This is a genomic window from Pseudanabaena sp. FACHB-1998 (assembly GCF_014696355.1).
GTDB lineage: Bacteria > Cyanobacteriota > Cyanobacteriia > Pseudanabaenales > Pseudanabaenaceae > Pseudanabaena.
Genome location: NZ_JACJQA010000006.1, coordinates 1 through 57,671, shown reverse-complemented (window position 1 = coordinate 57,671; position 57,671 = coordinate 1). Strand labels below are relative to the sequence as shown.

The window sequence follows — 57,671 nt, the reverse complement described above, 5'->3', positions numbered from 1 at the left end:
ACCACCTATGGGGTATTGGCTGGCGATAAAGAACCAATCGAAAAGATCGGCATCATCGGCGTTCGCGAAATGTATAACTCCCTGGGCGTTCCTATGGTTGGCATGGCTGATGCAATTCGTTGCCTCAAGAATGCATCTTTGGCATTGCTCAGCAAGGAAGATGCGGCCACCACTGAGCCTTATTTTGATTACATCATTCAAGCGATGTCCTAACTATTTCCCAAATAGACAAAAAAGAGGCGCATTGCGCCTCTTTTTTTGTCTATAAACAGCAAGTTATACTGTTCATAATCCCGAAACATTACAAGCAAAATTTATTAATCCGACTAAGTTTAAATGTGCCCCGCTACTTACTGGTCTAAATATGGGAGGAAATGCTAATGACGACATCAATCGACAATCGACAAAGAGCAATTCAGTTAGTTGAGCAACTGCCCGAAGAGTCACTAATTGATGCGATCAAATTGCTGAATAATCTCCATAAGCAAACTAATCAATCTCAGCTATCTATTCGCGATCAGTCTGAAGAAGTAAGGAAAGAATTTGCTAGACTTGCCTTGCAATGGATTCAAGACGTAGAAGGTATGTCGTCAACAGTTGAAATGACCAAACATCCCGCTTATCAAAAAATTGTAAGTATGGGGCAGGTTATAGTTCCTTTCTTATTAGAGGATTTACACCAAAATCCGCTTTACTGGTTACCTGCCTTGCGTCAAATCACGCAACAAAATCCTGTACAGCCTGAACAAAGAGGCAAAGTTAAACAAATGGCTGAAGCATGGTTAAGCTGGGGAAAACAAGAAGGTTACATTGTCTAAGTAATGGGAAAAGCAATACATTTAGAGCTACGTTTCCCTAACCTAGCACTCACCGAATACAACGTAACTAGCCCAAAGTCTCAAGAATATAATTGCTTTGCGTGGGTAGCAGGAGATCAAGAACGTTGGTGGCAACCCACTCCAGAAGATGAATTTTACTGGGTTGAAGGTGTACCACTGGAGGAAACTTTGGCAGCTTACATACAGGCTTACCAAACAATAGGCTACGGGATTTGTGATAATGCAGAACTAGAGGCAGAATATGAAAAAATTGCCCTGTATGTCGATGAGGAGGGTATTCCTGTTCATGCTGCTAAGCAGTTATCAACAGGGAAATGGTCAAGTAAGCTTGGTTGGCTAGAAGATATTGAACATGAATTAGAAGGTTTAGCTGGTGAAAGATATGGCAATGTTGGTCAAATTTTGAGGAGATTTAATTCAGCTTGATCCTCTAAAAACTCACGAATGCGCTTAATTTGAAAATCGCGGGCATAATCGAGAACTTGATTGGCAAAGGGGATCAAAGTCGGATCATTGTGTTGCAGCAAGATCACTTCATCTTGAATCGCCAGAATATCTCCCATGCGAGTCAATTGCATTAATTTTTCTAAGGTGCAGCGAGGCGGCGCGATCACAGGTAGGGCGATCGCCTTGGCATCGGTTTCCCCAAACTTACTCAAGGATAGAGGGCGATCGCTATTTTCATAGATCCATTCAAGGTTAAGTAGCGATCGCATCGTAAAAAATAAATTATCAGGATTAACGGGCTTCGATATAAAGGCATTACAGCCAGCTTCGAGACTGCGATCGCGATCTTGATTAAAGGCACTTGCCGAGACCATCACGATCGCTGTTTGCTCAAACATCGGCAATTGCCGTAGTTGTTTAGTGGTTTCATGGCCATCTAGCTCTGGCATGACCATATCTAGCAAAATTAAATCTGGCTCTAATACCCTCGCCTGATTGAGGCAATCATAGCCATTGCTTGCCTCGGCAACTACAAATCCCAGAGGTGATAACAAATCACTTAACACCATTCTGTTTTCAGTCTTATCATCTACGATCAAGATTTTGCGGCGATCGCCTAAATAGCCCGTCACTGTCCGCCCATCAATCACTTCATTGAGAGTGTAATTGGGAATTTCGGTTAATTCGATTTCAAACCAGAAGGTACTACCTGCATTGAGCTGACTCTCTACTTGCAGTTTGCCACCCATCATTTCTACAATCTTTTGACATATTGGCAAGCCTAAGCCAGTGCCAGAATAGTGACGGGCGCGATCGCCTACCTGTTGGAATGGCAAAAAGATATCTTCTAATTTGTCGGGATCGATGCCAACTCCTGTGTCAGCGATCGCAAAGCGGATTTTGTAGTTTTGGAACGGCTCACCATTAGTATTCACATTATTAGTAAGGCTCTTAGCTTCGCAGGGATAGGCACTTACATTTAGAGAAACCTGTCCGCGATCGGTAAACTTGACCGCATTCCCAAAGAGATTAATCAAAACTTGACGAAGGCGCTTTTCGTCGCCATACATGGTCTTTGGTAGGGGTGTAAGGGGTTGATACTCTAAAAGGATTTCCTTAGCCTTAACTTGAAGCTGAAACATATCCGTAATGCTCTGGAGCAATTTCGACAGATCGAACTCACTGGGATTTAGTTCTAGCTTTTTCGCTTCAATCTTGGAGAGATCGAGAATATCATTCAGCAAGGTTAACAAATGTTCGCCACTGCGCTGAATTACTTCCAAACCTTCCATGTGCTTATTGGGATCATAGCTGCGCTTGAGAATCTGAGCGTAACCTAAGATCCCATTTAGCGGCGTGCGTAGCTCATGGCTCATGTTCGCGAGGAATTCACTCTTAGCACGGTTGGCGGTATCCGCAACTTCTTTGGCGGATTGTAATTCCTTCTCTGCAAGTTTGCGATCGGTGATATCTGTGCCAACCGATAGAATTTCAATGAGCTTCCCTTGATCGTTATAAATCGGTTTATTTGACCAAGTTACCCATACTCTGCGTCCATCTTTGCAGATATTCTCATTCTCATTGAGTTGATATCTTTCAGGATAGCAACATATATCATTAATCATGCTCCGAAGGTCTTCGCCTGTAATGCTATTAGCGGAGACAATTGTATCTAAAACGCAAGTTCCAATTACGTCCTCTAGCTTATAGCCAAAATACTTTAACCCATAATCATTTAAGAAGCAGATATTGCCATCGGTATCCCAACGTAAAATGATACAGTTAGCCGATTCTACGAGATCGCGATATTTCTTTTCACTTTCTTTAATACTTTCCTCAATCAGTTTGCGATCGCTAATATCTTTAACTGCATAAATGGCAAAAACTTGACCACCAAATTCAATGGTTTCCGAGGAGATTAATCCCGTAATCATTTTCCCCTGCTTGGTTTTGAACTTCGCTTCATAGTTAAATACTCTCCCCTCCGTCTCTAAAATTACTAACATGCGATCGCGCTCTTCTAAATCAACCCACAGATTCAGGTCAGAGGGATTCATACCGATCGCTTCTTCGCGACTATAGCCTGTGATTTCTGTCCATTTGTCATTTACATCAATATGTTTGCGTGTATCCGTAGAGAGTAACGCCATACCATCGGGGCTAGAGCGGAAAGCCTTCGCAAACTTCTCCTCCGATTCCCTCAGAGCCGCCTCAGTCATCTCATGTTCGAGAATTTCCTGCTGCAAAGCGTAGGTGCGCTCATCCACTTTTTGCATTAAGAGCTGCGAATATTCCTCTAACCTTGTGTGTGACTTTTTCATTTGGCGCGTCATCTGATTAAAGGAATTTGCCAATACCGCGAGTTCCTTAATTACGCAGGAATACTCTACCTTTTGATCAAGATTGCCATTGGCGATCGACTGGCTCGCTTCACTTAGTTGGGTAATGGGACGGCTAATCCGTCGGGCGGCCATAATCCCTAAAATCGCATTAATAAATAAAGCCAATACACATAACATGGCTGTGGATGTAGTATTTTCCTTAATCTGCAACATGAAATCAGAAGCAGGAACAATAACGGCAATCCGCCAATTTAAGCCCGTTAATCCATTGGTATTTTTGAGTTTGCCCACTTGGAGAAAATGCGGCTCCCCCTTAAAATCAAATATTGATTGCTGAATTTCATCATTCGCTGGCACTGGCTGAGTCTTAAGCCATTCCGCAACAGTACGAATCAATTTATCTTGACTATTAGTCGCCAAAATGCGCTCCGTCGGATTTCCCTCTTGGGATATGGCAACCTCTAAGTTAGAAGTTGCGACGAGCTTACCTGAAGGCTCCACAATAAAAGTCTGTCCTTGATTGCTAACTTTAGTGGTCTGCAAAAAATTATTGATATCGCCTAAAAGGATGGAAACCCCTAAAACTCCCTGCAATTCACCCTTGGCATTATAGAGAGGTTTAATCGCCGTAATCGCAGGTTCGTTGGTAATAGTATCTGTATAAACTTCACTCCAAATACTTTGCCCTGTCTCTAAGATGGTCTGATACCAAGGGCGATCGCTCAGATTAAAGCTATTCCTAACCATGAGCAAGGTCTGCGCTCTACCAAAATCATCGGTCATGTAAGTAGTTGTGGAGTTCTCTACGGCAAACCGCTCCTTAATACGTCTTGCACCAAAATATTGACCTGAAGTGGTTGCTACATAAATATTGCTGATGTGGGGAAAGCTTTGTAATTGTTTCCAAAGGTGAGTTTGAACTTTAGCTTCATTACTGGGGTCAATTTGACCTAAATCGATACTATTGGCGTTCAGTTGATTGAGCGTATAGGGAAGCTCTAGATAGGAATGAAGCCTTTCTTGAACTTGTTCGGTAACTTTTCGATTGAGTTGATTAGAGAGATGGGTGATCGCATTATGCCCATTACGAAATGATAGCCAACCAATCAAGCCGACAATGCCAAAGGTATTAATTAAAAAAGGTAAAGTGATGAGTAAACTCAACGGAAACCTAAAACCTTTGTGGGGATGAGGAGAGCAACCTTGGGCAATTGTCACTCCCGTAGTCACCACATTAGCGGGAGGGTGATTAGTCGGTAGCATAGGCTTTTTTATCGCGATCGCCGCGAATCTTGAGGTTAAAGTAGGTCGTCAAGCAAAGCATCCTGCTGTTAGTCAAACTGTTAGTCAAAACCTAGTCGGCGTAGGGCTAGCCTCCGACTTTGCCAGACTTGAGGCTCTTGGGGAGAGATTTGGATGGCTTTATCGTAGCAATTGATCGCTTCTTCTAGTCTTCCTAGCCCACTGAGAGCATTGCCGCGACTATACCAAGCAAAGTGATCCTCAGGATTAATTTCTAAGGCTTGGTCGTGACTAATGATCGCCTCTTCGTAGAGTTCGAGCTTACTCAGTACCAACCCTCGATTATTCCAAGCGTAATAGTCGTCAGGTCTGATTTCTAAGGCTTGATCGTAGCTAGAGATCGCCTCCGTGAAGTTTCCCCATTGTTCTAGCGCCTTAGCACGACTATACCAAATTTGATGATCGCGAGGTTTATATTCTAGGGCGCGATCGTAACTCGCCACGGCTTCGCCATATTTGCCAATGCTTTCGAGGGCATAGGCTCGACTAAACCACCCCTGTACATAATCGGGTCGAAGGGCAAGGGCTTTTTCACAATGCTTAATCGCCTCTTCATATTTCCCCAGCACACTGTAAACCAAGCCCTTGCCACCGTAGGAAAAATGATAATCAGGCTTATGCTTGAGGGCAATGTTATAGCTGTTAATCGCTTCTTCGTAGCGTCCCAGCATACTCAGAGAAGTGCCAAGGTTATGCCATGCCGCATAAAAGTCTTCTTTAAAAGATAAAGCATGGCGATAATTTTCGACCGCCTCTTCATGGTGATCAGATAGATCGAGGGCGACGGCGCGGTTATACCAAGCCAGATGATTGTCAGCTCGAATTTGGATGGCGAGATCACAATTGGCGATCGCCTCTTGGCAACGATTCCCCGCAACTAATAACCCACCTTGCTCCAGTAATAATTCAATACGGCGTTCGGAAATTAAGGGTTGAGCCGCAATCAACTTCTGTAAATCCTCATATTTCTGATCGCGTTCCTCCGCCGTGAGCTGAGCATAAGCTTCATAGCGATCGCCACTAACCCAACGAAAGGCTTCTTGGCGGAGCAATTCCATATCAGTGGGGAATTCAAAGACTGTCACCGATTCTTCAAAAAATTCGGAATAGCTATCAATAAAAAATTTGAGCGCAAATAGAGGCAACAAAAAGATAAACCGAATCGGAAATTGTTTCAGCTTAGATTGCATCAGACTCAAATGCGCGAGGGGTCGCGGCACATGTCCTAACTTTTCGATTAGCCGAGCATCCGCAATATCATTAATTTTGTGTTCAAGAAACTCTTCGATACCTGTTACAAAAAGAATAGTTGCACCATGCAAATCAATCCTTTGGGAAAACATTTCATAGAAGTCGTCAACGGATTGGTCGAGCCTCAGGACATTAATGGTGTGATGTGCAACATCAACTTTAATTCTTTTAATAATTTGTTCTCCCTCAGCAGGGGAACAACGCACAAAAAACATACCAAAACTAGGGTCGTTTCTGAGAGAACCCAATAGATTTTGATATTCTGTTTCTGGATTTTTAAGAGCGTCCTTATCCCAAACATTTCGAGTGTATTTCATGATGCTCCCACTTGCCCGAAGACTCAAGTAAATCATAGCAAAGTTGGTTAGAGATAGCTATTAAAGTACGCTTAACCCCTACTCTGAGCCATTACTCTGAACTAAGACAGTGCAAAGCGCTGTCTTAGTTCAGATAAATTTTCAAAAAGCTTGCTTTGCAAGCTTTTTGAAAATTTATCTGGAAAACACAAAACCTCAAGCGGCTGTCATTCGGGTTGTGCATCTTTGCCCCGCCCCACTTCAAAAGAGTTAAACTTCACGCCCAGATTGTTGTAACGTCCATTTAGCGAGCTGTTCGACAATCTGGGCTGGTTTTCTGAGCTACTTCCAAGATCAAGTTAACATAGAGTTTACAGTCAGGCTTAAATAGCTAGGCATAATTAAAAAAACTAAACCTGTGGCGCACGCGCAGCGTGCGCCACAGGTTTTGGGATTTTATATTTAATTGCGCCCAGCTACTTAGCCTACGTTGATCTGTTAGTAATCAAGACGTTAGGAAAAGTTAATGAACGATCGCTTAATTCGCGCCCTCTCCGCCGATGGCAGAGTCCGTGTTATTGGTGTGAATATTACTCAATCCCTTAATGAAGCTTACTGTCGTCATCATTTATCTACAGTAGCAACGGCGGCACTCGGACGAACCATGAGTGCCAGTTTATTACTTGCCTCAAATATGAAGCAACCCCAATCCAGAGTCAATGTCAGAATTGCAGGTGATGGCGAATTGGGACTAGTTTATGCGGATGCAGGTTTTGATGGTTCAGTACGGGGCTTTGTCTCCAACCATGAGTTAGATTTAGCCCCTGATGTAGATGGGCAGCAAAACGTGAGCGCCGCGATCGGCAAAACAGGCTTACTCAAAGTTTTACGCGATGTGGGCTATGGCGAACCCTACAGCAGTACGGTGGAGTTAATAGCGGGAGATGTCGCGACGGATATCGCTTGGTTTCTCGCCTCCTCCGAGCAAACCTACTCCAAATTAATATTGACAGAAGTAATCGATCCCCCAGTAGATACCGCCCCTGATCGTCAAGCCGCACCAGTTAAGGCAGCCGCAGGGATTTTATTGCAAATAATGCCAAAGGCTGCCTTGAGAGCCGCGAAGACCTCTAATTTCTCCCAAGAGGATTTACTGAAGCAGCTAGAGACCGTAAGCGATAAGGCAAAATTTACTGACCTACTTATGCAAAACAAAAGCATTGAAGAGGTAATGCTGGAGATGTTTGCGGATTTGCAAATAGAAATTTTGCCCTTGAGCAAAGATGTGCGGTTTCATTGTCCTTGTACCCTAGAGCGGATGCTCGCAGCCATCAAACTGTTTGGGGAAGATGACTTGCGATCGATGATTACTGAAGATAAAGGGGCTGAGGCAACTTGTCATTTTTGTAGTGAGGTTTATCACGCAACTACCGATCAGTTGAATAATCTATTAATGGAATTGCAAGTTGAAGCAAAGGCATAATTAAAGGAATAATTTATGGCAGTTAACGCACAGATCGGGATTATTGGCGGCAGTGGGCTTTACAAAATGTCCGCCCTCACGGATATTCAAGAAATTAATATTGATACGCCTTTTGGTAAAACCTCGGATGCCTTTATCTATGGCAAGCTTTCAGGCACGCCCGTATTATTTCTTGCTAGACATGGGCGATCGCATCATTTGCTACCTTCTGAAGTCCCCTATCGCGCCAATATTTATGCACTCAAGAGCCTTGGCGTGGAATATATCATCTCGGCATCTGCCGTTGGCTCCCTACAGGAATATGCTCGCCCCCTTGATATCGTGCTGCCCGATCAATTTATTGATCGCACCACCAGCCGCCCAGCCACATTTTTTGGTGAAGGCATTGTCGCTCACGTTGCCTTTGGCGAACCCATTTGCAAGTCGCTTTTGTCTGTAGTAGCCGCTTCGGCGGAAGGCGTGGATTTAGGGCGCAACAAAGTGCATAAAGGCGGGATCTATCTCTGCATGGAGGGACCCGCTTTCTCCACTAAAGCGGAATCATTGCTTTATCGCAGTTGGGGAGCCAAGGTAATTGGGATGACTAACCTCACCGAAGCTAAGCTAGCCCGTGAAGCGGAAATTTCCTACGCGACGATCGCCTTAGTTACCGATTACGATTGCTGGCACGAAGATCACGAAAGCGTAACTGTAGAGATGATTATCCAAAATCTCCATAAAAATGCGGTCAACGCTCAACAGGTGATTCAAAATGCGGTAGCAAAAATTGCGGCTAATCCGCCCAAGTCTGAAGCTCATCATGCTTTAAAGACATCAATTCTGACGGATTTAACTAAGGTCTCTGGCGCAAGTCGCGATCGCTTAAAAGTGATTCTCCAGAAATATCTGTAGTTACAGCCACCAGAAATCCCCCCCTTGACTTTGCCTTTCTGGTTACAAATCCCGCTTGAGTGACAAAAATATTTGGCACTCAAGCAGGCTCATCAAATTGCTCTAAATACTAAGCATAGAGTCAAGATGCCTATAAAAAAACCCCTAAAACTTGGCATTGAAATTGGCATAGCAATATTACTAGTACTCGGTCTGCTAGTAATATTGGGTTGGTATACAGGAATAGTCATTTTTATTCAGATCAACCCTCAATTTGTGCCGATGCAATTTAATACAGCTCTGGGATTTGTTGTCACTAGCTTGGCAATGGGAGCCTTAGTAAATCATCGGCGGGATATTACTAAATATACAGGGTTATTGGTGGGTATCTTGGGAGGGATGACCTTAATTCAACATATCTTTGGAGTTAACCTTTACATTGATGAGCTTTTTATGAAGCATTACATCACCATGGCGACCTCTGCGCCCGGACGAATGGCTCCCAATACGGCTCTCAACTTTATATTGGTAGGAATGACGCTCTTTTGTTTAGGGCAGAAAAAATTAACGATTAATCATCTAATATTTAGTAGTCTGTTAGGCTCCCTGACCCTTGGTTTATCGATGGTAGCTCTGTTTGGCTATATGTCCCGTGTCGAGGCGGCGTATAGCTGGGGTAACTTAACCAAGATGGCAATCCATACGGCTATAGGGTTCATGGTGGTGGGGGTGCTTTTAATCTTAGAAACAAGGATGTTAAGTAGACAAATTCGTCAAAAGTTACCCTCCTTTACCCTACCGATTACCTTTAGCTTTTTAGGCTTTATCGTTACCCTGAGTCTGTGGCAAGCTCTATATTTTTCCGAGCTACAAATTAATAGACAATACGGCATCAAAACTGACAACTATGTAGCTACGGGAATTTTGATTTTTGGTGGACTATTTTCTATTCTCTTAGGGATCGCCACATGGTTAGCAATTAAATCACAAGAGCAGTTACAGGAAAATAAGCTGGCTCAAGCCCAAATCGTCGCCCTTAATCAGCAATTGGAAAAACTCTCCTATCTGGATGGCTTAACGGAAATTCCCAATCGCCGCGCCTTTGACATTGCGATCGAAAGGGAATTAGCCCGAGCCGTGCGTTATCAATATCCTATTGCCATAATTTTTATAGATATTGATTATTTCAAAGCTTTTAATGATTATTACGGGCATCAATTAGGTGATGCTTGTCTGCAATTGGTAGCATCAGCAATTAGTGAGGTGTTACATCGCAAAACGGATATGGTGGCGAGGTATGGTGGCGAGGAATTTGTAATGTTGCTACCAGATGTCAATCTGGAGGGAGTCGAAAAAGTTGCGGCGATGACTCTACAGGCGATCGCTGATCTCCAAATTCCCCATGAAGCTTCTAAGGTTAGTTCCTATGTGACGATTAGTGCTGGGCTCAGTGTCTGTATTCCCGATAATGAAACCTCCCCTAAGGCGCTAGTCCGCCTTGCCGATCAAGCCCTCTACAAAGCGAAAATGAACGGTAGAAACTGCATAAAAACACCATAAAAAAGCCATAAAAAAGTGGCGCTAAGCGCCGCTTTTTTATGGCTTTTTTATTAATAACTGAGTCCTTTAACTGTCTCAAAAAAGAATCTGGCGTTATCTTCGGGAGTAGTGGCGAGAATGCCATGTCCGAGGTTCATGATGTGACCCTTGTTGCCAGCTTTCTGCACAACTTCCAAAATCCGTTCGCGGATGTAGCTCTGATCAGCGTAGAGAACGCAAGGATCGAGATTACCCTGTACAGGAATATCACGCCCAATGCGATCGCGGGCTTCCGCAAGATCCACCGTCCAGTCTACGCTGATGATATCTACGCCAGACTTAGGCATCCGATCTAGCACACCCGCACTACCGCTAATGTAGAGGATCATCGGCGTATTGGGATACTTAGCCTTAACCTTGTCTACCACCATCTTTTGGTAGGGCAACGCAAAGACTTCATAATCCGTTGGGCAAAGATGTCCAGCCCAAGAATCAAACATCTGCACCACTTGAGCGCCACATTCGATCTGGTGGATGACATACGTGCCGATCATCTCCGCCAGTTTCTTTAAAAAGCTATGCACGATCGCTGGCTCTTTGTATGCCATCGCTTTGATCGTGGAGTAATCCTTAGAACCTTTGCCTTCAACAGAATAGGCGGCTAAAGTCCAAGGTGCGCCCACAAAACCGAGAATCGTCGCTTGATCCTTAACTTCTTCTTTGATCGTACTTAAAATTTGGCGAATGAAGGGAACCGCCGTATCGGGATCAAACTCTGTAAGTGCGTCAACTTGGGCTTGAGAACGAATTGGTGACTCAATAATTGGTCCTCTGCTTTCGATGATATCAAAATTAATCCCAATACCCGTGAGGGGAGTAAGAATATCGGAAAACATGATCACGCCATCGGGTTGAAAGGCGCGGAATGGCTGTAAAGATATTTCGGCGGCGAGTTCAGGGATTTCTGAACGTTCTCTAAATGTTGGATATTTATCGCGCAGATCTCTATACACCTTCATGTATCTTCCTGCTTGGCGCATCATCCATACTGGTGGACGATCCAGTACTTCACCTCTTGCTGCCCGTAGCAAGCGATCATTTCCTCCCATAATCAACTCTTTCCTGTAGATTTAAACTTTTTTATTATTTGTGCTTTTGAATTATAGAACGTGACGTACCAGACATAACTAAAGTAAATAGGGGCGCAATGTCCCTCTATTGGCTTGAGCTTTGCTAAATCCCAGAGGCGGAAATCGATTCATGTCTAAACCTAGGATCTTTTTAATTATTAATTCAGGTTTGATTGCTTATACTTTCTTTAAGATATGTTATTAATACTTAAGCTAATAAAATCTTAGAACTACAGATTGTTGTGTTCTGTGATACATGTCTAAGCTCTCGTAAGCCATTGACATCGTCTAATTAAAGATTCGACCAAATCAGATCTTTAGGTTTAAAAATTGTGATTAACAAAGGGGCAAATTTGACAAGGGATACTGATGTGGTAGTGGATAAAGAAACATCAGAAGAGGCATTGCCATTAACTTTGCCAGAAGCAAAAAAACTTCAGCCCAAAGTAATAGCGATCGCCTTAGCTTGCATTGCCGTCGTCCTTGCGATCGCCATTTGGTTCTTGCGTCCACCCCTCGATCCCTACACTGAGTCAGTGCTAAAGCTGACGGGCAGTCCCGCCCAAGGACGCTCGATATTTGTAATGAATTGCGTAGCTTGTCATGGACAATGGGCAAATGGAAAGGTTGGACCCAATTTGCATGGAGTATCCGATCGCAAGTCTGATGCTAAGTTAATCCATCAGGTAGTAAGCGGCGAAACACCTCCCATGCCACAGTTTCAGCCTAGTCCCGAAGATATGGCGGATTTATTGAGTTATTTAAAGCAGTTATAAAAAGAGAGAGGCGGCGCTTCGCGCCGCCTCTCTCTTTTTATAATTCTAAGCCTGTAGTTGTAAAAGTTCGGTGATCCCCTTTTCGGCAACATCGAGCATTTGATTTAACTGCGATCGCGAAAAAGTATCAGATTCGCCTGTGCCTTGCACTTCGATCAGTTTGCCAGAGCTATCCATCACCACATTCATATCCACACTTACAGCCACGTCTTCTTGGTAATTTAAGTCCAAAATTGGCTTGCCATCAATTAAGCCAACGGAGACCGCCGCCACGGCATGACGAATTGGCGATCGCGTAATTTTGCCCTCCGCAAGTAGGCGATCGCAAGCGGCTCTAAGCGCCACAAATCCCCCTGTGATCCCGCCTGTGCGTGTACCGCCATCGGCTTGCAAGACATCAATATCTACAGTGAAGGTGTAATTAGCGATCGCGGACATATCTAGGGCAGCCCGTAAACTGCGCCCAATCAACCGTTGAATTTCTTGAGTCCGTCCTGAGAGTTTCATTAATTCTCTTTGTTGACGGGGAATCGTGGATGCAGGGAGCATTCGATATTCGGCAGTTAGCCAACCTTGATTGCTACCTGTCAAAAACTTAGGCACACCTTCCTCGATTGATACCGTACAAATTAGTTGGGTATCACCAAATTTTGCCAACACTGATCCCGCAGGGGCTTTGGTAAATGGTTGTTGTAATTGCACAGGGCGCAGTTGATCCCAAGCTCTACCATCGGGGCGTTGAAAAATCGGTAAATCACTCATAATTCATTTGGGTAAGTTTTATAGCTAAATATTGTGAGGCGGCGCAAAGCGCCGCCTCACAATATTTGGATTTTGATTTGTCCTAATCCAAGTGACCATGATACCAAAACATAAAAATTGCGAAGAATCTGATCGCAATTAAAAATACCGCAAAGCCATGTAGCGAAAGCCTCGCTTGCACTAAAGGGCTTTGCTACTTATTTTTCTTGCCACCTTTTTTAGAGGGGGCTTCCCGATTTGGTGGTAATAAAACCCGCTCCTCAGGGCTGAGTTCTGTTGCTTTATTAAAGGCCGCGATCGCCTCAGAATCTTGTCCCAAACTTCTTAGCAGCAAGCCCTTTGCCCGCCATGCATCCGCACTAGTAGGATCTATTCGGATAGCTTCTTCGATTTTGGCTAGGGCTTCTTGAGGCTTGTTATTACGGTTAAGAATGAAGGCTTGAGCTAGCAATTCTTCGACCGATAAAGGTAATGCTGTAGGGCTTGGCGTAACAGTGGGAGTTGGAGTTGGAGGGGGACTAGGAGTAACAGTGGGAGTTGGAGTTGGAGGGGGGCTGGGAGTTGGCGCGGGGGTAGGCAAAGCTTTTGGAGGCAGGCTATTGGCAATTTCAGGGGGATTTTTGGCTGACTTCCCAATCATCAAGAACAGGATTAACAGTAGCAATGCACCACCCGCTATCCACATCCACAGGGGAAATCGGCTGAGCAATCCATTTAAAAATGGGCGGCTTGCTGATTCTCTCTCAAAGCCGACAGTTTGATTAGGGGGATAATCATTGGGAGGATAGGGAGCTTGGGGCACAACCTGAGTCGCCATATTGCTGACACTATTTGCCCCTGTGATTACTGTTGCGGTATTACTGCTTAGATTCATGACCGTTGGTAAGTCATGCTCGGCAGAGGGCAAGGTGGCGATCGCCTCTAAAGCTTCCTGTGCGGTCTGATAGCGCTGACGGAAATCGTAGCGCACCATTTTGTCGAGCAGGTCGAGAAATTGCGGTGAGTAGTTACCCTGAAGCCCATCGCGCCACATTAATTCGGCAGTTTCAGGATTTTCGGCAAATAGGTGCGGGTCTGCGCCCGTAATGGCTTGGATGATCATCATTCCCACCGCATAAATGTCACTGCTAAAGCGGGGTTTGCCGTTAAGTTGCTCAATGGGCATATATCCGGGGGAACCGATCGCGATCGTTAAATTCGTATTACCTTGGGGATCGCCTACTAAGCCGCCGATTTCTTTAACTGCGCCAAAATCAATCAGGACAATTTTGCGATCGCGATTACGCCGAATTAAATTAGCGGGCTTAATGTCGCGATGCACTACCCCGCGCTCATGCACAAATACAAGTATTTCTAAAACCTCTTGTAACAAGGCGATCGCTACAGGTTCAGGCGATCGTTTACCGTGACCGATTTCTTTGGTGAGGTCTGTGCCGTCGGCAAATTCTTGGACTAAATAAAATTCTTCGCCTTCTTGAAAGTGGGCAAGCAAACGGGGAATGCGATCGTGGGAACCCAGAGAATAAAGGATTTCTGCCTCTTGATCAAAGAGCCGCTTGGCAGTTTCTAAAACAAAAGGTTCTTTAGATATGGGCTTAAGTTGTTTCACCACGCAGGTAGGATGCTTGGGCAGGTCAATATCTTCAGCCAAATAGGTTTGCCCAAAGCCGCCACCCCCAAGGTGACTAATAATCTTGTAATGCCCTCTAAGTATGGTGTTCAGCACATTTACACTACTATTTATACTGTGGGGTATTGTTAAAAACTTATCGTCATTATCGCAAAGACTCAAGCTTTAATACCAAAACTAAAAATGGCGTAGCCATTTTTATAGCAATGTAAGTTTTGCTTAGGACATAAAACCAAAAAAGAGAGTTGCGGCGCTTCGCGCCGCAACTCTCTTTTTTGGTTTTGGTTTGTACTGGCTAACTCTTGCTTTGCTATAGTTTTAAAAAACTTTACTGGGTTTGGTTTTTACTTCACAAAGGTGTTGTCACACTTTCGGGAATTGTATACTTCCCAGTGAAAAATTAGACGTTGCGGCGCGAAGCTCCGCAACGTCTAATTCTTGGTTTTATATGTCTATTTCTTTGGTGGGAAGGGAGTAAGAACTAAGAAGTGAAATAAAGCAGCAGATTTTTTGTAGCTCGGCGAAGATGCGCTACAAAAAATCTTATTGCAAATTTTGTTATGTGTTTTTGCAAACCTTTGCTAAGATATAAATCGCTCTGAAATCGAAAGAGCAAATCACGGGTGACTGGCGCAGTGGTAGCGCATCGGACTCTTAATCCGCTGGTCCTGGGTTCGAATCCCAGGTCACCCATAAGTTTAATTACATCTTTTTCATTGATAGTCGATTGGGGAGGTCACCCTGCACATCATTAATTAGTTTTTGATTTATATGCCTGTTTTGGGGAATTAGGTTGAGGGTATACATAATCTAATTCCCCATTTCTCACCATTTTACTAAGATATTCTTCGCGTAAATAAGACTGGTCGCGATGTAATAGTTCAGCCAAATCTGATGCTTCTAGAGCTTGCCATTCGCAAAGTTGTAGGATAAGAGCCTTCATTTTTTCAGGTGATGTTCTTTGCCCTACATTGGCAATAGCTTGTTTTAATTTTTCAGGCAATTGTCTTAAGTTATTTTGTGCAAAATCTGTATCTGAGGAGTTGGTGGGCATTATCTGTGCAGTAGACTCCTCAGATAACTCCCTATCTGAGGAGTCTACTGTCGTTATCTGAGGAGTAAACTCCTCAGATAGTTCTTCTACAACATTTGTCGGAAGAATATAATGAGTTGCTGAACCTTTACCTTCCTGTTGTAGTAAGCCCAAATCTCGTAAATGAGTTAAACGCCGACTAGCGGCTAGTGTATCAACACAATTGATATGGCGATAAGTTAAGTTATTGATAGTGCCTAACTCTCTGGTGACAATTAATGCTTTTGCCTCATCATCACTAAGGTTATAAGCTTTAAAGTGAGAAAGCCATTGCAAATCTTCATCACTAAGGAAGTGATGGGTTAAGAGTTTAATGGTGAAGTTATCTTGTTCTCGACTAGACTCAAAAATTGGAATTGACAAGTTAGCTTTTTGCATGGCATCAATCATGACGCGAACGCCCGTCCCTTTGGTTTCTGCAATATTGAGGTCATGCAAAACAGCGGCAATTTTTTCATTCCGTGTCACAGAGCCTGCCTGACCTAGCTGATCATAAGGTTTTAAAGAGTAGCCCCCATTCAATATTTCGATCCGATTAGAAAAACGAATAATTTGTATAGGTTGATTCTTGCGGTAATTACGGTGCATAAGGGCATTGACGATCGCTTCACGAATAACGTTACGAGGTATCAATGGGATGTCTTGCCTGTATATGCTGTTGTCAGGCAGTGAAAAGGCTTTTGGAATATCGTTGATTACAAGGTTTATGAGTTTGGGTATGGCTATTAGTAAAGGTTCTAAGACTTCTATGGTCTGATAGCGCTTGTCGGGATCGGGTATCCAAGTTCTTCCTTCAACGCTGATGTAATCTACTCGACACATGGGAAAATAACGCCTCAGAGCGGCAGGTTTACCAAACAAAAGTAGCCCTGCGATGGTTGCACATATTTGTCCCTGAAATTTGGTTGTAGAGTTTAGGGAATACAATAAATCAGCATTGTCATAGCTGAGTTCAGATGCATTAGGGTTTGCGTCTTTCCTGATTCTTCGATATTCGGCGATCGCTCTAGGATCAAGGTCTTCGATACTGGTATCTGATATTGGTGTTTCGTCATAGGTTCGTCGATTTCGGAGTTGATAAAATAGGGCTAGGTCTTCTTCTGTACATTTTTGATCCGTTGACCCAATACGCCGATAAGCTCCTTTGGGTAATCCTTTACTTTTGATGTAGACAGGCTTGTCGTGTGGTTGGACTTCAGGAATATAGACAACGATGACATTTTTGCCTTCTGGTGTGGTGTGTACTTCAATGGAAGGACGGATAGGCAAGTTAAAACTTTCGCAACATTGAGTAGCTATATCGCTTTGGATTTTGTCAGGGTTATCAATTCCTGTTATCTGGTAGTCTTCGGAATCATCAATGCGGGTGACTCCGAGCAAGAGATAGCCTCCGCCTAAGTTTGGCTCGTTAGCAAAAGCTGAAATTGTCTCCCAGAGACTTTTGCCTGCTTCTGATGCTTTTTTTGCTTCAATAGTAACCGTTTCATCACTATTGATAAGTCTTTCCCAAAGTGCTTCAAAGTCTAGTTCTAGCATTGTCTATTACAATTCACCCTTAAAGGCGCGATCAAGTATTGATGGCAACATTGCATCAAGTTCTCTTAATGCCTCTTGCCTTGTGTACTTCATTTCATCAACTTTTGTCTGTAAGCTATCGAGATATTCGACAATGTGGCGTTGTTCAGGAATTGGTGGAACAGGGATATAAGTAGATTTTAATCTTCCTAAACTTACGTTGTACTGTCCTGCTGTAGTTCTAGCTAAATCAAATAACTGTCCTGAACTACGCAAATATCGCAGAATTATTTGTATGTAATCAGGAGTAACTATTGTTAAATCGCAACGTATCTTAATTAGGTATGAAGCAAATGCAGTTGCTTCTGTTAACTTTGGTACTACAGCGCAACGCCCCACTAATTCTGCACTGCCATTAGTTCGGACAATAAGTATATCTGCTTCTTGCAAAAATGCTTTTTTCTGTTCAGCGTTACTTAAAAATCCATACTTGATATCAGCAAAGCTTATCTTCTCTGAAGCTACATTAGGTATGCGTAGTACTGGAAAAGTATTATCAAGGCGTTCATACTCACATTTTGCAGATATTCCATAGCTAGAGTCAATAATTAATTTATCTAGTTGAATACTTTGATATTTTTGTATAAGGTTATCGGCTATTTGAGATAACTCACTTTTTGGGAAAGCATTACATTCTTTGATCGCACTGACTCTTAATCCTCTTGCCTCTTCGATTTTTGCGGCGATCGCCTCTACCTTAGCCACTATTTGCCGTTGTTCATCTAGTGGTGGTAATGGGATTTGATAATTTAGAACTTCATTAGGACGAATTGCTGCATAGTTTGTAGATCCTTGTGCAGTTACCTGTTCTATGAAAAAAGGAGTTCGGATAAAAAAGTTTAAAAAATCGCGATTGATGACATTTTCATCAATTTTAAATAGAAAATAGTGACTACTTACAATAGATTCATCTAGGTCGTTTGGAACAATACCAAAACCGCCCATTTTGGCATCAATTTCTGCTACTAAGAATTCTCCAGACTTACAAACCTGCTGTTTCTTTGTTCGTATTTCAGAACCTTGTACGATATCCCTTAAAACTATCCCATGTGCATGACACTTCACTCGACAGCGCTTATATTTTTTTAGGTCATCAATTTGGATGAATTCTTTACGATGTTGAATAGCAGCCCCTAATGGCACTAAATCCCATTCCTGACTCATACACTAGCCCCCAATAACTGCTCAATCTCTGCCATCAATTCATCTACACGCCGATCTTTAATCAAAATATCAGCAAGTAATCTTTCGGGCGGTAAATGCTCAAAATCTTGCTGTGAAACAGGATTTTTGCGATCAAGATTGTAGATTACCCAGTAAATTGCATCACCCTTTGACTGCTCATCCTTAGTGATCGCCCGTTGGTTCTGCTCCTCCTTTTGGGCAGATTTTAGAGCTTGCTTTAAACCTGTAATTTCCTTAGCCCCATTAGGCAAACTTTGGATTTTGTCCTCTAACTCCTTAACCTGCTTAGCCAAACCATTAGCGATCGCCGTTGCAGACTTAGCAGCATCCCAAAATGGTGTAGCCTCTGCCCTTGCTTGCTCATAGGTAGCTCGAAACTCATAGCGCCATACCCGATCATTAGACTCATCACCATCGCGATCGCCCCACCATGCCAAGCAGTTGTTAAACTCCTCATCCTGCATTGGCTTAGTTTTGCTATATTTCTTCATCCCCTCTGGTGGCAAAATCTCGTAATACCAGATCACATCTGTCGGTTTAGTTGCATCAAAAAACAGCAAATTAGACGGAATACTCGTATATGGCTCAAATACCCCATTGGGTAAGCGCACAATCGTATGCAGATTAAATTTAGTTAGCAATTCCTCCTTAATTCTGGCGCAAATGCCATCACCAAACAGCACCCCATTAGGCACAACCACACCAGCCCGACCTTGACCGATTTTTAGCGATCGCATAATCAACTGCAAAAATAACAGAGCCGTCTCAGAAGTTTGCTTATCAGGAGGGAAATAGCCCTTAATTTTTGTCTCTTCTTCACCACCAAAGGGCGGATTAGCCAAAATCACATCAACCTGTTCACCAATCCCAATTGAAGTAAGTGCCTGTGCCAACGCATTGCGATGTTCAATATCAGGATATTCCACCCCATGCAGTAACAAATTCATCTGTGACAGCATATAGGGTAAGGGTTTCGCTTCAATCCCTGTAATACTCGATTGCAATGCTTGCCAATCCTTTGACGCACAATTTGCCTTTAAATACTCGTAAGTCTCGATTAAAAATCCACCCGTCCCACAGGCAGGATCTTTGACCTTTTCGCCTAACTTTGGGGCGATCGCCTTCACCATAAACCGCACCAAAGCACGGGGCGTATAAAACTCACCAGAATCCCCCGCCGCGTCGCGCATTTCCTTGAGCATCGACTCATAGAAATTACTAAGAACGTTCATCTCCTCCGAATTATCGAAGTGAATCTCATTCATTTTATTTAAGACATCGCGTAGCAAAGCGCCGCTAATCATGCGATTGCTAATGTCCTTAAATACCTCACGCACCACATCCTCGCGATCGCGCCCTGTCAAACTTTGCAAACTTCGCAAATAAGCAAACAGCCCTTTATGCTTCGTGTTATCAGGTAAAGTCACCTCTTCACTATCAATAAATCGCAACAGAGCATCACCACTGAGCAAATGTAAGGATGTTTCTGTTTGCCCCTCTTTTTTTACCCAATCGCGCCAACGATAGGGATATTGCAAAAGCGTTTTATATTCCTTACCCTCTAGCAAAGCCTCCTGTTCGCGTAACTTTTCCATATCATCTAGCAACTTGAGAAACATCATCCAAGTTAGCTGTGGCAAGCGATCTAGCTCCCCATTTAGCCCCTTATCTTTGCGTAACAGATCCCGCGCTGATTTAATGACACTGCCAAGCCTTTGAGCAGTATTTACAGGTTGTTCTACCTTTTTAGTCCCTTGTTTTGCCTGTCCCTTTGGTGATGGATCAATCTGGGAATTTGTAGTTTGTCTTGCCATTAAAAAATCGCTATGCCGTATACAACAATATCTGTAGCTGCTCAATTGCCTGTCTCAGTGTATCTGCTCCTCCGAACTTATCGACAACTTCTTTTACATTGCCAAATTTCTCCTCAATTTCCTTGACTTTGAGCGCCGCAGGTAAAACAAGCTGATCCAACCCACCCTCTTTATATTTATCTAGCAAAAGCTCTAACAGCGATCGGGCATCGTCCCCATACTGCTCAAAAAAGTCTTTTCGCTTACGTTTTAGACTCTCGGCACGTTGCTTATAGGTCATCACAGGTGCATCAAAGGCAACATGACAGAGCAAATCAAAGGGATCGGCATCAGGCTGATTGGTGACACTTTTTAAGTCTTCAAACTCAATGCCCATCTCACTTAGTTGTTCAATAATCTCTGATCTGCCTTTCGTATTTAACCATCGTGTCTGAACTTCAAGCTCAGTCCGATACAGTGTCCTCACCTGTTCTTTGGTGTAGTCCACCAGCTTTACTGCTCGTAAGAGCTTGCCATTTAAGTCAAGTTCATAGACGATTTCGCCAATTACCTCGCATTGTCCCCCATCAAAATAAAACTTGCGGGGCGGTTCATCATCATCAGGAATACCAGTAAATCCCCTAGGCTTACGATCGTCATCATCGTCATCAGGCGGGATGTCTGCCCCATCTGGATCATCATCTATATTTTCATCATTTCCATGATCGTTTTCGTCTGTTGGCTTCTCCTCAACTGACTCACTACCCTCTACCGTTTGCCCATCATCATCCATTGTTTCCGTCTCGATGCGTGTCGGTTCACCATCAAAAGCAGGATCAGCAAATAATCGTGTGCAGTTTGTATAGTCCAAGATCGAAAAAGACAGTTTTCCACCCTCTTCATATACTCGCGTCCCCCGTCCAATCGTTTGCTTAAAGTCCGACATTGATCGGATTACCTTGACTAGCACGACATTCTCACAGGTTGGCACATCTACACCCGTTGTTAAAAGTTTTGACGTGACAGCAATTACAGGTGTTTGGGTAAGCACGTCCTTAAATTGATAGAGAAAGTTTTTACCTACTTCTCCTGCCTCAGAGGTAATCCGAACCACATAGTTAGGATGTTGCTTCACCAAATCAGCATTGCAATTATTCAGCGCTGCAAACATTTCTAAGACATGAGCTTCATCGACACAAAAAACAATCGTTTTTCCAAAGCGGTTATTTTTCTTGAGAAAATTAGATATATGGGTGGCGATCGCCTGTGTCCTTACCTTCAGAGCTACAGAGCGCTCAAAATCTCCTGTTTGATATTCTGCATCAGGGATTTCCCGACCATAGCGATCCTTATCATCAGCACTGGGTCGCCATCCCAATGCATCAAAGCTAGTTATGACTCGATGGACACGATAGGGTGCTAAAAATCCATCCTCAATCCCTTGCTTTAGGGAATAGGTATATAAAGGATTGCCAAAATAACGATAGGTATCAACGTTGTCATCGCGTTTGGGTGTTGCAGTCAAACCTAGCTGAAAAGCAGGGGCAAAATAATTCAGGATCGCTCGCCAGTTACTCTCACTCCTTGCACTGCCACGGTGACACTCATCAATGATGATTAAGTCAAAGAAGTTAGGACTATATTGCTTATACAGCCCCTCAATATTTTCATTACCCGCTAATGCTTGATAGATCGCAAAATAAATTTCTCGACTCTTGATCGCTCCCCCTTGAATTTTATGCAACACCCCATCACCAAAGGGCGCAAAGTCCTTCAGCATTGGATCGTCTACCAAGATATTGCGATCGGCTAAAAACAAAATGCGTGGCTTGCGATGTTCCCCCGTTGCATTCCACCCCATTTTCCATAAAGTCTGACAAATTTGAAAAGCAACTGTAGTTTTGCCCGTCCCCGTTGCCATCGTTAGCAACATCCGCTTTGAGCCTGTCAAAGTCTGTTGGATCACCCTCTGGATCGCAATCCTTTGGTAGTAACGCGGTACTTTCCCTCCTGTTAAATCAAACGGAGTTAACATCTTTTCTGCAAGCTCATCACTTAGATTTTGTGACTGGACAAATCTAACCCAAAGTTCACTAGGACTAGGAAAAGCATCAAGTTCAGTAATTAAACCAGTTGTATAGTCAAACTCAACAATTCCCACCCCATTTGTAGAATAAGCAAACTTTAGCCCCAATAGTTCGGCATAGTCCTTAGCTTGCTGCAAGCCATCATGGGAAGATTTGTATTTTCGCTTTGCCTCCACAACAGCTAAAGGAAAATCTCTGGTGTAACAAAGCAAGTAATCAGAGTATTTTTTGTCGCGTCGCCCCTTCCGCTTACCTCTAGCAATAATTGCACCAGCATCGATCGCATACTGCTCTGTAATTAAATGAGGCTGCGATCGCCATGCATCGAGTTTAGGTAAAACGTACTCACGGCAAGTATCCGCCTCATTCATATCAAAATAAGATTTTTTACATATTTAATATACTTTACATCAGTAATTCTAAATTATGTGCAGCTACTTATTGATTGTGTTCTATATCCATTGCTACTTTGCTGGAATTGACTCGGAGCTAGATCAAGGCTATAGAGTTGTCACAAATCAAGAATTTGTGTCAAAATTCTGAGATATTTTGTGCTTGTGGAAAAGAATTATGCGTCTAGGACAATTGCTGTCGTTGGCAGGGTATCAAAATCCTACTCCTGAATTAGATGGTTTAGAAGTGAAGCGCGTAATTACAGACTCGCGAGCTTGCCAAGATGGTGATTTGTTTATTGGCATGACGGGAACTCAGGTGGATGGCGGCAAATTTGCGCCACAGGCGATCGCCCAAGGAGCGATCGCGGCGATTGTGTCGCGGACGGCTTTAGATGAATTGCCCGATGCAGTTAAAAATCGGGCGATCGCTGTGGATGATGTCGTGGTTGCTTGTAGTCAACTTGCCACCGCTTTTTATGAATATCCTGCCCAAAAGCTAAAACTGGTGGGTGTCACGGGAACCAATGGCAAAACCACCACCACCCACCTGATCGAATTTTTATTGCAGACCCAGTATGCAGTGGCTCTGTTTGGGACGCTGTATACCCGTTGGGCTGGTTATTCTAAAACCGCAACCCACACTACACCCTTTGCAGTGGATTTACAGGCGCAACTTGCCGAAGCGATCGCCGCAGGTTGCGATGTGGGCTTGATGGAGGTTAGCTCCCATGCCCTCGCCCAGCAGCGTGTGCTGGGCTGTCCCTTTGAGGTGACTGTATTTACAAATTTGACCCAAGACCACTTGGACTATCACAAGGATTTGGAGGATTATTTTCAGGCAAAGGCTTTGCTCTTTAGCAATACCTACTTGCAGGGACGCGCAATTATTAATTTAGATGATTCCTTCGGACAGCGATTGACCCAAATGATTTCTGGGCAGCCGATCTGGACTTATAGCATTAGTAATTCACAGGCTGATTTCTATACGGAGAATTTGACCTATTTACCCCACGGGGCAACGGGAACTTTGCATACACCACAGGGGGCGATCACCTTTAATTCGCCATTAGTGGGGCGGTTTAATGTCGAAAATATGTTGGCGGCGATCGCGGCGGCGCTACACATGGGCATGAGCTTAACCGAGGTGGTGAATCGGCTACCCGAATTTAAGAGCGTTCCGGGGCGGGTGGAGCGGGTGCAGGTCAGTGATGATCAAGATGTAACCGTGGTGGTGGACTATGCCCATACCCCTGACAGTCTCGAAAATCTACTCAAAGCCATGCGTCCCTTTACACAGCGAGAATTAATTTGTGTATTTGGCTGTGGCGGCGATCGCGATCGAACCAAACGTCCGCTTATGGGTGGAATTGCGGCGAGACTCGCTGATCGCGTTTATGTCACTTCCGACAATCCCCGTACCGAAGATCCCCACAGAATTCTGGAAGATGTGGTCGTGGGAGTGAAGGCGGATATTGGTGACAAACCGATGATTGTTGAAGGCGATCGCCATAAATGCATTCATCTGGCGATCGCTGAAGCGAAGTCAGGGGATACGATCTTGATAGCTGGCAAAGGGCATGAAGACTATCAAATTATTGGGCGCGAGAAAATCCATTTTGATGATCGGGAGGAATCTGAAGCGGCTTTAATCCATCGCCAACAATCTTCCCGCCAATTGGCTTAAGCTCCTTACCCAATTAATACCAAAGCACACAATGACTGCGTCATTGTGTGCCTTTAAAATCCTTGCTGGGTTTGGGTTTTAATTCTCAAAAGTGTTGACACACTTTCATGAATTGGTATAACGGAAATAAGGGCTTTGCCGTAGAATAAGGAACCACTTTTTGATGACAGGGCGCAGTCGCGGCATCAAAAAGCTAGTTCTTTATTAAATTGCATGACTCTAAGTAGTTTTGGGAAATTAAATGTAGGATGGGTTAGCGATCGCCTAAACCCACCATCTTTGCCCAAATGAAAGAGATAGCTAGAATCAAAACCCAAAATATAAGTAGCGGCGCGAAGTGCCGTTACTCATATTTTGGATTTTAAATCCTCAGAAAACCTTTCATTGCCATAACACCACTAAATTCTAGGCAAAAACACGTAAGGAGTAACAGTTATGAGGCAAAAGGAAGTATATTCAAAACCAAGTTAGGTTCACTAAAGCTAGATACATCTAGCTACGCCTACTACTTTATATCAATTCTAAAAATAAGATCCCTTTTTAGAATGTCTATATTCTGTTACGTATCCTTCAGTTGGGAGAATTCGGACATGGGATAATCCCTATGACATATCCGAATCCTAAAATACTTCGTATCAAAAGTTTAGGAAGAAGTAGCTACATGGGTTCCCAAATCACCCCCAAACCTAAATTGCTAGTTATCGATGATGAACCCGATAACTTAGATTTGCTATTTCGGACTTTTTATCGTGAGTATCAAGTTCTAAGAGCGAATAGTGGCTTAGAAGCCTTGGAATTACTAGATCGGGAGGGAGAAGTTGCGGTAATTATCTCCGATCAAAGAATGCCGATCATGAGTGGAACGGAATTTTTGAGCCAAATGGCGGTTAAATATCCCGACACCATGCGAATCATTTTGACGGGTTATACCGATGTCGAAGACTTGGTGGAAGCGATTAATACTTGCAAGGTTTTTAAGTATGTAACGAAGCCTTGGGATGAATTAGAACTGCGAAATGTCGTCAGCCAAGCGATCGATACTCACAATGTTTTACGCAATCGCACCGCCGAACTAAGGCGCACTCTACGTCAACAATCTCTACTCAATGCGATCGCTTCCTCCGCCGATAGTGATGCCCCCTATCGAGAAATTATCGCCACCATTGCCGAATCCATTGCTGGTAATTTCGAGGTTTCAGCAAGTATTTTACGCCTATGTGAAAATGGAGAGCTAGCCGAAGACTATTTCGCCTATAGCACTGAGCCAATGGTAGGTGTAGAGCAGCTAGCGAACTCGCTCATCCTGCGATCGCAGATCATTGCCATCAGTAATATCGATGGAGATTCGCGCATTACCCAAGAAGAATATTTAGTATATGCTCAGGCTCATATTAAGTCAGTTCTATTTGTACCCCTAGAAGTTAAAAAAGAATGTCTAGGAATGCTTGCCCTTTATCATTGTGAGAGTTCCCATGAATGGACAAGTGATGAACTGGATTTAATAGAACTAGCCAGCGATCAAGCCGCGATCGTCAGTTCCCGTGCTAGAGCCTACGATCAGATTCAAGAACTAGCTAAGCGAGAATCTCTACTTAATACCATCACCAGCACAATTCGTTCGAGTCTCGATCCCCAGAAGATTTTTGCTTCGATTACTCAACAATTAGGACAAGCTTTAAGTTCTGAAAGTTGTGCCTTATCTTTATGGACAGAATCCGATCAATATTTACGTTGTGTAGGACTGCATCTCATCGATCCCAATCAAGCAATTAACACTAGTGCGGATGAAACCATCTTGCCCCAGTCGATTGTCAATATTTCCGTCAATCCTGTATTTCAAGCCTTAATTGAAACTAAGCAGCCTGTTGCCATTAGCGATTTACATGAAGATCCTGAATGGAACATTATTGATCTGCCCCTCCGTTCTATTGCCCGATCGCTTTTGATGGTTCCCCTCCTATCCGATGGTAAAATTATTGGTAGCATCTCCATGCGCCAAAATCAACATCCTCGCCAATGGAAGCCAGAGGAAATTTCCTTAGTACAAGCGGTTGCGGCTCAAGCAGCGATCGCTGTACAGCAAGCCAATCTGTTTCAAAAAACTCGTCAGCAGGCGCAGCAATTGCTAGAGCTTGATCGCCAAAAAACTGAATTCTTCCAAAATCTGTCCCATGAATTTCGCACGCCCCTAACCCTCACCATTGGACCTTTAGAAGCGGCGATCGAGCAGTCCAATCCATTACCCTATGAGCAATCTGTAATAGCCCTGAGAAACTGTCGGCGACTCTTACGGCTTGTTAATCAACTGCTGGATATTCAGCGTCTTGATGCTGGCAAGATGCAGTCTTGTTTCCGTCCTTGCAATCTCATCGAATTTACTAGCCAAACCATTGATTCTTTCCGTCCCTATTGCGAACGCAAAAACATCCATTTATTCAGTGAGTTTCATAATTGCTCTAAAGAAATTTATCTGGATTTAGAGAAATTCGATAAGGTTCTCTATAACTTACTTTCCAATGCCATGAAGTTTACGCCTAGTAATGGCAGTATTACGGTGAGTATTGATACTGATCTCGCCCAAAAGCAATGTATTTTGCGGGTTCATGATACAGGAATTGGAATTCGCCAAGATCAAATTCCCTTCTTATTCGATCGCTTTCGTCAAGCGGAAGGTTCGGTCAATCGCAGCTATGAGGGCAGTGGCTTAGGCTTAGCCCTCGTAAAGGAATTAGTAACTTTACATGGCGGTGATATTTCCGTTGATTCTGACTATGGCTATGGCACGACTTTTACCATCACAATTCCCACTGGTAAGGAACATCTACCTGCGGAGCAGATTACTAATTTGCCTGCGGACTTGCAAATCTCTAGAGCCTCCGTCGAACTAGCGGATTTAGAAACTGATCTCAATTTTGAAGAAGATGCGATCGCTAGTGAATTGGAAAATGAGATTGCTGTATCTACGCCATTTCACAAAATCTTAATTGTGGATGATAATCGCGACCTGCGAGGCTATTTGCGTCGAGTTCTCAATCAATCTGGCTATATAGTATTTTCGGCTTATAATGGCGCTCATGGTTATGAACAAGCCCAAAAACACCGCCCCGATCTGATCGTGACCGATTTAATGATGCCGCAAGTCTCAGGGCTAGACTTGATTTCGCTGATTCGTCAAAACGAAGAGTTAGCAGGTACACCGATTATTTTGTTAACGGCTAAGGCTAACGAAGAAACTCGGATTGAAGGAACAGAAATGGGTGCAGATGGTTATCTGGCGAAGCCTTTTAACGATCGCGAATTGTTAGCCGAAGTTCGCAACTTGCTTGCTCTCAAAACGAACGAGCGCCGAGTTGCTCAACTCAATCTCTATTTAACCGAATCAGTTCTCAAACGATTTTTACCGCCCAGCTTGGTTTCCAAGGCTGCCACAGGCAAGCTCAGTCTTGATTTGCGTCCTGAGCCGAAAATGATTACGGTTCTGTTTACCGATATTGTCGGCTTTACTTCCCTTGCCAATACTTTGCGATCGCGTCGGGTGGCGGAACTGCTCAATCAATATCTCGGAGCGATGACGGAGGCAATTTTTGCCAATGGTGGCACTGTCGATAAATTTATGGGCGATGGGATCATGGCGCTCTTTGGTGCGCCCGAAGACTGTAGCCCCAATGAGCAAGTGCGGCGGGCCGTGCAGACCGCTAAACATATGCAGCGATCGCTAGCCCAACTCAATGAGCAATGGCAAGTACAGGGCATTCCGACCGTAAGATTTCGTTGCGGTATCCATCAAGGTACGGCGGTGGTGGGGATGTTTGGCAGTGCCGAGCGATCGGATTACACGGCGATCGGCCCTACGGTAAATATTGCGGCGCGAATACAAGCAGCAGCCGAACCCGACTGTATTCTCGTTTCGGCGGCGGTCGCGGATTATTTAGAAGATGAAGAGCTTCGCAAACGCGAACCTCTCAAGCTCAAAGGTGTTGATGAAACTGTATTAACATTTTTTGTGGATAGTTAATCCCGATTCACAAAATAGCAATACCATTTTGTGAATCTCCAAACCTAACCCACGATTGCATTTCAACTAGATTTGGCGGGAGCGAAGCTCGCGCCAAATCTTAAATAAAGATCATTGGTTTATCTTTAAAGGGAGCAAAAGCTTCGGCATCAAAACGATAGAGACTGGCCGGACGACCAGCACCCCGAGAAGTTTTAATTCCTGTATCACTCAAAAAACCTAACTTCAGTAAACGGGTGCGAAAATTGGAATAATCGGAGAAATTCTCTCCAAGTACAGTTGTATAGAGTTGATAGAGATCGCTGAGGGTAAAGGCTTCAGGCAAGACATCAAAGGCGACAGGGCTATATTCTAATTTGTTGCAGAGGCGGCGATGTCCGTATTCGAGAATGCGATTGTGATCAAAGGCGAGTTCGGGAACTTGATTAACGGGATACCATGCGATGCCACTAACTCCATCAGCAATTAGTTCCGCTTGAGAAAAGGGAACTAGAGCAAAATAGCTAACAGATAGATAGCGTACTCCATAGCTATCAGGAGCTTCACGAGGGTCACGTCCGATATCACCAAAGGTAAAGAGTTGTTCGAGATAAAGATTTTTAGCGCGAATTTTTTCCGAGAGAATACGATAAGCCGATTCTTCAGGAGATTCGCCCTGACGTACGAGGGTTCCCGGCAGACACCAGCGATCGCGATAGGGTTCATGTTGGCGCATCACCAGTAATACTAATAGACGATTCTGCTCGGTATCAACGGAAAAGATCACGTTATCGACACCAACCTTGAAATCTGCTAGGGGTTTTTTAGTTACTGCGGTGCGGGACTTGTCTGCCATGCGTAAAGCGACTCTCGTTGGATATATGCTGCGACTGTGGGTATTATGACTGAACTGTTGCCATTGTTGCGATAGTCTGACGAAGAAACGTTAGGTATCGAGGTGGAGTCGGGTGCGATCGCCACTTCAGTACCCATCTGAACAAGGCGCTCAATATCAGTCTGCTCAATGCTTACACCTTGACGGGGGACGACTAGCAGCTTAACTTGATGTAACAAATCTTGGGCGCGATACCATGTCGGCAATTGCAGCACAAGGTCGCCCCCAATGACAAGGGTAAAGTTTGCCTCGGGCAAGATTTGTTTGGCTTTCTCGACGGTATTAATCGTGCGCGGATCACTCAGTTCAGGATGCAAGCCAATGGTTTGAGCAGGTGGTTGGATGGCGGCGATGGTTAACTCCATCATGGCAAGGCGATCGCGTAGGCTTGCTTGATGAGTTTTGAAGGGGTTATCTGATACCCAAACTATTGTGCGATCGTAATGATTATCCAACCATTGCAATATCTGCTGATGTCCAATACTCGGTGGATCGGCGCTAGTTCCAAAAAGAGCGATGTTCATTGGCGTATTTTAGGAGAGAAATTCTGGATCGAGGATTTGGGCGATCGTATATGGGCATTCCGTCGGAAATGTTTGTAGAGATTTTTGGGTTTCCTTTGCCTCGTCTCTACGCGCCCGTCGATAGTATTTCTCTATCCATTCTGAATCTTGAAGGAATCTTTGCAAACTAGGAGTATCTTCTAAACAGTCTTGAATTTTGTCTCGACAATTAGAAAGTGTGTTATTCCAACTCGGGGTTCTTTTCTCAGATTGGTACTGGTCTTTAAGTAAGTGCATCACTAATACTTGAAAATAGCTACTGAGTTCTTTTTGTTCGCTACGTCCCAATGATTCCAATTCTTCGATCAAATTTTTTACATCCAATTCTGCCCAACGACCTTTCTGGAGGTACTCAGCCTGTTGCTGTGTCCATGTTAAGAAGTCTTGTTCATAATTTGCTACTTTTTCCATAGTCTAGTTTGCTTGGTTGGCTATCTAAAAAGCTATATATGCATGTTAAAGCATTTTTTGAACGCTCGCCTTTCTCAAAGCTAAAAATCAAAGTGATCGCCAAATTCATTAAGTCTCAAAACAGCGATCGCATTAGCCCACATTGAAATTTTCCTCAAGTCAACAGTCTCAAGATTATCATTACCAGTGAGATTTACTATGATTTATGGCAGATAGTGATAATAATCTATGATATGAATGAAAATATATAAGATTTTGACCTTATTTATAATATAATTCTCTCAATTACAACTTTAAGCCTAATTATGATTTGATATGGCTCCTCGAAAAAAATCTATAACGCCTAAGTATTTTGGTCAGGGGGGGATTTCTGTCAAAATCCCTAGAATTGCATATACAGCTAACGCTCTGAGGTTTCAGTCAGAGGAAGATTTAGAGATTTATATTGAAAATCACTTTGATGAGCTTTTTCCTGATTTGGAGTTATTGCAACGTCAATTTCGATTAAAAACTAATCGCTACGATTTACTGTGTCGCCATAAACAAACACGTCAAGCTGTTATTTTAGAATTAAAAAATGAAGAAGATCGAAGTATTATTTGGCAATTAGTTAGGTATAGAAAACTAATTATTACTGAGCGTCCCTTCTCAGATCAAATAGATTATTCACTACCTGTTGAGTTAATTGCGATCGCACCTTCGTTTCATGAAGATAGTTTTACTGATAAAGAAGCTTGTAAGTTTGAAGACGATATTACTTTATTAAACTTTATTTTTAGAACAGAGAGTAAAGTTATCCAAATCGGAAAATGTCAACATCTTATTCCTTATGCAATTCTTGGTTTAGCAGAAACTCCGACCTTATATGCCGCACCAAAGTGGAGTGATATTAGGAATGAAGTACCTGCTTTAGCAAATTTAATGGTGAATTATATAGCTGAAGAATATCGAGACGATTTTTGGAATTTACGAACTTTATTTTTATCTCAAACGAAAGTAAAAGAAATTATCAACTCTACAGGTAGCCATATATCTTATGCAACTAGCGGTAGAGAAGGTAGTAAAAAACTAGCAGAAATAAATATTTCTAGTAGGCAGTCTGGTAGGCAGATATCATTGTTTTTATACTTGCCTACATATCATACTGATTTGTCTTATGTTTATGGCAGATTGAAGAATTCTATAAGGATTAGTAAATTTGAATTAGTCTTTACTGAATGTCCTAATTTATTTGCCTTTGATAGCTATTTTAATTATCTGGTAGGTTGTCCATCTGGTGGATTAAGCTCAAAGGAAAAAGAAAATATAGCTAAAGCTTTTCAAGATAATAGATTGAAGTTTATTAGAGGTGGAATGCAAAAATGGAGCTTGCCTAAAAATTATATAAGTTTATTGAGCTTTAATTACAAAAATCCTATTGTTTTTCAAGAGTTATACCCTGATTTTGTCGCCGCTAACCCTACAAATTGGTGGAAAGAATTTCAAACTCAAGAAACTGATAAATTGGGATGGTTTGTAGATTTAGCAATTCGAGCTTGGCGCTATAAAATATAGATTCACCCTATTTTCACTAAAGCTAAGCTTACTTATTTTTAAAAGGCGATCGCTACTATGACCAATATTCTCGACATCATTAAAGCGGATTACGCGAAATTTCCTGAGGCGCAAACCTATAGCATCTATAGCGAAGATGTTTATTTCAAAGATCCTGTGTATAACTTTCGGGGGATTAAACAATATCAAAAGATGATTGGATTTATCACCTTTTGGTTTAAAAATCTCAAGCTTGAACTCCATGACATTTCGCGTAACGAAAATCTAGTTAAAGCTAGCTGGACAATGAGTTGGGATGCGCCTTTACCTTGGAAACCTCGGATTAGTGTTACAGGTTGGAGTGATTTAACTGTGGATAAATTTGCGGATAACTTAGATAAAGGAGACAGCGATCGCGAGTTAATTATTTCCCATGTGGATTATTGGGAATGCACCAAATTTGATGTGATCAAGCAGCATTTTGTTTTCTAATTTGAGCCTTTGGAAATTTCTAAAATATCCTCAAAACTAGGTATAGATATATCTGTAGCCTGTTCGCTAAGCCATAGCCAATATTCATAATTACCAGTGCGTCCTTGGATTGGCGAAGGCATTAAACCTTGAAATTGCCAACCTAAACCTTGAGCAGTGGTTAAAACATTGGCGATCGCCTCGGCTCTAATTTTGGGTTCGCGCACAATCCCATTTTTGCCAACTTGTCCCTTGCCTGCCTCAAATTGTGGCTTCACTAGCAATAAAGTCTCACGGGGCGATCGCAACAAATTCCAGAGCGAAGGCAAAATTTTAGTTAGGGAAATAAACGACAAATCCAAAACCGCAAAATCTGGAACAATATCGCCATCAGCATACAAATCTTCGGGCGTAAGATGTCTGAGGTTAGTACGTTCTCGCAACACCACCCGTTCATCACTACGGATTTCCCAAGCTACCTGACCATAGCCCACATCAATCCCGTAAACCTTAGCGGCTCCCTGCTTCAGCATACAGTCCGTAAAACCACCCGTCGAGATACCGCCATCAAAACAAGTGCGATCGCCTAATTCCATTCCAAACTTAGCTAAAGCTCCCGCCAATTTTTCGCCACCACGCGACACAAAAGGCGATTGCTGTTTCACCAAAATCGCTGCATCTTCCTTAACCTCCATGCCGACCTTATCAATCACCTGTTGATTGACTTGCACCCAACCAGCCCGAATAAACTTTTGCGCTTGCTCTCGCGATGGAGCAAGCTGAAGGTCAACTAGTAGAACATCTAAACGCTTTTTCAAATAACCGATCCTGTGGCTAAATTCGGAAACTTCTAGATTATACCAAAGAGCAAAATGGCAGAGCCATTTTGCTCTTTGGTATAATCTAGATAGCAGTACCGCACGCTACGCGGGCGTTATTGCTATCTCAGTTTTAAGTGTAACGCTTCGCGTTACTTACTTATATTCTGATTAATTCTGAGCCATTAATACATTTGCGAACGTGAATTTGGGTGGGTAATCGCTCGGCTAAGGATTGAATGTGGGTAATCACACCGATTAAGCGATCCTGTTGGCGCAAGGATTCGAGGATTTGGGTAACGCTTTCGAGGGTTTCGCTATCGAGCGTGCCGAAACCTTCATCAAGAAAGAGGCTGCCCAGTTCAATACCCATAGATAATTTTTCCGATAGCGCCAGCGCCATTGAGAGGGAAGCCGCAAAGGTCTCCCCACCTGAGAGGGTGCGTACACGCCGCTTTTCGCCACCATTCCAATTATCTGCTACCCAATAATCACCACTTTCTATTTGAAGAATATAGCGATCTTCCGAAAGTTGTTGCAAGAGAACTGAGGCACGATTAGCAAGTTCCTGTTGCAGACTATCGAGAATATATTCTTGAAAGCGATTGGATTGCAGATCTTGGGCAAGAGTGTGATAGGTTTGCTCTTGCGCCTGTAAAGCAATTTTACGTTCTTCAAGTTCCTGTGATTCTTGGCGTTTTTGGTGGGCTTGCTCTAACCATGCTTTGATGGAGGCGCGACTTTCACTAGCTATTTGTAATCCTTGTTCAGCTTGTTGTGATTCCTCACGCAATTTTGCGATCGCCTGTTCATCAGTTTGGCGATCGGCAATTGACTCCGCAAACATTTGTAAGCGCGTAGTTAAGTCTTGCTCTTGACGTTGATAGTTCTCGATTTGCTGTTGCCATGCATCCATTTGCGATCGCACAGTTTGAGCAGCGAGAAACTCTAATTCAGTAAAGCTAATAGAGCTAAGTTCCTGTTGCCAATGGGATTCCTGTTGAGCTTGCTCGGTAATGGCGAGATCGTGATTTTCTACAGCCTTAGTTGCCGATTCCTCACGTTTAACAAATGTTTCACGGGCTTGTTGATATTTACTTTCGATGGTTTTGAGGCGATCGCTTAATTCCTTTTTTGCTTGCAAAATACTTTGACGCAAAGATTCATAACTCTTGCCATCAGTAATTGCTAGCAACCGTTGCGAAATTTCCTGTAGTTGCGATTCTCTGAGTACTTTTTCCTGTGCCGATTTATCACATTCTGCTTGGGCTAATTGCAGATTTTCTTGGCTAGTTTTAAGTTTGTTCTCGGCATTTTGAGCAGCTATCACTATTTCCTTTTGTTCAGTAACTAGCTTGAGATATGAAGCCTCTTGAGTTTCGAGTTCTTGGCGATCGCGTAGAATATCGACCGCTTGCCAAGCAGACTTAAGAACTTGATCAATTTGTTTTTGCAATTTAGCAAGTTGTGATTCCAGATCACTAATTTCCTGAGTTTGAATCTGAAACTGTTGCTGCGAAGCTTCCAGACTAGCCTCAATTTTTGCCTTGTCTTGTAATGATTTCGCTAACTGATGCTCAGCGACTTCCTTCTGTTTTACCAATGCTGCCGTATTGATTAATTCTAATTCAGGAAGTTCTGACAATCCCTCTATACTAAAAAGATGATTACACACAGGGCAGTTATCACCATCATGCAATTCGGCGCGTAAGGCGTTAGCGTGACTAGTTTGTAATGCTTGCAGGTTAGAAATTTCCGCTTCTTTGAGAGCTTTACTCGCGACTTGAAAATCATTTTCAGCCTTAGCGATCGCCTGCTGTGCTTTCTCTAGTTGTTGCGTGAATTTCTGGATTTCTGTGTGTAACTGTGTAGTTTTTTGCTGCTGTTTAGTCAGATTTTCTTGCAAAATTTGCCATTGTGTAAGCGGTTCGGCAACTTGACGCAATTGTTCGAGTCTAGTGGGATCATACTGAGAACTTTTAAGCGAAGCTTCAAGGATTTGCAACTTTTTATTAATGGCTTGTAAATCTGATTCGGCAATAGTTACAGCTTTAGTCGCTTTTTGAAGAACCTGCGATCGCTCTTGTAAATTCTGCTCAGCACGTTCCAACTCAGATTCCGATTGTTGTTGCTGTGTATGCAGAGACTCCGCTAGGGCGAGATTACGCTCTTGAGCCTCGATATGAGTTTGGGCGGCGACTTGCTCAGTGCGAGACTTTTCATAGACTTGTTGCTGCTGCTCCAGATCAAGCCTAGAAGTTTCTAGCTGTTTATGCGTATGGGTAAGATCGGCGATCGCCTGTTCCACACGTTTACGCGCAGTCTGGAGAACTGTCCAAGTTCCCATAATCGAATTCGCTAACTGAGCATTTCGCAATTGATTTTCTAAAACTTGGATTTGCGATGCGTCCTGTTGCAATTGCGCTAATTTCACAGAAAGCTGTTGATATTGTTGGATTTGAGCAAAGAGTCTTTCTTCTACCTCCAATAGTTTATGACTTTGCTTAGCTTGTATATCTAATTCAGGAATTAAAATTTCCAGATTCGCTAATTCTAACTGTTGAGCTTCTACTTCCTCTTGCGTTGGTGCTTGCATCCCTTCAAGAACTTTATCTAAACCTTCCCGCTCCGCTTTAAAGCGACTAGTGCGATCGCTTGCTTCTTTCCGCATTTGCTCAAAGATTTGAAATCCTGCTAACTGCCGCAAAATCTCACGCCGTTTACCCGCCTCACCCTTGAGGAATTCATCGAATTGTCCCTGCGGCAAAATGATCACACGGGTAAAAGTCTCAAAGTCCATGCCAATGATGTCCTCTACCTTTTGAGTGCGATCGCATCTTTCCCATTCCCCATCAATCAATTGATCAAACAGAAATTTCTTCTCATCGGTTTTGCCCCGATTGCGCCAAGTTCGCAACACTCGATATTCTGTTTGGCGCATCTCAAACCGAAATTCTACTTTTAGCTGCATAGCCCCTTGGCTGACTAATTCTTTGGATGAATTGGGTTTATTTGCCACCTTGTCATACAGCGCAAAAGTAATCGCATCTAATAGCGAAGTTTTCCCCGCACCTGTTGCGCCTGTAATCGCAAATAAATCAAGGCTCGTAAAATCTAGCACTTGCCGAGTACGAAAACTGGTAAATCCTTCGACAATTAACTCAAGGGGACGCATCAGAAAACTCCATGTAGAATAGCAATAATCAATTAGTCATTTACTCAAAAAACAATGGCTCAAGCGATCGCAGCAATATTTAATCAACCACTTAGTCCAAGTGACTCTGGACAAATCGCGGCTAACTCAGTCCAACCTGAAGTACTCCAAGCGATCGCCAAAGCCCAAGCCAAGCCTAAAATCGTTTGGGAATCTTTGCCTAAAAATTTTATTCTACCCGATGATCCTGTGGAAAGCATTGCTCAACCTCTTCTCGCCACCGCCCTTAATGGATATTCCGAATGAATATGTGCAACGCCCCATTCCGCTCGTAATGGGGGCTATAGGAAATGGCTACGCAATTTCTTAATTTGGCATAGCTGGGTTTGTTTTTTAATTTACGAAAGTGTTGTCACACTTTCGTAAATTGCAGTTATCCCAAGAAAGTTTTTGAAAATGTTGCGAAGCAACACTTTCAAAAACTTTCTTGGTTTGGGCTTGAGCGCAAAGCGCTGTAATATTTATTAGCAATGCAAAAATTATTCTAAATTATTTTCAAGAAATCATGAAATATTGGCGATTAATCGTAGGTATCCTCTTGGCAGTAATATTGCTCATGCCCCTGTCAGTGCAGGCGGCTAGCTCCTCTAGCGTCACCCGTTCTATTTTAAATGAAGCAGGTGGAGAAGACTTTTCGGGAAAAAATCTAATTCGAGCCGAATTTACTAGCGTCACGCTCCGAAATGCTAACTTTACCAATGCCGACTTAAGGGGCGCAGTATTTAACGGAGTGACCTTAGAAGGAGCCAATTTGCATGGCGTAGACTTGAGTTCTAGTCTAGTTTATATCTCTCAATTTAAAAATGTTGACTTAACAGATGCCATCCTCAGTGATGCCAATATGTTGCGATCTAGCTTTGTGAATGTGGATGTGACAGGTGCGGATTTCACCAACGCTTTATTAGATACCCAACAGACAAGGAGATTATGTGTGAAAGCTTCTGGCACAAATTCCAAAACAGGGGTTGACACCAGAGAATCTCTTGGTTGTTAAAAAAAGAAAGAACGGCGCTCTTTCTTTAGAGCGTGTTTGAGAAGTCTCCTATCTAGCATAAATTTCTGCTTTTACCCCCCTTAATCCCCCCTTTGAAAGGGGGGAAACTTGAATCCTCCCCCTTTCAAGGGGGAGTTAGAGGGGGTAAAAAACTTCTCAAACACGCTCTTAATATAAAGGCGGCGCGAAGCGCCGCCTTTATGGCTATTAGAAAACAAGACTATTGCTGACAGACGTAATGTTAGTGTTATTCACCGTTAGCAAATTGACCAGATTATTCGCATTGCCTAAGCCATCGGGAGAGATTTGGAGATTAGTATTTGTGCCAAGTTGCTGAAAGCGCACGATGCCATCAGCGATCGCATTAGTTCCCCTGTAGTTAATCGAACTAAATACACCCTTCAAATTAATCGCGTCACCTGCACTGAAATCGAGAATCGTATCCCCTGCCTCATTGATATTGTTGAATTGGAAGATATCGTTACCAACACCACCAACGAGAATATCATTGCCTTTACCGCCAATCAGGGTATCATTGCCATTGCCGCTAGAAAGGTAGTCATTAGCATCTGTACCTTGGACAGTATCGCTCCAGCTAAAGCCAAAGCCAAACCTTGAACTGCTAGCCGCTGCTGGATTGCTAGCATAATCAATCAGAGCTTTGCCCATATCAGTCGATCGCCAGTCTTTATTAGCTGCCATCACCCGATCAAGAGTGTCCGCCGCAACATCGGCTCCCTTAATGCGGAAAATGATGTCGTTATAGTCGCGATCGCTAGCTCCATCAAGACGCTGATCTTCGATAGAGATAATTGATGAGCCGTTGCCCACATCAGTTTTACCAATTTGAAAACTGCGACTAGGGTTATTGTCGAGCATCGAAAACAGAGGACGCTTATCGCCATCAATCGCAGGATTGGCGATTACTTGAGAAATCGTGCCATTGGGAACCTGCATCACTCCATAGGAAGTATTAGCAGCAAGGCTAAGCGTCTGGGTTCCCTTATAGACACCAGAGTTAAAATTAGATTCCCAATCTAAGCCACTGGTAAATTTAGCGGCATCCGAATTATCACTTACCAACACATAGCCCTGCTGAGAGTTGCTAGCGACACGACGAGCAGCCTCCGAGATGAATGCTGCCGAACCAGCCCCATAGTTGTCCATCCCATCAAGGCTGAAAATACCCACATCGCCCTTATAATAGCCACCGTCGTAGAGAAATTCAACTTCAACCTTACCCGATTGTCCAGAGGTAATTACGCCCTTGTCATATTCAGCGCGACTCGCATAGGACAGTAATTCTTTTGCTGCATCCGAACCTCGCCAATCTTTTGTAGGATTAACAAAGCTACTCATTAAAGGAACGTCGCTAGTAGCCCCTTTGACCTGAAAGACAATGTCGTTATAGTCGCGATCGGCAATATTGGGTAAATCCAGACGGTTATCTTCAAAGGCATAGGTGTTTTTGCCATCGACATTGACCATTTGTCCCATAGAGGTTCCAAAGGGGTTAGCTTCTGGAATTGAGAAAAGGGGTAGGTTACCAGTTTGCGAAATAGAGGAGATATTGTTAGCGATCGCCGCTACGGTATTGTTCTGCACCAGCATAAAGGCGAAGTGACCACGGGGAGACAGGTCAAAAGTTTGAGCGCCTTTATAAGTCCCCGAATTAAAATCTGCTTCCCATGCAACTTGATCAGAAAATCTTGCCGCATCGGAACGATCCTTAATTACCACATGACCCAGATTAGATTCGCTGAGAGCGCGACGGGTTGCTTCTTGGATAAATTCCGTTGAGCCTGCCTTTAGGTTTTCCATTCCATCAAGGCTAAAGATTGCCAGTTCACTCTGATAGTAGCCACCATCATGAAGAAAATCAATGCGAACCTTACCCGTTTCACCCGTATCAAAGATGCCGCCACTATAGTCGGGGCGAGTCACATACTGCACTAATTCCATGCCCACCGAAGAATTGCGCCAATCGCGATCGCGATTAACTTCTGCATCCATCAAGGGTGCAACTCCCTTAGCTCCCGTAAAACGGAAGACCATATCGTTATAATCGCGATCGGACATCGTCCCCCAATCAGTCCGCACATCTTCCATGCCGAATGTGTCACCCTTGCCCGTCACATCGACAATTTGACGAATGTTAGTCGGTGCGCCAATATTGGCTTGGGGAATTGAGAAAATAGGTAAGCGATTACCCGACCACATCTTCGTGACATCATTTGCTAATTCCTGCACTGTCGAATTTTGAATCAACATCACCGCGAAATCTTCGCCCACGTTCATCGCAAAGGTTTTCTCGCCTAGATAGGAACCGCTATTAAACCCATCTTCCCAAGCAAATTTAGCGGTATACTTTGCGCCTTCAGTGCGATCTTTGATCACAATATGTCCCTGAGTAGAATCGCTCAAAGCTCGGCGAGTTGCCTCTTGAACAAACTCGTAGGAATCCACCTTTAATCCTTCCATTCCCTTCAGGCTAAAGATTGCCATTTCGCCCTGATACCAACCACCATCATAGAGATACTCTACGCCTACTTGTCCTGAATCATCGACGCGAAATATCCCCGAATCAAAAGTAGAACGACTCGCATAGTCTGTAATCTGTTTACCGATCGCTGTATCAATCCAGTCTTTGGTAACCGCCATCGTATCTTCAATTGCAGGGATGCCATTACCCTCAGCACCCGTAAATTGAAACACTAAATCGTTATAGTCATAATCTGAGCCGCCCTTCAGCCGCACATCTTCCATCCCAAAGAGATTGCCACGACCACCAACATCATCTATTTGAGCAAATTGATTGGTAAGATCGGGGTTAGCGGCACTAATCGAAAATAAAGGAGCGTGATCGCTAGTTAACTCTAGTCCATTATTAAGGCTATTAAAAGTATTGCTGACAGTTCCATTCGATACCAACATAAAGGCAACGCGATCGCCCGCTTGCATGGAGAAATTCTTGATTCCTTTATACGCGCCGCTATTGAAATCATCTTCCCAACCGAGTTTAGCGCTAAATTTTGCTCCTTCGGAATTATCTGAGACTAAAATTCTGCCTTGAGTCGAATTAGTCAAAGCGCGGCGCGTGGCTTCTTGGATGAAAGCATCTGACCCAACTTCTAAGCTATCCATCCCCTTTAAACTGAATATAGCAAGTTCGCCTTTAAATAATCCGCCATCAAAGAGAAAATCAAAACTAAGTTGTCCCGTTGTTCCAACTGTAAATGTTCCTTGAGATGTGCTTTGAAGTGGCATGACGAATAACCTTGAGATAAATTTATTTTTACTTGTACTTATTTTTTGACTTGAGGAAATAGCAGTTTTCAAACAAAACAATTTCATTTAAAAACTGCTATAACTACTTCTAACGAGCTACCTATTCCCTTGGGTTATTTTTATCAAGACGATATTTAAACCTCATGTCACCTAGGTTAGGGTTTGCAGTTAGCTTTAAGGTCAATATGACTGCCATAGAAATATCTATTAAAAAAACTTATCAATCATCCTTGACTGGTACTAAATATATAAGGAGGGTCGGCGCTTCGCGCCGCAAAAAAATGGTGTAGCCATTTTTTACCTTGGTATAAATTCGTAAAAGAATATGGAATCTAACGGAAATGCATCAATTAATACTCGCGGATGGCTGATTGGGGAACTTAGCCGATTAGCAGAAATTCCCACCGCCACAATTCGCTATTACGAACGATTAGGTTTGCTTCTGGAACCTTTGCGATCGCCACAGGGATATCGACTTTATGCCCCCGATGCCTTAGAGCGACTATTATTTATTCAAAGTGCCAAGGCTTTTGGGCTATCTCTGGAAGAAGTTAAACAATTACTTGATTTGCAAGCCCTGCATACGATTCCCTATGCCACCTTCAAACAAATGGTATCTCAGCATCTAGAAAAGTTAGATAGCCAAATTCAAGAATTAATGACGCAACGGCAAACGATCACTCAACGCTTAGAGCGAATCGCCGAAGACTTGCCCGATCGCGATATTCAAAACTCCGAGACTCCTCAAAATCTTTTGCTCAATCTCATGAGCGAAGCCACCGAGTCCTTGTTATTAGAAGAAAATCAAGGCGATCGCCCAGCATCTATTAATTTATTTAGCAATCGCAGCCAAGAAGTTCTTTATATGTATTCCGTTGGCAAGCGGAACTTTCGCTTAATCAATTTGGTGAGTGCCAAACTCAATGGGGCAAATTTAAGCGGAGCAGACTTTACCAATGCCAAATTAATGCTTGCCGATTTGTGTGAATTATCGGCGATCGAGTCTCGATTTGTGGGCGCAAATTTGGCTGGAGCCATCATGAGCGAAGCTTGTTTACAAAAGGCTAACTTTACGGAAGCTCTGTTAATGGGCGTAGATTTGAGCGGTGCTGATCTCGCAGGCGCAAATTTTACCTCGGCAAATTTAGGAGGGGCAAATTTTAATGGTGCGAATCTACAGGAAGTTAATTTTAGCGATGCAGTTTTAACAGGCGCAGACTTTACAAACACTAAAATTTAAAAAAGAGTGGCGACGCAAAGCGCTGCCACTCTTTTTTAATAACTGATGTTACGTGGAACCCTCACCCCCCAGCCCCCTCTCCCGTCAAGGGAGAAGGGGAGTAAGACAATTTCTTGTTCCCCTCTCCCCTTTTGGGAGAGGGGCTAGGGGTGAGGGTCTTGGAAACTTCCACGTAACATCAGTTAATAAACAAATATACTTTGTTTTCTCTATTTGCTTACTCTAAAGGTTCAACTGAGACACCTCGAATAATACGTGATAACTCCGACTTCTCATCTACCGATACTCTCGTTGGCGAACCACTCAGAATTCTCTCGAAACCTTGGAAGGAATCCTTAATTTGTGCGCCCTGATCGGTAATGATATATTCACGAATACGGCTATCATGGCGAGATCCGCGCATCTTGAACACATTCACGGCGCGAGACATTTGACCACGAATTTCCACATACTGCAACAGAATAATCGTGTCTGTAATTGTGGAAATATGCGATTCCGTAATTGAATGCGAACCCATGAATTGATCGGTGGTATTCGTAAATAAGCCCGTAATTTCCTCCTGTTTGACATAGCCCGTTAAGCCAATCACAAACTGACGGAAAGTATTGTTGCTGACTCCTCTCGCTAGAGCCGAGAGAGAGTCGATCGCAATTCGCGAGGGCTTAAACATCTCGATCTCAGACTTAATTACCTGCAAGTGATCTTCTAAACCAGAAGACTCTGGATACACACAGATAATTTTGAGTAAACCAGAGCTTTCCCACTTATCAAAGTCCGTACCCCAAGATGAAGCATTGCGCGTAAGTTGCTGACGAGATTCTTCATAGGCAAATAAAATCGCCCGTTCCCCATTTTCACAACCATTCTCAATAAACTTACTGACCATCAAGGTCTTACCCGTACCCGTAGCGCCAGTAGTTAAAATAATTGAGTCTTTGAAGTAGCCGCCTCCGCACATTTCATCCAGCGTGGCAATACCCGAAGAAACTCTGGTATTGGAAGATTTTTGAGTAAGACGCATTGCTCCCAATGGGAATATATTGATTCCTTTGCTGGTCATGGTAAATGGAAACTCTCCCTTCATGTGAGTAGTTCCCCGCAACTTGAGAATTTCCGCTGTGCGATGACGACGTTCCCCATCTAAGACATTTCTTAAAATAATTACGTTGTCTGAGACGAATTCTTCAACCCCAAATCTTGCCACTGGTCCATACTCTAACTCGCGTTCAGTGGTCATTACAGTAGTAACACCCAAGGATTTTAGCCGCGCCACAATCCGAAAAATTTCTCGGCGAACTAAGCCCAAAGAGTCGTACTGCTGAAATATGGCAGTCATCGAATCAATCGAAATTCGCTTTGCCTTGTATTTGATAATCGCGTATTGAATCCGCTCAATTAAAGCCGACAAGTCAAAATCCCCTACCACTTCCTGTCCTTCAGGATCAGGAGAAGCATCAAGGATAAATAACTTACCTTCATCGATTAATTTTTGTAAATCCCAGTTAAAGCTATAGGCATTTTTAATAATGTCTGAGGGAGACTCTTCAAAGGTAACAAATACACCATGCTCATCTAGCCCCGTAATGCCGTTATAGAGAAACTGCATTGCTAAGAGGGTTTTCCCAGTCCCAGAGGTTCCACTTACCAGAGTTGATCGCCCTTTCGGTAGACCACCGTGAGTAATATCATCTAAGCCCTCAATCATGGTGCGTAGTTTTTGCACCCCTAGCTCTTGCCTTTTGGTTTCACTATTACTGTCAATATCAATGTCACTGCGTGAGCTAGTCATTGCCCATTAACTCCTCATATAGTAAATCTAGTCCAATTAACACTTTTTCGCGATCGGAAAGATCGCCAATAATTTTTCTCACAGGCGGCGGCAAGACCTTAGCTAACGTTGGAGTAGCTAATATCTTGTCCTCCTCTGCTAGTCGAGGATTTTTAAGCACATCAATTACCTTTAATGTATAAACTCCTTGAAATTCCTTTTCAAGAATATCATTGAGCATCTTCAACGCCCGCACCGAGTTCGGCGTGTTTCCCGCGACGTAAAGTTTAAGGACATATGTTTTACGAATCATTTCATTAAAATTGCTTGCTTCGGCTATTTATAACTTATCTCTTAAACTTCTCTAGATTAAATTGTTGCATTTAGTCTAGCTCTATCCCCAAATCTGGACAAAGTTTAAAGATTTACAATTAACTCAAGATCCAGTGGTTTTCATTTTGCCTATAGCAAAATAAAAACCGTAAACCCCTAGGGTGATGTTTTTATTTGGTTAACCTATAGTTTAAGTTCTAGGTATAGAACGGCGATATAACTCACATAGATGCGCGATGATATCGATCAAAGTAATTCGATAGTCCAACAAAACTTCATCATTGCGCCCCTCTAGTCTTAACTGCTTGGCAAAATCGTCCATCAGCTCCATGTGAATTTCTAAGACCTGAGAAACAGAAAGATCAGCAAAAAAAGATAGGTTGACGAATTCATCTATTTTGGGATTTAAATCACTATTCGCCTCCAAAAAATACTCTAATATGATGGATCTATAGATATTCTTTAGCCTTACAATGTATTCCTTCCTATCTTCAGGTGATAGGTTTCTCAGGAACAACCGTGAATCGCGTTTGTAATACACCCCCAAATACCCTAATCTCTCATTGAGTTTGTCAGCTAGTCTTTGTTGTTGAACACTTAAGGATTCGGAAACCGTGGTATGCGGAATGTTGACGTAGACTTGATGTTTAACCTGAGGAGAAATTTTGATAAAAGTAGCGATCGCCTGATCAATGATGGTGGGCAAATCTGGCAACTGCTCAAAGTTAATACTAATACTGGCTCGATAAAAGTCTTTTGATTCAGTTTGTTCATAAGGACTTTCACCATTGTTATGAAGATCTTCTAGAACTAGTATGGTAGGTATAAAGATATTTAGCTTGCCGAGATGATCAAGGACAACTTCAACATCCTTAAATATAACCAAACAATCTTGGGTAGTTTGAGTTTTCTTTAATAAACTTACAAGTGCTTCTAGGTCTGATATAACCGTAAGGCTATAGCGATCTTCTGGCAAAAACTTTATTAGAGTAGCTTGTGTTTGGGTGACATCAGATTCAGCCACCAAACAGCATACTTGTAAATTGGTTAAAACAGGCACAGGCTATTGGTGAATTGAACGTCAGAAATTTTATCTTAATCTTTATTTTCGCACTTAAATAGCGAAATCATGTGAGATTGATGGTCGTACTATAAATATAAATTTACAGGCTTTCGGTGATAAAGCATACTTATTTACAATAACCCGTAAGGGTTTCAGCGTATGGATACCCTAATCTTAAATCAGTCTTTAGAAATATATGGGCAGCCCCATGTTGCTATATGCAGATTGTCTGACACGACTTCTGAAGCCTTAAAGCTTCTTAAGAAAGGATGGTCGAATGTTGTGGTTTTAGATCTCCAAGATCAGCCACAAGGGTTATTTAATGCGCGTTGTTTGCTAAATTGGCAATCTGACACTGAGAGTTGTGTCTTTGCAGCGCCTTCGATCACTTTAGAAGAAGTTGACCTAGAGCCTTTGCCAGCTATTTCTAGTGCGATGTCGATTGCTGATTTTTTGCAGAGAATTTCGCAATATCGACATTCCGCCGAGACTTGGGCGTTAGTGAATACGAATAGCAAGTTTGTGGCAATTTTGGAGGTGTCAGGATTATTGCGATCGCTGACGCAATTACAACAAAGCCAAAAGCCTTCACCAACATCATTACTCTTGCCTTTAATTTATCAATTACCTCTGCCCGTTATGGTGAGCGATCAGGACGGCAAGGTAGTGGGAATGAACTCGGCATGGCGCAATAATCTTTATGAGAGTCTGCACAGTAATTCTGGAAATAACAATAATAGAAATGAAGGTAGTGACAAGATTTTTAATGGTCACTCTCGGGATTTAGAAGATTCTCCGCAAATACTCCAAACTAAACTTCCCGAAACTCAACAATTCTGCACTATTAACGGAGCGCCTTTTACTTGGCAAGTGGTTAATGTGCCTTTGCATGGGAGCCTTCAAGGACTAGAATTAGCGATCGCCTACGACATCACAGCTCAAAAAAATCTTGCTCAAGAACTATCAGGCGTAAGTCGCCTCAAAGATGAATTTTTGACCTGTATTAACCATGAACTCAAAACACCATTAACCTCTGTAATCGGCATTGCTAGCCTCTTGAGCAACAATACCTTTGGTGAGCTAAACGAGCGCCAGAGCCGCTATATGAAAATGATCCATCAAAGTGGTAGGCAGTTAGTTTCGATCATTGACAATATCTTTGACCTTGCCAAAGCGGAAGCAGGACAATTAGAGCTATATGCAGAAACGATTTCCGTAAAAGATGTCTGCCAAAAAAGTATTCAGCAGGTACGCAAATTAGTACAGCAGGATTCCACAATTTTTCGCAACCATAACTTTGAAGAAGGTTGGGAACTAGATGTCCAACTAGATATTGACTCAACGGTGCAAACCATTTTTGCGGATGAGACGCGCTTGCAACAAATGTTGGTGAATCTGCTTTCCAATGCCTTCAAATTTAGTGTTTTACCTTCGGGAATGGTGGAAGATTTGGCTCCAACTGCACCACGAATTGGGATTAATGTGCGCTGGTGGGAAGGTTGGCTAGCTCTGACTGTATGGGATCAAGGCATTGGTATTCCTGAAGAAAAGCAATCCCTTGTATTTCAGAAATTTCAGCAGGTGGAAAATGTATTGACTCGTCGCTTTGAAGGTACTGGCTCTAGTCTTTTACTCACCAGACATATAGCTCGTTTACATGGTGGTGATATTACCTTTGTTTCGCAGGTAGATGTGGGGAGTCAATTTACGATTTTGCTACCTCCTGAACCACTAAGCCCCGAACATCAAACATCAAGAGTTGATAACAATCGCAATCGCTTAGTATTGATTGTGGAAACTTCGGCGGAAACCTTAGAGTGGTTAAGAAATACGCTGGCTTCGCTGGATTATCAGGTGGTAATTGCCCGCACTGGCACAGAAGCTCTAGAAAAGGCGCGCAGATTACAACCCTGCCTAATTTTGCTAAGTCCCCATTTGCCGATGTTGTCAGGCTGGGATGTGCTGGCTCTACTGAAGGGAGATGCGATGACTCAGCACATTCGGATGGTGATGATGAGGCGGAATGATGACTCCATTATTAATTCGCATCAGGCTGATGGAATTTTACTCAAACCGATCAAAACTGAGGATCTCAATACCTTCCTGCCCCACAATACGAATCTTGCTAAGCCTTTAAAATTTCTCTATCTTAATCAAAACATAAACGATAGTGTGGTTAACCTATTACAAGATCTGGGACATTGCCTCCTCGAAGTGGATGACTTTCAGCAATGCGATGTCTTGTCGAAGATCTGGCAACCCGATTTATTTTTACTTGATGGTGATAATCAGTTCTTGCTGACCCATTTAGAAACTATTAGCGATTTCGATATTCTCTCTAGCTTGCCAATTTTACTGATTACGCGATCGGCAGTTGCAGAGATTGATTGGCTGCAAAATCGTTTTCCAAAACTGAGTTTGCGTGATTGCATGGGACTAAGCTTAGATAATTTAGACACTGATAGGGCTGATATCTTGCTAACGTTGCACCAGTCGATCACCAATGCGGTTTGTTTTGTTTCATCGCCTGAGTAAAAAATTTACAATTTGTGACGCACGCGCGGCGATCGCCACAGGTTGTAGTTCTGTTTATTAATCACGCCTAGCTACGATAGCTGTGGTCTGCCTTAACCCAAGAAGTGAATTGCGGCGCTTCGTGCCGCAATTCACTTCTTGGGTTTTGTATCCTAGACAGAATGGCAACAATTATTCACAGGGAAGCTTCGCAACTATCTAAGAAGTTTTGCGTCCTGACTGGAGTGACTATAGCTAAAAATTCGTAGTTTGAGCCATTTCGCGGAACCTAGTTTGATATAAATCAAGCTAAATTAGAGCTTAACAATTCACTTTGCACGTATATTTTTCGTTAATTTAATAACTTACCTGATTCTTAAATTAAATATTACTTACGCAATGCTAATGAATTTACTGAATTTGAGTTAGATAGGACATGCGCTAAGTCCCCATCCTATCTAAGCGATGCGTAAGTCCTATTAAAATCAAATTACACTTTTGAGAAAGACTTAATATGAGTGATATAGGTATAGTCAAAAGCCAAAATCCCCAAGGTAATTACGACGCTTTATGTCGCAAGAGCTTCGCCGTAAAATAAAGAACCAATTTTTGATAGCACGGCTTCGCCACGTCATCAAAAATTGGTTCTTTATTAAATTGCCAAACCTTTAGGGAATGTTGGATGACTCCCAGCCGAGTAGTCTTTCTTCTAGCTCAGCACAGTTCACATCAAGGTAAGGATATTAAGTTAATGTAAGGAGCTTCGACCATCATGACTCAAGAGACTAAGTCCTTCAATACTGAAAGTAATCATGGGACTGATGTCGTACAAGTTGGAATTATGCATTTCCTCACTGGCAAGCTAAGTGCGAGAGAAATGCCTGTGAAAGATGCAGCTTTGATGGCGATCGCCGAAATTAATCAATCAGGTGGTGTGTTAGGACGCACAATCGAGCCAATCGTCACGGATATAGCCGCCTTAGATCAAAATATTGCTGCTCACGCCCGATATTTGTTAGCAGATTTAGGCGTTAAAACTCTTTTTGGTGGGGGGACTGCGTCAGCTCGTAAAAGTATCATCCCTCTCTTAGACAATTACCAAGCTCAACTTTGGTATCCCTACGCCTATGAAGGACTGGAATGTTCTAAAAATGTTTTCTATATGGGAGCTTGCCCAAATCAAGTAGTTTTGCCTGCGATTAATTGGGTGTTGCAAAACAAAGGCGATCGCGTTTATCTAATTGGTACAGATGGGATCTATTCGCGGACAGTTAGCAAAATTATTCGCGCTCAAATCAAGCAGAATCAAGGCTTTTTATTGTGTGAAGACTATGCACCCCATGATATTTCGGTCTATCACGACAATATCGCCAAAATCAAGAATATTAAGCCCGATATAGTCATTAGTACCCTATCGCCAGAGCAATCAATTAATTTTTTGCAGCAATATGCGATCGCCGAGATCAAGCCGAAGGAAATTCCTGTGTTGTCGCTCCGTTTATCGGATGTAGAACTCCAAGAGCTTTGCCTAAGTATTTATCCTTCCTCACTGGTTGGTCATTTAGCTAGCAATAATTACTTTCAGAGTTTAGAAAATACTCAAAACCAAACTTTTTTAGATAAGGCTAAGGTGTGGTTTGGGGCAAACAAAGGGCATCCGCCTGCTGTTAATGCATCGATGCACACCGCCTATGCCCAAATATTTGTATGGAAACAGGCGGTGGAAACAGCCCAAAGCTTTGAATCGGCTCAAGTTAGACAGGCTATTTTAGGGCAAAGTTATTTAGCGCCTATGGGGAAAGTCATAGTTGAGCGCAATCAACATATTTCGACCGCCTGTCGGATGGCGGAGGTTGCCTCAACGGGCAAGCTGGAAATTATTTATACGGTCGAGCCGATCAAGCCTTTGCCTTGGTTAGGAGTAGAGGAGCTGCAATCCAATAGCTCATCGGTGGTAATCGATATGTTGGCGGATATTACACAAGGGATTCAACAAAGCTGGCAATTGGAGAGGGATGCTCAAGAATTAGAGTTTACGATCGCTGAGCTTTTGGGGCGCGGTAAGGGCAAGGGTCGCAATCAGCTTGCGCCCGAAATTACTCGCGCTGCGATGTCTAAAATGTTTAAGGCAAATCAACGGTTGCTCAAAGCCCAGTCTGACTTATTGAATGTGGAAGGGGCTTTGCGTAATGCCAATGAACTTTTAGAGCAGCGTATTGAGCAGCGCACGCAACAATTACAAAAAACCATTAAGCGTCTGCAAAATGAGGCGGCTGAACGCCAACAGGCTGAAAATTTGCTGCGAGAAAGTCAACAACGCTTTTCGGCGATCGCGGATAATGTGCCGGGAGTGGTCTATCGTGCGGTGTTACATCCCGACGGCGAAGTTTCGATGCCCTATATCAGCCCGCGCACTCAGGAGATTTTTGGGATCTCTGTCGAAGAGTTTACGGAGCATTTGGAATGGGTATTTGATATGGCGCATCCCGAAGATCGGGCTAAACTTACGGAGATTGTGCATCAATCTGCTCAAGCATTAAGTTTTTTTGAGCATGAATATCGAGTTTCCAGTTTATTTGAGAAGGTGAAATGGGTACGCATTATTTCCCAGCCGCACCGTAGTGACAATGGCGATACGATTTGGGATGGCGTAATTGTGGATATTAGTCATCAGAAACAAATTGAGGAGTCGCTCCGCCAAGCGGAAGAGAAGTATCGCAGCATCTTTGAACATGCCATTGAGGGGATCTTTCAAGCTCAACCTGATGGTTGCTATATCAATGCTAATCCTGCCCTTGCCAAGATCTATGGCTATGAATCGCCTACGGAGTTATTAACGGGGATTGCTCTGGATGAATATCGCCTCTTTGTTGATCCTGAGCAATATCAAGAATTTCTATTGCAAATGAAAATTAATGGTTCCCTCGCAAGTTTCGAGGCTTTAGCTTATAAGCGCGATCGCAGCATTATTTGGATTTTGATTAACGCAAGAGCTAATTACGATCAACATGGTAATTTCCTCTCCTATGAAGGGATCGTCCAAGATATTACCGAGCGCAAGCATTCAGAGCAGGCGCTTAAAGCGGAACAGGAAAAGTCAGAAAATTTATTGTTAAATATTCTGCCTAAGGCGATCGTCCATCAATTGAAGTTGGGTAACAATGCGATCGCCTCGAGATCCGATAATGTGACTATTTTATTTGCCGATATAGTGGATTTCACTTCCCTCTCCACTCAAGTATCGCCCAGCGAATTAGTGAAGATGCTCAACGAAATTTTCTCTTCTTTTGATCTTCTTGCCGATCGCTTGGGCTTAGAAAAAATTAAAACCATCGGCGATGCTTACATGGTCGTTGGTGGTTTGCCCACCTATCGCCCTGACCATGCCGAGGCGATCGCCGAAATGGCTTTAGCAATGCAAAGCGAAATAACGAAATTTAAACGTGGTGACGATACAACTTTCCGCCTCAGAATCGGCATTAATACGGGTGCGGTGGTTGCTGGTGTAATTGGGATTCGTAAATTTATTTACGATCTCTGGGGTGATGCGGTGAATATTGCGAGTCGGATGGAGTCCCACGGCTTAGCTGGCGGGATTCAAGTTACGGAGTCCACCTATGAGTTACTCAAGGATAAATATTCTTTTTGGCATCGAGGCAAAATATTTATCAAGGGTCGAGGCGAAATGGATACTTATATGTTGCTAGATAGCAAGCCTCAAATATCGTCGGCGGAAATATTAGATATAAAGACCGTAAATATTGCTAGTTAACAAAACCCTTATCTGATAAAAGAGGCGGCGCGAAGCGCCGCCTCTTTTATCAGACAGAGAAGCCCTTGCATTGCTAGATGGAAACTTGGTTATTGCGATTGTGCCAGTAATAGGCGATCGCCAGATTAATCCCTTTGAAAACGTAATAGAGACTGGTAAAAACCACAAAAAATAGAAATGTACCTAAAAAGAATTCCGCGTTACTGAAGTTACTAAGCGCATCTTGAATAACTCGACGTGGTTGCGTCAGCACATGCCAGCTATTTAAACGATTAAATCTGCCCCAATATACGCCGATCGCACAGGCAAAACTGATAGCAACTTCCATAAACGGGATGTATCTACTTAAACGTACCCAGTTTAAATATTGAGTCAGCTTCAGCAGGGAAACCACATAGCATTGAAAGCCTAAGAGCATAAATACCATGTACTGCGGAATTAAGACAAAAATTACCCCATTAGGTGAAATATCTAGCGATCGCGTATCGTCCACAAAATGAATAATATCGGTCAGGATATAGGGAGCATTGGGTAAAAATAAGATAAAAACTATTAAGCCTAGCCACCATATCAAGTTTTGAGGTAGGCTTCTGGGCGATCGCCGATGAAATAAAACAAAGCTCAATAAGCAAGGGATGAGGGCTAAAAAAAGATTCCAACCCATCCACCGAAAATTTCCCAAAAATTGTTCAAATGCTTCTGTCATTTCGGAATGCTCAAATAGGGATTAGGATTAGCTTGTAAGCTGCACAGTAACGCATCAGCCCACTTGTATTTAGTATTAGGATTAACTCCCATGATAAATAGTTTCCCAATTGTCCAAAATTGGTTAATGCAGAATTGGTTAATCGCGATCGCCTTAAATTTTATCCTTGGAGCGATCGCCCTATTACTACCTCGCAAAGTCTTAACCACCGCAGGCATCTACCATGCCTTTGTTTTAGGAGTGACCATCTGGGGCTGCTTGGGTTGGCAAGGTTATGCAGTAATTCTAAGCTATCTCATCTTGGGTTCGGGGGTTACACGCATTGGCAAAGATATCAAAGAAGCCAAGGGCATCGCCGAAAAGCGAGATGGAGCAAGGGGTCCTGAAAATTTATGGGGTTCGGCAGCGACTGGGACTATATGCGCTATAGGTCAAGCGATCGCCCCTAATCCATTATGGCTCTTAGCCTATACTGCCAGTCTTAGCACCAAACTCGCCGACACAACCGCCAGCGAAATTGGCAAAGCTTACGGCAAAAGTACTTTTTTAATCACTACACTCAAACCAGTACCTGCGGGAACCGAAGGGGCAGTCAGTCTCGAAGGCACGATCGCGGGTCTATTCGGATCTGTAATTATGGCGGCGATCGCCTTAGCCGTCGGCTTACTCACTAGTCCTTGGGAGTTGCTCTGGTGTGCGATCGCCGCCTTTATCGCCACCAATATCGAAAGCCTGATCGGGGCAACCTTTCAAGAAAAATACGACTGGCTCACCAATGAGCTAGTTAATGGCATTAATACCACAATTGGCGCAGCGATCGCGGTTATTATTGCCCAATTATGGAGATTCTAGGAGTTTGGTGAGTCGCCAAAGCTCGAAAACCAAACTATCTTTAACCTTAAATTAACTTTTGCTTAACCTCAGAACGAACAACTCAAATCATGATGATTTAACTGATATTTTTATTTAATTTTGCATTGAAGGGAGTTTGATTTTGACTACAATTGATTTGTTTAAAAATGCTAAGGATTTTGTGACTATTCCCGCAGGTCAAGTCATCTTTCAAAAGGGTGAAACAGCTAACTATATGTACGCCATCATTGAAGGTGAAGTGGAAATTTCTATCGAGGGCAACCTTGTGGATACGACGGGTGCAGGGGGGATTGTTGGCGAAATGGCTCTAATTGATGCGACTCCTCGCAGTGCCACCGCGATCGCCAAGACTGAGTGCAAGCTGGTTCCCGTCGATCAAAAACGTTTTACTTATTTAGTCCAACAGACTCCCTATTTTTCAATCAATGTGATGAAAATCATGATTGAAAGAATTAGAAAACTAGATGAACAAGTTTTTGGAAGACACGAATAAAACCCAAAAGAGAGGCGTTCATATACTTGACACACTTTACAAATTCTTACCCCCCTCAGTCCCCCCTTGGAAGGAGGGAAGTCTGAGTTCTCCCCCTTCCAAGGGGGAGTTAGAGTGGGTTCTGGATATTTGGTGTGTCAAGTATAGGAACGCCAAAAGAGAGGGGCGGTGCTTTGTGCCGCCCCTCTCTTTTGAGTTTATAGGTATAAAAGTTTACTAATGGGGTAAAAGCCTCATTTGTCAATTTTTTTAATGAGAACCTAACATTTAAGCAACGGGGCATCGCAAAACTGTAAGATTGAAGCGAATAGCTTCACTTAATCATTAAAGGAATAGTTCACAGTGACTAAAGGAACAGAAATCATTGCGATCGCGGCCCGAGAAATCCTCGATTCGCGTGGCAAGCCAACCGTTGAAGCGGAAGTCAAATTGGCAAATGGCGCAATCGGTCTCGCACAGGTTCCCAGTGGTGCATCTACTGGTAGTTTTGAAGCCCACGAACTAAGGGACGGCGATAAAAAACGCTACGGTGGCAAAGGAGTTTTAATCGCAGTTCGCAACATTACCGAAAAACTCCTACCCGAATTGCAAGGCGTAGATGCCCTCAATCAAGAACTCGTCGATCGCCTCATGATCAAGCGCGACGGCACGCCCAATAAATCAGACATCGGCGCAAATGCCATCTTGGCAGTTTCCCTCGCCACCGCTAAGGCAGCATCGGCAGCGATCGGACAGCCACTCTATCGATATCTCGGCACTCCCCTTTCCAATGTCCTGCCCGTTCCTCTGATGAACGTCCTCAATGGCGGCGCTCATGCAGACAATAACGTAGACATTCAAGAGTTTATGATCGTGCCTGTGGGCGCACCCACCTTTAAGGAAGCCCTCCGCTATGGCGCGGAAGTATTCGCCGCCCTTAGCTCTGTACTGCACGATAAGGGCTTATCGACGGCGGTAGGAGATGAAGGCGGCTTCGCCCCCAATCTAGAGTCCAATCAAGCCGCTTTAGAATTACTCATCGATGCAATTACCAAAGCAGGTTACAAACCTGGCGAACAAGTTGCCCTAGCCTTAGACGTTGCCTCCAATGAACTATTCAAAGATGGCAACTATGGAATTGATGGCAAAACCCTCAGCCCTCAAGAATTTGTCAACTATTACGAAGGTTTGATCTCCCAATACCCCATCGTTTCCATCGAAGATGGCTTAGAGGAAGATCAATGGGCTAGCTGGAAAGCCATGACTGATCAGCTTACAAATACGCAATTAGTCGGTGATGATCTATTTGTAACCAATAAAACCCGTCTAGAGCGTGGGATTCGCGAAGGTTGCGCTAGCGCCATCTTGATTAAGCTCAATCAGATCGGTAGCTTGACCGAAACCCTAGAAGCGATCGCTACGGCTGACAAAAATGGTTATCGCTCAGTCATCAGCCATCGCTCTGGTGAAACCGAAGATACCACCATTGCCGATCTGGCGGTAGCAACCCGCGCTGGTCAAATCAAAACAGGTTCCCTTTGTCGTAGTGAGCGTGTTGCCAAATACAATCGCTTGCTCAGAATTGAAGCAGAACTTGGCAGTCAAGCTGTTTATGCTGGTGCTGTTGGCTTAGGTCCCTCGCGCTAAGCTATAAAACTCTCAAAGAAGAACTGCGGCGCTAAGCGCCGCAGTTCTTCTTTTTATGTCCAAAAATAAAAAAAGCCCATGTAAAAACATAGGCAAACCTTGAAATGTAAGTGACGAAATTAGGCTAACTAGTCAGACTTGATAAGAAAAAGTTAGAAAATCGTCTAAATATATCTGCTATTAGAAAGCACCAAATCCAGATAAAACCTTAGGAACAGTCATGAGCAATATCTTCAAATCTGACCAGATTGTCCAATTACGAAGATAGCTCAAATCACATTCCGTGACTGCATCTAGATCGAGCATGGTAGAACGAGCGCTCACTTGCCAAGCACCTGTAACTCCAGGCAAAGAATTTAGCCTTCTTTTACCACTGCCACTAATGCGTAAAGCATCGTACAAAGCCCAAGGTCGAGGGCCCACAAGGCTCATTTCGCCTCGTAAGACATTAAAAAGCTGAGGTAGCTCATCCAAGCTATATTTCCTCATCCACCGACCTACAGAAGTGATCCGAGGATCGTCTTCGCACTTATGTAAACCTGTCTGACCACTCATGACTAGGTGATGAAGCTTATCAGCATCAGTAATCATGGTACGGAACTTGATAATCCGAAAAAGTCTGCCATTTTCACCAACACGCCATTGATGAAAAAAGATGGGACCCTTTGAATTAAGGGAAATTATGGTGGCTAAGCTCAACATAACAGGGCTAAGTACCATCAAAATAGTCAAAGCTGCTAGCCAATCAAATAAGCGCTTGAGGCTCCAAGATACTACCTTGTCATTTTGAGGTAGTTCGCTAGCATGGGGCAACTTTAGAGAAACACATTTATTTCTAGCTTCATAGCTATTAGCTAAGCGCTTTAGTCGGGCTTCGCCTACTTCAGGATCAACAGTGACATAACTATTATCACCAAGTTTAGAAGTATTAAAGGTAAAAATTCGGGCGGCGATCGCGGCGATCTGAGGTAACTTTAAGTCTCTAACAAAGAGTTTTTTTAAGAATAATCTGGATTGCTTCAGGATTAACTTACAGAATTTAACCATGTAAGCAACTTTTTCCAGACTATCTGTAACTTGCAATCTTTCTGTAAGTTTAGCTGTTTGAATTTTGTCTACAACAAGACCTGTCATATCTTTCCTCTAACTAAAACTTATGTCTCTTAGATTTGCTGCTACTGGTTTACTACAATGTTTTGGATATGAATCAGAGTTCCAGCAAGTAGTAGGAGTATTACGGGAACTCTAGATATCAAATGCACTTAACTAATTAGGAAAATCACTAGATAGGGCTAAGTGAATAGAAGTAACTAGCTGAGTACATCGAATTTAACTAAATGAGCATGAATTTAACTTCAATGCTTTTAGAGTTAGGTTCTGACTTTGTTGTTTACCTTTATCTATCAATTCCATAGACATAGCAACTACTAGAAGTTACTAAAAGGTCATAACAAAAGTTATATAAAAGTTATATTCTTTTTTCGTTTTTTCGGTTTAAATACAGCTAAACAAAAGTAAACCCTTTGAAATCAAAGGGTTTGAGCGTAGTTTATATTTTTGACAGAAAACGATTTTTTTGTGCAAAGCATAAATCAAAAAAGAAGGGCAGTGCTGTAATTCTCCAGCACTGCCCTTCTTTTTTACTCATCTTCCTCATCATCTTCATCCACAGACTTATAACTATGGGGTAATTCCTTCACTGCGTTAGCAATTACGCCGATCAGATTTAATTTCTGAAGCACAGAGATGGCCTGTGAGAACTCCCCACGAGTAATGCGATCTATCCGCCCAACGGCAACCACACCACCGCTACATGAGGCGATTTGAATCGTGTCCACCGTTCCGAGAACTGGAGGTGAGTCAATAATTACCAGATCGTACTCTTGCTCGAACCTACTGATTAGTTTTTGCATCCATTCTGAACTTAGCAAGGTCACTGAGTCGCTCGGAATGGGGCCTGCGGTCAGAATATCGATCGTGGAGTTAGATGACTGAATTACATCGCGGCTATCGATATTACCGTTGCTTGCTAGTAAGGTGGATAGCCCTCTATCGTTGGGCAAATTGAGCTTTTTATGGAGAGTCGGCGATCGCATGTCCGCATCAATCAGTAATACCCGTTTGTGTAATCTCGCCGCACAGGTAGCTAAACCAAGGGCAATGGTTGATTTACCTTCTCCTGGTAATGCCGAGGTAATTACTAGCGATCGCACAGGTGATTCTTGAGAATAACTATTAAGCTGAATATTTTTATAGATTAGGTCTAGAGACTCTCTAAAGGGAAGCCATTGGACGATCTCAATGGTGAGGGGTGATACCGACTGTCCTTTGAGGAACTGAGGCAAGAAATTGGAGTTAGATTCCTCAGCTTGAAAGTATTGAGGAGTCATCCCTAACAAAGATAGCGAAGAAATTTGTTGCTCTAGCTCGTCATAGGTACGCACCGTATCGTCTTGCATATCCCTAATAAAAGCAGCCGCACCACCCAAAAATAAACCTGCAACTACACCTAGTAACTGATGTTACGTGGAAGGAATAGCCAGTTTTTGGAGTTGAGAGAAACTAGCCCTAATAGCATTGAAGTAGAGTTTAGACTTGAGAGCAAAGTGATTGAGTTTAGTTT

40 protein-coding genes and 1 tRNA gene (1 of these 41 running past the window's edge) are annotated in these 57,671 nt (G+C 43.1%); 20 read left to right on the top strand and 21 right to left on the bottom strand.

The genetic code is table 11. From position 1 onward, the window contains the following. The 3 genes from apcD to H6F42_RS02820 form a co-directional block, all read left to right on the top strand. Nucleotides 1–213, top strand: the final stretch of a protein-coding gene (gene apcD, locus H6F42_RS02830; RefSeq protein WP_190397958.1) for an allophycocyanin subunit alpha-B. The gene continues 273 nt to the left of window position 1, outside the view; 213 of the gene's 486 nt are visible here — the last part of the coding sequence; its start codon lies off the left edge, out of view; the stop codon is at nt 211–213. Nucleotides 214–380: 167 nt separating this feature from the next. Continuing rightward, nucleotides 381–818 carry a hypothetical protein gene (locus tag H6F42_RS02825; RefSeq protein WP_190397845.1) on the top strand — a complete coding sequence of 146 codons (438 nt, stop codon included), beginning with the start codon at nt 381–383 and terminating at the stop codon, nt 816–818. A 3-nt stretch (nt 819–821) separates the two neighbouring features. Next, nucleotides 822–1,265 (top strand): hypothetical protein, encoded by a 444-nt coding sequence (locus H6F42_RS02820; protein WP_190397844.1) that lies wholly within the window; start codon nt 822–824, stop codon nt 1,263–1,265. Here H6F42_RS02820 and H6F42_RS02815 read toward each other — a convergent pair. Next, nucleotides 1,235–4,891: a PAS domain S-box protein gene (locus tag H6F42_RS02815; RefSeq protein WP_190397843.1), complete on the bottom strand. Its 3,657-nt coding sequence runs from the start codon at nt 4,889–4,891 to the stop codon at nt 1,235–1,237. The genes H6F42_RS02820 and H6F42_RS02815 overlap by 31 nt on opposite strands. Nucleotides 4,892–4,971: 80 nt before the next feature. After that, the gene (locus tag H6F42_RS02810; protein WP_190397842.1) at nt 4,972–6,498 is read right to left on the bottom strand and encodes a tetratricopeptide repeat protein; all 1,527 of its coding nucleotides are present in this window, start codon (nt 6,496–6,498) and stop codon (nt 4,972–4,974) included. A gap of 505 nt (nt 6,499–7,003) precedes the next feature. Here H6F42_RS02810 and hslO point away from each other — a divergent pair. The 3 genes from hslO (at nt 7,004) to H6F42_RS02795 (ending at nt 10,390) form a co-directional block, all read left to right on the top strand. Further along, complete coding sequence (hslO, locus tag H6F42_RS02805; protein ID WP_190397841.1) at nt 7,004–7,960, top strand: Hsp33 family molecular chaperone HslO; 957 nt, start codon at nt 7,004–7,006, stop codon at nt 7,958–7,960. A gap of 15 nt (nt 7,961–7,975) precedes the next feature. Beyond that, nucleotides 7,976–8,851: an S-methyl-5'-thioadenosine phosphorylase gene (locus tag H6F42_RS02800; RefSeq protein ID WP_190397840.1), complete on the top strand. Its 876-nt coding sequence runs from the start codon at nt 7,976–7,978 to the stop codon at nt 8,849–8,851. A gap of 126 nt (nt 8,852–8,977) precedes the next feature. Then, a complete protein-coding gene (locus H6F42_RS02795; protein ID WP_190397839.1) occupies nt 8,978–10,390 on the top strand; it encodes a diguanylate cyclase in 1,413 nt (470 codons plus the stop codon). 50 nt (nt 10,391–10,440) lie between these two features. On the opposite strand, the gene hemE is transcribed toward H6F42_RS02795, so the two are convergent. Further along, complete coding sequence (hemE, locus tag H6F42_RS02790; protein WP_190397838.1) at nt 10,441–11,478, bottom strand: uroporphyrinogen decarboxylase; 1,038 nt, start codon at nt 11,476–11,478, stop codon at nt 10,441–10,443. Between the two features lie 374 nt (nt 11,479–11,852). Here hemE and H6F42_RS02785 point away from each other — a divergent pair, with 374 nt between their 5' ends. Continuing rightward, nucleotides 11,853–12,275 carry a cytochrome c gene (locus H6F42_RS02785; RefSeq protein ID WP_242018304.1) on the top strand — a complete coding sequence of 141 codons (423 nt, stop codon included), beginning with the start codon at nt 11,853–11,855 and terminating at the stop codon, nt 12,273–12,275. Between the two features lie 45 nt (nt 12,276–12,320). On the opposite strand, the gene rph is transcribed toward H6F42_RS02785, so the two are convergent. Both rph and H6F42_RS02775 read right to left on the bottom strand, forming a co-directional pair. Next, the gene (gene rph, locus H6F42_RS02780; protein WP_190397837.1) at nt 12,321–13,037 is read right to left on the bottom strand and encodes a ribonuclease PH; all 717 of its coding nucleotides are present in this window, start codon (nt 13,035–13,037) and stop codon (nt 12,321–12,323) included. 193 nt (nt 13,038–13,230) lie between these two features. Continuing rightward, nucleotides 13,231–14,763 (bottom strand): serine/threonine-protein kinase, encoded by a 1,533-nt coding sequence (locus H6F42_RS02775; protein WP_190397836.1) that lies wholly within the window; start codon nt 14,761–14,763, stop codon nt 13,231–13,233. 525 nt (nt 14,764–15,288) lie between these two features. Here H6F42_RS02775 and H6F42_RS02770 point away from each other — a divergent pair. After that, nucleotides 15,289–15,360, top strand: a tRNA-Lys gene (locus H6F42_RS02770). 58 nt (nt 15,361–15,418) lie between these two features. On the opposite strand, the gene H6F42_RS02765 is transcribed toward H6F42_RS02770, so the two are convergent. The 4 genes from H6F42_RS02765 to H6F42_RS02750 are packed head-to-tail and all read right to left on the bottom strand — an operon-like array spanning nt 15,419 to nt 22,771. Further along, a complete protein-coding gene (locus H6F42_RS02765; RefSeq protein ID WP_190397835.1) occupies nt 15,419–17,296 on the bottom strand; it encodes an RNA-binding domain-containing protein in 1,878 nt (625 codons plus the stop codon). Between the two features lie 6 nt (nt 17,297–17,302). Further along, nucleotides 17,303–18,499, bottom strand: a complete 1,197-nt coding sequence (locus tag H6F42_RS02760; RefSeq protein ID WP_190397834.1) for a restriction endonuclease subunit S — start codon at nt 18,497–18,499, stop codon at nt 17,303–17,305. Then, nucleotides 18,496–20,334: an N-6 DNA methylase gene (locus H6F42_RS02755; protein ID WP_190397833.1), complete on the bottom strand. Its 1,839-nt coding sequence runs from the start codon at nt 20,332–20,334 to the stop codon at nt 18,496–18,498. The genes H6F42_RS02760 and H6F42_RS02755 overlap by 4 nt, the downstream gene beginning before the upstream one ends. A 10-nt stretch (nt 20,335–20,344) precedes the next feature. Further along, nucleotides 20,345–22,771, bottom strand: coding sequence for a DEAD/DEAH box helicase family protein (locus H6F42_RS02750; RefSeq protein WP_190397832.1), 2,427 nt, complete (start codon nt 22,769–22,771; stop codon nt 20,345–20,347). Between the two features lie 199 nt (nt 22,772–22,970). Here H6F42_RS02750 and H6F42_RS02745 point away from each other — a divergent pair, with 199 nt between their 5' ends. Further along, a complete protein-coding gene (locus H6F42_RS02745) occupies nt 22,971–24,479 on the top strand; it encodes a UDP-N-acetylmuramoyl-L-alanyl-D-glutamate--2,6-diaminopimelate ligase (protein WP_190397831.1) in 1,509 nt (502 codons plus the stop codon). Between the two features lie 661 nt (nt 24,480–25,140). Then, entirely contained in the window at nt 25,141–28,494 is a 3,354-nt protein-coding gene (locus tag H6F42_RS02740) for a response regulator (protein WP_190397956.1), read from the top strand. A 100-nt stretch (nt 28,495–28,594) separates the two neighbouring features. On the opposite strand, the gene H6F42_RS02735 is transcribed toward H6F42_RS02740, so the two are convergent. Genes H6F42_RS02735 through H6F42_RS02725 form a run of 3 tightly spaced genes read right to left on the bottom strand, consistent with a single transcriptional unit; the run spans nt 28,595 to nt 30,342 of the window. Next, a complete protein-coding gene (locus H6F42_RS02735) occupies nt 28,595–29,329 on the bottom strand; it encodes an NUDIX domain-containing protein (protein ID WP_190397830.1) in 735 nt (244 codons plus the stop codon). Continuing rightward, nucleotides 29,302–29,892 carry a nicotinate-nucleotide adenylyltransferase gene (locus H6F42_RS02730; protein ID WP_190397829.1) on the bottom strand — a complete coding sequence of 197 codons (591 nt, stop codon included), beginning with the start codon at nt 29,890–29,892 and terminating at the stop codon, nt 29,302–29,304. Before H6F42_RS02730 ends, H6F42_RS02735 begins: the two co-directional genes overlap by 28 nt. Before the next feature lie 9 nt (nt 29,893–29,901). Then, the gene (locus H6F42_RS02725; RefSeq protein WP_190397828.1) at nt 29,902–30,342 is read right to left on the bottom strand and encodes a DUF29 domain-containing protein; all 441 of its coding nucleotides are present in this window, start codon (nt 30,340–30,342) and stop codon (nt 29,902–29,904) included. Nucleotides 30,343–30,657: 315 nt separating this feature from the next. On the opposite strand from H6F42_RS02725, the gene H6F42_RS02720 reads away from it, so the two are divergent. Together H6F42_RS02720 and H6F42_RS02715 are read left to right on the top strand one after the other, a co-directional pair. After that, a complete protein-coding gene (locus tag H6F42_RS02720; protein WP_190397827.1) occupies nt 30,658–31,896 on the top strand; it encodes a hypothetical protein in 1,239 nt (412 codons plus the stop codon). A gap of 57 nt (nt 31,897–31,953) precedes the next feature. Continuing rightward, nucleotides 31,954–32,367, top strand: coding sequence for a DUF2358 domain-containing protein (locus tag H6F42_RS02715; RefSeq protein ID WP_190397826.1), 414 nt, complete (start codon nt 31,954–31,956; stop codon nt 32,365–32,367). Here the strand turns inward: H6F42_RS02715 and H6F42_RS02710 are convergent. Together H6F42_RS02710 and H6F42_RS02705 are read right to left on the bottom strand one after the other, a co-directional pair. Then, nucleotides 32,364–33,164: a TlyA family RNA methyltransferase gene (locus H6F42_RS02710; RefSeq protein ID WP_190397825.1), complete on the bottom strand. Its 801-nt coding sequence runs from the start codon at nt 33,162–33,164 to the stop codon at nt 32,364–32,366. The genes H6F42_RS02715 and H6F42_RS02710 overlap by 4 nt on opposite strands. 160 nt (nt 33,165–33,324) lie before the next feature. Beyond that, nucleotides 33,325–36,339: an SMC family ATPase gene (locus tag H6F42_RS02705; RefSeq protein ID WP_190397824.1), complete on the bottom strand. Its 3,015-nt coding sequence runs from the start codon at nt 36,337–36,339 to the stop codon at nt 33,325–33,327. Between the two features lie 54 nt (nt 36,340–36,393). Between H6F42_RS02705 and H6F42_RS02700 the strand changes: the two genes are divergently transcribed. Both H6F42_RS02700 and H6F42_RS02695 read left to right on the top strand, forming a co-directional pair. Beyond that, nucleotides 36,394–36,624, top strand: a complete 231-nt coding sequence (locus tag H6F42_RS02700) for a hypothetical protein (RefSeq protein WP_190397970.1) — start codon at nt 36,394–36,396, stop codon at nt 36,622–36,624. A gap of 259 nt (nt 36,625–36,883) precedes the next feature. Beyond that, nucleotides 36,884–37,372: a pentapeptide repeat-containing protein gene (locus tag H6F42_RS02695; protein WP_190397823.1), complete on the top strand. Its 489-nt coding sequence runs from the start codon at nt 36,884–36,886 to the stop codon at nt 37,370–37,372. A gap of 207 nt (nt 37,373–37,579) precedes the next feature. Here H6F42_RS02695 and H6F42_RS02690 read toward each other — a convergent pair whose 3' ends face one another. Next, nucleotides 37,580–40,639, bottom strand: coding sequence for a DUF4114 domain-containing protein (locus H6F42_RS02690; protein ID WP_190397822.1), 3,060 nt, complete (start codon nt 40,637–40,639; stop codon nt 37,580–37,582). Between the two features lie 346 nt (nt 40,640–40,985). On the opposite strand from H6F42_RS02690, the gene H6F42_RS02685 reads away from it, so the two are divergent. Beyond that, entirely contained in the window at nt 40,986–41,900 is a 915-nt protein-coding gene (locus tag H6F42_RS02685; protein WP_190397821.1) for a pentapeptide repeat-containing protein, read from the top strand. Between the two features lie 217 nt (nt 41,901–42,117). Here H6F42_RS02685 and kaiC read toward each other — a convergent pair whose 3' ends face one another. From kaiC to H6F42_RS02670, 3 genes are all read right to left on the bottom strand, one after another. Beyond that, nucleotides 42,118–43,689: a circadian clock protein KaiC gene (gene kaiC, locus H6F42_RS02680; protein ID WP_190397820.1), complete on the bottom strand. Its 1,572-nt coding sequence runs from the start codon at nt 43,687–43,689 to the stop codon at nt 42,118–42,120. Then, nucleotides 43,682–43,981, bottom strand: a complete 300-nt coding sequence (kaiB, locus tag H6F42_RS02675; RefSeq protein WP_190397819.1) for a circadian clock protein KaiB — start codon at nt 43,979–43,981, stop codon at nt 43,682–43,684. The genes kaiC and kaiB overlap by 8 nt, the downstream gene beginning before the upstream one ends. 210 nt (nt 43,982–44,191) lie before the next feature. Then, the gene (locus H6F42_RS02670) at nt 44,192–45,061 is read right to left on the bottom strand and encodes a circadian clock protein KaiA (protein WP_190397818.1); all 870 of its coding nucleotides are present in this window, start codon (nt 45,059–45,061) and stop codon (nt 44,192–44,194) included. A gap of 162 nt (nt 45,062–45,223) precedes the next feature. Here H6F42_RS02670 and H6F42_RS02665 point away from each other — a divergent pair, with 162 nt between their 5' ends. Together H6F42_RS02665 and H6F42_RS02660 are read left to right on the top strand one after the other, a co-directional pair. Then, nucleotides 45,224–47,599: a hybrid sensor histidine kinase/response regulator gene (locus H6F42_RS02665; RefSeq protein WP_190397817.1), complete on the top strand. Its 2,376-nt coding sequence runs from the start codon at nt 45,224–45,226 to the stop codon at nt 47,597–47,599. 751 nt (nt 47,600–48,350) lie between these two features. Next, entirely contained in the window at nt 48,351–51,350 is a 3,000-nt protein-coding gene (locus tag H6F42_RS02660) for a transporter substrate-binding protein (RefSeq protein WP_190397816.1), read from the top strand. A gap of 73 nt (nt 51,351–51,423) precedes the next feature. Here the strand turns inward: H6F42_RS02660 and H6F42_RS02655 are convergent, their stop codons facing one another. After that, complete coding sequence (locus H6F42_RS02655; protein ID WP_190397815.1) at nt 51,424–52,056, bottom strand: DUF1361 domain-containing protein; 633 nt, start codon at nt 52,054–52,056, stop codon at nt 51,424–51,426. 90 nt (nt 52,057–52,146) lie between these two features. Between H6F42_RS02655 and H6F42_RS02650 the strand changes: the two genes are divergently transcribed. The 3 genes from H6F42_RS02650 (at nt 52,147) to eno (ending at nt 55,048) form a co-directional block, all read left to right on the top strand. After that, the gene (locus H6F42_RS02650; RefSeq protein WP_190397814.1) at nt 52,147–52,908 is read left to right on the top strand and encodes a TIGR00297 family protein; all 762 of its coding nucleotides are present in this window, start codon (nt 52,147–52,149) and stop codon (nt 52,906–52,908) included. A 142-nt stretch (nt 52,909–53,050) separates the two neighbouring features. Next, nucleotides 53,051–53,422 carry a cyclic nucleotide-binding domain-containing protein gene (locus H6F42_RS02645; RefSeq protein ID WP_190397813.1) on the top strand — a complete coding sequence of 124 codons (372 nt, stop codon included), beginning with the start codon at nt 53,051–53,053 and terminating at the stop codon, nt 53,420–53,422. 342 nt (nt 53,423–53,764) lie between these two features. After that, nucleotides 53,765–55,048, top strand: a complete 1,284-nt coding sequence (eno, locus tag H6F42_RS02640) for a phosphopyruvate hydratase (protein WP_190397812.1) — start codon at nt 53,765–53,767, stop codon at nt 55,046–55,048. Between the two features lie 180 nt (nt 55,049–55,228). Here eno and hepC read toward each other — a convergent pair whose 3' ends face one another. Next, nucleotides 55,229–56,182, bottom strand: coding sequence for a heterocyst development glycosyltransferase HepC (gene hepC / locus H6F42_RS02635; RefSeq protein WP_242018303.1), 954 nt, complete (start codon nt 56,180–56,182; stop codon nt 55,229–55,231). 506 nt (nt 56,183–56,688) lie between these two features. Beyond that, a complete protein-coding gene (locus H6F42_RS02630) occupies nt 56,689–57,507 on the bottom strand; it encodes a CpsD/CapB family tyrosine-protein kinase (protein ID WP_190397811.1) in 819 nt (272 codons plus the stop codon). Nucleotides 57,508–57,671 lie beyond the last annotated feature (164 nt).

Coding starts and splice junctions, on each gene's coding strand:
- H6F42_RS02825 (WP_190397845.1), top strand. CDS start 381: ATGACGACATCAATCGACAATCGACAAAGAGCAATTCAGTTAGTTGAG.
- H6F42_RS02820 (WP_190397844.1), top strand. CDS start 822: ATGGGAAAAGCAATACATTTAGAGCTACGTTTCCCTAACCTAGCACTC.
- H6F42_RS02815 (WP_190397843.1), bottom strand. CDS start 4,891: ATGCTACCGACTAATCACCCTCCCGCTAATGTGGTGACTACGGGAGTG.
- H6F42_RS02810 (WP_190397842.1), bottom strand. CDS start 6,498: ATGAAATACACTCGAAATGTTTGGGATAAGGACGCTCTTAAAAATCCA.
- hslO (WP_190397841.1), top strand. CDS start 7,004: ATGAACGATCGCTTAATTCGCGCCCTCTCCGCCGATGGCAGAGTCCGT.
- H6F42_RS02800 (WP_190397840.1), top strand. CDS start 7,976: ATGGCAGTTAACGCACAGATCGGGATTATTGGCGGCAGTGGGCTTTAC.
- H6F42_RS02795 (WP_190397839.1), top strand. CDS start 8,978: ATGCCTATAAAAAAACCCCTAAAACTTGGCATTGAAATTGGCATAGCA.
- hemE (WP_190397838.1), bottom strand. CDS start 11,478: ATGGGAGGAAATGATCGCTTGCTACGGGCAGCAAGAGGTGAAGTACTG.
- rph (WP_190397837.1), bottom strand. CDS start 13,037: ATGAGTGATTTACCGATTTTTCAACGCCCCGATGGTAGAGCTTGGGAT.
- H6F42_RS02765 (WP_190397835.1), bottom strand. CDS start 17,296: ATGCTAGAACTAGACTTTGAAGCACTTTGGGAAAGACTTATCAATAGT.
- H6F42_RS02760 (WP_190397834.1), bottom strand. CDS start 18,499: ATGAGTCAGGAATGGGATTTAGTGCCATTAGGGGCTGCTATTCAACAT.
- H6F42_RS02755 (WP_190397833.1), bottom strand. CDS start 20,334: ATGGCAAGACAAACTACAAATTCCCAGATTGATCCATCACCAAAGGGA.
- H6F42_RS02750 (WP_190397832.1), bottom strand. CDS start 22,771: ATGAATGAGGCGGATACTTGCCGTGAGTACGTTTTACCTAAACTCGAT.
- H6F42_RS02745 (WP_190397831.1), top strand. CDS start 22,971: ATGCGTCTAGGACAATTGCTGTCGTTGGCAGGGTATCAAAATCCTACT.
- H6F42_RS02740 (WP_190397956.1), top strand. CDS start 25,141: ATGGGTTCCCAAATCACCCCCAAACCTAAATTGCTAGTTATCGATGAT.
- H6F42_RS02735 (WP_190397830.1), bottom strand. CDS start 29,329: ATGGCAGACAAGTCCCGCACCGCAGTAACTAAAAAACCCCTAGCAGAT.
- H6F42_RS02730 (WP_190397829.1), bottom strand. CDS start 29,892: ATGAACATCGCTCTTTTTGGAACTAGCGCCGATCCACCGAGTATTGGA.
- H6F42_RS02725 (WP_190397828.1), bottom strand. CDS start 30,342: ATGGAAAAAGTAGCAAATTATGAACAAGACTTCTTAACATGGACACAG.
- H6F42_RS02720 (WP_190397827.1), top strand. CDS start 30,658: ATGGCTCCTCGAAAAAAATCTATAACGCCTAAGTATTTTGGTCAGGGG.
- H6F42_RS02715 (WP_190397826.1), top strand. CDS start 31,954: ATGACCAATATTCTCGACATCATTAAAGCGGATTACGCGAAATTTCCT.
- H6F42_RS02705 (WP_190397824.1), bottom strand. CDS start 36,339: ATGCGTCCCCTTGAGTTAATTGTCGAAGGATTTACCAGTTTTCGTACT.
- H6F42_RS02700 (WP_190397970.1), top strand. CDS start 36,394: ATGGCTCAAGCGATCGCAGCAATATTTAATCAACCACTTAGTCCAAGT.
- H6F42_RS02695 (WP_190397823.1), top strand. CDS start 36,884: ATGAAATATTGGCGATTAATCGTAGGTATCCTCTTGGCAGTAATATTG.
- H6F42_RS02690 (WP_190397822.1), bottom strand. CDS start 40,639: ATGCCACTTCAAAGCACATCTCAAGGAACATTTACAGTTGGAACAACG.
- H6F42_RS02685 (WP_190397821.1), top strand. CDS start 40,986: ATGGAATCTAACGGAAATGCATCAATTAATACTCGCGGATGGCTGATT.
- kaiC (WP_190397820.1), bottom strand. CDS start 43,689: ATGACTAGCTCACGCAGTGACATTGATATTGACAGTAATAGTGAAACC.
- kaiB (WP_190397819.1), bottom strand. CDS start 43,981: ATGATTCGTAAAACATATGTCCTTAAACTTTACGTCGCGGGAAACACG.
- H6F42_RS02665 (WP_190397817.1), top strand. CDS start 45,224: ATGGATACCCTAATCTTAAATCAGTCTTTAGAAATATATGGGCAGCCC.
- H6F42_RS02660 (WP_190397816.1), top strand. CDS start 48,351: ATGACTCAAGAGACTAAGTCCTTCAATACTGAAAGTAATCATGGGACT.
- H6F42_RS02655 (WP_190397815.1), bottom strand. CDS start 52,056: ATGACAGAAGCATTTGAACAATTTTTGGGAAATTTTCGGTGGATGGGT.
- H6F42_RS02650 (WP_190397814.1), top strand. CDS start 52,147: ATGATAAATAGTTTCCCAATTGTCCAAAATTGGTTAATGCAGAATTGG.
- hepC (WP_242018303.1), bottom strand. CDS start 56,182: ATGACAGGTCTTGTTGTAGACAAAATTCAAACAGCTAAACTTACAGAA.
- H6F42_RS02630 (WP_190397811.1), bottom strand. CDS start 57,507: ATGCAAGACGATACGGTGCGTACCTATGACGAGCTAGAGCAACAAATT.